Annotated in this window: 61 protein-coding genes, 2 tRNA genes and 1 pseudogene (2 of these 64 only partly in view); 35 read left to right on the forward strand and 29 right to left on the reverse strand. The window is 70.6% G+C overall.

Annotated elements, in window-relative coordinates; translation table 11 throughout:
* The 3 genes from AB0M73_RS14765 to AB0M73_RS14775 all read left to right on the forward strand — a co-directional run.
* Positions 1–441: the 3' portion of a fused MFS/spermidine synthase gene (locus AB0M73_RS14765; RefSeq protein ID WP_363891136.1), read on the forward strand. Its footprint begins 372 nt before the window's first position; 441 of the gene's 813 nt are visible here — the last part of the coding sequence; its start codon lies beyond the left edge, outside the window; it ends in the stop codon at positions 439–441.
* A gap of 121 nt (positions 442–562) precedes the next feature.
* The gene (locus AB0M73_RS14770; protein WP_363891137.1) at positions 563–2677 is read left to right on the forward strand and encodes an EAL domain-containing protein; all 2115 of its coding nucleotides are present in this window, start codon (positions 563–565) and stop codon (positions 2675–2677) included.
* 16 nt (positions 2678–2693) lie between these two features.
* Positions 2694–3500, forward strand: a complete 807-nt coding sequence (locus tag AB0M73_RS14775; protein WP_363891138.1) for an SAM-dependent methyltransferase — start codon at positions 2694–2696, stop codon at positions 3498–3500.
* Between the two features lie 3 nt (positions 3501–3503).
* On the opposite strand, the gene AB0M73_RS14780 is transcribed toward AB0M73_RS14775, so the two are convergent.
* Positions 3504–4250, reverse strand: coding sequence for a (2Fe-2S)-binding protein (locus tag AB0M73_RS14780; RefSeq protein WP_363891139.1), 747 nt, complete (start codon positions 4248–4250; stop codon positions 3504–3506).
* 71 nt (positions 4251–4321) lie between these two features.
* A pseudogene (locus tag AB0M73_RS14785) lies at positions 4322–4423 on the reverse strand (iron chelate uptake ABC transporter family permease subunit); the annotation flags it as partial.
* A 332-nt stretch (positions 4424–4755) separates the two neighbouring features.
* Between AB0M73_RS14785 and AB0M73_RS14790 the strand changes: the two are divergent.
* Positions 4756–5715, forward strand: a complete 960-nt coding sequence (locus AB0M73_RS14790) for a hypothetical protein (protein ID WP_363891140.1) — start codon at positions 4756–4758, stop codon at positions 5713–5715.
* 93 nt (positions 5716–5808) lie between these two features.
* On the opposite strand, the gene AB0M73_RS14795 is transcribed toward AB0M73_RS14790, so the two are convergent.
* Both AB0M73_RS14795 and AB0M73_RS14800 read right to left on the reverse strand, forming a co-directional pair.
* Positions 5809–6570 carry a 5-oxoprolinase subunit PxpA gene (locus AB0M73_RS14795; protein WP_363891141.1) on the reverse strand — a complete coding sequence of 254 codons (762 nt, stop codon included), beginning with the start codon at positions 6568–6570 and terminating at the stop codon, positions 5809–5811.
* Positions 6571–6580: 10 nt separating this feature from the next.
* The gene (locus AB0M73_RS14800; RefSeq protein WP_363891142.1) at positions 6581–7384 is read right to left on the reverse strand and encodes a LuxR C-terminal-related transcriptional regulator; all 804 of its coding nucleotides are present in this window, start codon (positions 7382–7384) and stop codon (positions 6581–6583) included.
* Between the two features lie 55 nt (positions 7385–7439).
* On the opposite strand from AB0M73_RS14800, the gene AB0M73_RS14805 reads away from it, so the two are divergent.
* From AB0M73_RS14805 to AB0M73_RS14830, 6 genes are all read left to right on the forward strand, one after another.
* Positions 7440–9128 (forward strand): AMP-binding protein, encoded by a 1689-nt coding sequence (locus AB0M73_RS14805; protein WP_363891143.1) that lies wholly within the window; start codon positions 7440–7442, stop codon positions 9126–9128.
* 58 nt (positions 9129–9186) lie between these two features.
* The gene (locus tag AB0M73_RS14810; RefSeq protein ID WP_363891144.1) at positions 9187–10047 is read left to right on the forward strand and encodes an amino acid ABC transporter permease; all 861 of its coding nucleotides are present in this window, start codon (positions 9187–9189) and stop codon (positions 10045–10047) included.
* The gene (locus AB0M73_RS14815) at positions 10044–10796 is read left to right on the forward strand and encodes an amino acid ABC transporter ATP-binding protein (RefSeq protein WP_363891145.1); all 753 of its coding nucleotides are present in this window, start codon (positions 10044–10046) and stop codon (positions 10794–10796) included. The genes AB0M73_RS14810 and AB0M73_RS14815 overlap by 4 nt, the downstream gene beginning before the upstream one ends.
* 10 nt (positions 10797–10806) lie before the next feature.
* Complete coding sequence (locus tag AB0M73_RS14820) at positions 10807–11715, forward strand: ABC transporter substrate-binding protein (RefSeq protein ID WP_363891146.1); 909 nt, start codon at positions 10807–10809, stop codon at positions 11713–11715.
* A 65-nt stretch (positions 11716–11780) separates the two neighbouring features.
* Positions 11781–12242 (forward strand): PadR family transcriptional regulator, encoded by a 462-nt coding sequence (locus tag AB0M73_RS14825; RefSeq protein WP_363891147.1) that lies wholly within the window; start codon positions 11781–11783, stop codon positions 12240–12242.
* A gap of 64 nt (positions 12243–12306) precedes the next feature.
* Complete coding sequence (locus tag AB0M73_RS14830) at positions 12307–14334, forward strand: NB-ARC domain-containing protein (RefSeq protein WP_363891148.1); 2028 nt, start codon at positions 12307–12309, stop codon at positions 14332–14334.
* On the opposite strand, the gene AB0M73_RS14835 is transcribed toward AB0M73_RS14830, so the two are convergent.
* From AB0M73_RS14835 to AB0M73_RS14845, 3 genes are read right to left on the reverse strand one after another with little or no spacing between them, the layout of a single operon-like run.
* Positions 14311–15900, reverse strand: coding sequence for a hypothetical protein (locus AB0M73_RS14835; RefSeq protein ID WP_363891149.1), 1590 nt, complete (start codon positions 15898–15900; stop codon positions 14311–14313). The genes AB0M73_RS14830 and AB0M73_RS14835 overlap by 24 nt on opposite strands.
* A gap of 20 nt (positions 15901–15920) precedes the next feature.
* Entirely contained in the window at positions 15921–17561 is a 1641-nt protein-coding gene (locus tag AB0M73_RS14840; protein WP_363891150.1) for an ABC-F family ATP-binding cassette domain-containing protein, read from the reverse strand.
* 47 nt (positions 17562–17608) lie between these two features.
* Complete coding sequence (locus tag AB0M73_RS14845) at positions 17609–17836, reverse strand: hypothetical protein (protein WP_363891151.1); 228 nt, start codon at positions 17834–17836, stop codon at positions 17609–17611.
* 213 nt (positions 17837–18049) lie between these two features.
* Between AB0M73_RS14845 and AB0M73_RS14850 the strand changes: the two genes are divergently transcribed.
* Positions 18050–18262 carry a hypothetical protein gene (locus AB0M73_RS14850; RefSeq protein WP_363891152.1) on the forward strand — a complete coding sequence of 71 codons (213 nt, stop codon included), beginning with the start codon at positions 18050–18052 and terminating at the stop codon, positions 18260–18262.
* A gap of 76 nt (positions 18263–18338) precedes the next feature.
* A complete protein-coding gene (locus tag AB0M73_RS14855; RefSeq protein WP_363891153.1) occupies positions 18339–18542 on the forward strand; it encodes a cold-shock protein in 204 nt (67 codons plus the stop codon).
* A gap of 34 nt (positions 18543–18576) precedes the next feature.
* Here the strand turns inward: AB0M73_RS14855 and AB0M73_RS14860 are convergent, their stop codons facing one another.
* Both AB0M73_RS14860 and AB0M73_RS14865 read right to left on the reverse strand, forming a co-directional pair.
* A complete protein-coding gene (locus AB0M73_RS14860; protein WP_363891154.1) occupies positions 18577–19515 on the reverse strand; it encodes an adenosine deaminase family protein in 939 nt (312 codons plus the stop codon).
* Positions 19508–20470, reverse strand: coding sequence for a bile acid:sodium symporter family protein (locus AB0M73_RS14865; RefSeq protein WP_363891155.1), 963 nt, complete (start codon positions 20468–20470; stop codon positions 19508–19510). The genes AB0M73_RS14860 and AB0M73_RS14865 overlap by 8 nt, the downstream gene beginning before the upstream one ends.
* An 86-nt stretch (positions 20471–20556) precedes the next feature.
* On the opposite strand from AB0M73_RS14865, the gene AB0M73_RS14870 reads away from it, so the two are divergent.
* Entirely contained in the window at positions 20557–21420 is an 864-nt protein-coding gene (locus AB0M73_RS14870; protein WP_363891156.1) for an LLM class F420-dependent oxidoreductase, read from the forward strand.
* Positions 21421–21426: 6 nt separating this feature from the next.
* On the opposite strand, the gene AB0M73_RS14875 is transcribed toward AB0M73_RS14870, so the two are convergent.
* Positions 21427–22200 carry an SDR family oxidoreductase gene (locus tag AB0M73_RS14875; RefSeq protein ID WP_363891157.1) on the reverse strand — a complete coding sequence of 258 codons (774 nt, stop codon included), beginning with the start codon at positions 22198–22200 and terminating at the stop codon, positions 21427–21429.
* A 75-nt stretch (positions 22201–22275) separates the two neighbouring features.
* On the opposite strand from AB0M73_RS14875, the gene AB0M73_RS14880 reads away from it, so the two are divergent.
* Positions 22276–22878 (forward strand): TetR/AcrR family transcriptional regulator, encoded by a 603-nt coding sequence (locus tag AB0M73_RS14880; protein WP_363891158.1) that lies wholly within the window; start codon positions 22276–22278, stop codon positions 22876–22878.
* A gap of 14 nt (positions 22879–22892) precedes the next feature.
* Here the strand turns inward: AB0M73_RS14880 and AB0M73_RS14885 are convergent.
* A tRNA-Leu gene (locus tag AB0M73_RS14885) sits at positions 22893–22966 on the reverse strand.
* Between the two features lies 1 nt (position 22967).
* Positions 22968–23041, reverse strand: a tRNA-Leu gene (locus AB0M73_RS14890).
* Between the two features lie 182 nt (positions 23042–23223).
* On the opposite strand from AB0M73_RS14890, the gene AB0M73_RS14895 reads away from it, so the two are divergent.
* Complete coding sequence (locus AB0M73_RS14895; protein ID WP_363891159.1) at positions 23224–23814, forward strand: histidine phosphatase family protein; 591 nt, start codon at positions 23224–23226, stop codon at positions 23812–23814.
* Positions 23815–23890: 76 nt separating this feature from the next.
* On the forward strand, positions 23891–25441 hold the full coding sequence (locus tag AB0M73_RS14900; RefSeq protein WP_363891160.1) for a long-chain-fatty-acid--CoA ligase: 1551 nt from the start codon (positions 23891–23893) through the stop codon (positions 25439–25441).
* Here AB0M73_RS14900 and AB0M73_RS14905 read toward each other — a convergent pair.
* Both AB0M73_RS14905 and AB0M73_RS14910 read right to left on the reverse strand, forming a co-directional pair.
* Positions 25438–26535: a nucleotide pyrophosphatase/phosphodiesterase family protein gene (locus AB0M73_RS14905; protein ID WP_363891280.1), complete on the reverse strand. Its 1098-nt coding sequence runs from the start codon at positions 26533–26535 to the stop codon at positions 25438–25440. The two genes, AB0M73_RS14900 and AB0M73_RS14905, sit on opposite strands and share 4 nt — an antisense overlap.
* Before the next feature lie 18 nt (positions 26536–26553).
* Entirely contained in the window at positions 26554–27696 is a 1143-nt protein-coding gene (locus AB0M73_RS14910) for an MFS transporter (protein ID WP_363891161.1), read from the reverse strand.
* Positions 27697–27826: 130 nt separating this feature from the next.
* On the opposite strand from AB0M73_RS14910, the gene AB0M73_RS14915 reads away from it, so the two are divergent.
* Positions 27827–28123: a hypothetical protein gene (locus tag AB0M73_RS14915; RefSeq protein WP_363891162.1), complete on the forward strand. Its 297-nt coding sequence runs from the start codon at positions 27827–27829 to the stop codon at positions 28121–28123.
* Between the two features lie 150 nt (positions 28124–28273).
* On the opposite strand, the gene AB0M73_RS14920 is transcribed toward AB0M73_RS14915, so the two are convergent.
* The 7 genes from AB0M73_RS14920 to AB0M73_RS14950 are packed head-to-tail and all read right to left on the reverse strand — an operon-like array spanning position 28274 to position 34596.
* Positions 28274–29299, reverse strand: a complete 1026-nt coding sequence (locus tag AB0M73_RS14920) for a LacI family DNA-binding transcriptional regulator (RefSeq protein WP_363891163.1) — start codon at positions 29297–29299, stop codon at positions 28274–28276.
* 15 nt (positions 29300–29314) lie between these two features.
* A complete protein-coding gene (locus AB0M73_RS14925) occupies positions 29315–30304 on the reverse strand; it encodes a hypothetical protein (protein ID WP_363891164.1) in 990 nt (329 codons plus the stop codon).
* Between the two features lie 36 nt (positions 30305–30340).
* Entirely contained in the window at positions 30341–31351 is a 1011-nt protein-coding gene (locus AB0M73_RS14930) for a lysylphosphatidylglycerol synthase transmembrane domain-containing protein (RefSeq protein ID WP_363891165.1), read from the reverse strand.
* On the reverse strand, positions 31348–32193 hold the full coding sequence (locus AB0M73_RS14935; RefSeq protein ID WP_363891166.1) for an SAM-dependent methyltransferase: 846 nt from the start codon (positions 32191–32193) through the stop codon (positions 31348–31350). The genes AB0M73_RS14930 and AB0M73_RS14935 overlap by 4 nt, the downstream gene beginning before the upstream one ends.
* The gene (locus AB0M73_RS14940) at positions 32121–33203 is read right to left on the reverse strand and encodes a glycosyltransferase family 4 protein (protein WP_363891167.1); all 1083 of its coding nucleotides are present in this window, start codon (positions 33201–33203) and stop codon (positions 32121–32123) included. The genes AB0M73_RS14935 and AB0M73_RS14940 overlap by 73 nt, the downstream gene beginning before the upstream one ends.
* Positions 33204–33211: 8 nt before the next feature.
* A complete protein-coding gene (locus AB0M73_RS14945; RefSeq protein WP_043729747.1) occupies positions 33212–33610 on the reverse strand; it encodes a 6-carboxytetrahydropterin synthase in 399 nt (132 codons plus the stop codon).
* A gap of 2 nt (positions 33611–33612) precedes the next feature.
* A complete protein-coding gene (locus AB0M73_RS14950; protein WP_363891168.1) occupies positions 33613–34596 on the reverse strand; it encodes a zinc-binding alcohol dehydrogenase in 984 nt (327 codons plus the stop codon).
* A 61-nt stretch (positions 34597–34657) separates the two neighbouring features.
* Between AB0M73_RS14950 and AB0M73_RS14955 the strand changes: the two genes are divergently transcribed.
* Both AB0M73_RS14955 and AB0M73_RS14960 read left to right on the forward strand, forming a co-directional pair.
* A complete protein-coding gene (locus tag AB0M73_RS14955) occupies positions 34658–35365 on the forward strand; it encodes a CDP-alcohol phosphatidyltransferase family protein (RefSeq protein WP_363891169.1) in 708 nt (235 codons plus the stop codon).
* A 77-nt stretch (positions 35366–35442) separates the two neighbouring features.
* Positions 35443–35733, forward strand: coding sequence for a hypothetical protein (locus AB0M73_RS14960; protein WP_363891170.1), 291 nt, complete (start codon positions 35443–35445; stop codon positions 35731–35733).
* On the opposite strand, the gene AB0M73_RS14965 is transcribed toward AB0M73_RS14960, so the two are convergent.
* Both AB0M73_RS14965 and AB0M73_RS14970 read right to left on the reverse strand, forming a co-directional pair.
* A complete protein-coding gene (locus AB0M73_RS14965; RefSeq protein ID WP_363891171.1) occupies positions 35719–36063 on the reverse strand; it encodes an MmcQ/YjbR family DNA-binding protein in 345 nt (114 codons plus the stop codon). The two genes, AB0M73_RS14960 and AB0M73_RS14965, sit on opposite strands and share 15 nt — an antisense overlap.
* Complete coding sequence (locus tag AB0M73_RS14970; RefSeq protein ID WP_363891172.1) at positions 36060–37202, reverse strand: cytochrome P450; 1143 nt, start codon at positions 37200–37202, stop codon at positions 36060–36062. Before AB0M73_RS14970 ends, AB0M73_RS14965 begins: the two co-directional genes overlap by 4 nt.
* Before the next feature lie 32 nt (positions 37203–37234).
* Here AB0M73_RS14970 and AB0M73_RS14975 point away from each other — a divergent pair, with 32 nt between their 5' ends.
* Complete coding sequence (locus AB0M73_RS14975; RefSeq protein ID WP_363891173.1) at positions 37235–37591, forward strand: arsenate reductase family protein; 357 nt, start codon at positions 37235–37237, stop codon at positions 37589–37591.
* Here the strand turns inward: AB0M73_RS14975 and AB0M73_RS14980 are convergent.
* From AB0M73_RS14980 to AB0M73_RS14990, 3 genes are read right to left on the reverse strand one after another with little or no spacing between them, the layout of a single operon-like run.
* Positions 37588–38037: an ATP-binding protein gene (locus AB0M73_RS14980; RefSeq protein WP_363891174.1), complete on the reverse strand. Its 450-nt coding sequence runs from the start codon at positions 38035–38037 to the stop codon at positions 37588–37590. The two genes, AB0M73_RS14975 and AB0M73_RS14980, sit on opposite strands and share 4 nt — an antisense overlap.
* 30 nt (positions 38038–38067) lie before the next feature.
* Complete coding sequence (locus AB0M73_RS14985) at positions 38068–39138, reverse strand: diacylglycerol kinase (RefSeq protein WP_363891175.1); 1071 nt, start codon at positions 39136–39138, stop codon at positions 38068–38070.
* Between the two features lie 11 nt (positions 39139–39149).
* Positions 39150–39917: an SDR family oxidoreductase gene (locus AB0M73_RS14990; protein WP_363891176.1), complete on the reverse strand. Its 768-nt coding sequence runs from the start codon at positions 39915–39917 to the stop codon at positions 39150–39152.
* A 34-nt stretch (positions 39918–39951) separates the two neighbouring features.
* Between AB0M73_RS14990 and AB0M73_RS14995 the strand changes: the two genes are divergently transcribed.
* A complete protein-coding gene (locus AB0M73_RS14995) occupies positions 39952–40521 on the forward strand; it encodes a TetR/AcrR family transcriptional regulator (RefSeq protein WP_363891177.1) in 570 nt (189 codons plus the stop codon).
* An 81-nt stretch (positions 40522–40602) separates the two neighbouring features.
* Here AB0M73_RS14995 and AB0M73_RS15000 read toward each other — a convergent pair whose 3' ends face one another.
* Together AB0M73_RS15000 and AB0M73_RS15005 are read right to left on the reverse strand one after the other, a co-directional pair.
* Positions 40603–41250 carry an NAD(P)-binding domain-containing protein gene (locus tag AB0M73_RS15000; protein ID WP_363891178.1) on the reverse strand — a complete coding sequence of 216 codons (648 nt, stop codon included), beginning with the start codon at positions 41248–41250 and terminating at the stop codon, positions 40603–40605.
* 8 nt (positions 41251–41258) lie between these two features.
* On the reverse strand, positions 41259–42707 hold the full coding sequence (locus tag AB0M73_RS15005) for an MFS transporter (protein WP_363891179.1): 1449 nt from the start codon (positions 42705–42707) through the stop codon (positions 41259–41261).
* 291 nt (positions 42708–42998) lie between these two features.
* On the opposite strand from AB0M73_RS15005, the gene AB0M73_RS15010 reads away from it, so the two are divergent.
* From AB0M73_RS15010 to AB0M73_RS15070, 13 genes are all read left to right on the forward strand, one after another.
* Positions 42999–43463 carry a nuclear transport factor 2 family protein gene (locus tag AB0M73_RS15010; RefSeq protein ID WP_363891180.1) on the forward strand — a complete coding sequence of 155 codons (465 nt, stop codon included), beginning with the start codon at positions 42999–43001 and terminating at the stop codon, positions 43461–43463.
* Positions 43464–43472: 9 nt separating this feature from the next.
* Entirely contained in the window at positions 43473–43934 is a 462-nt protein-coding gene (locus AB0M73_RS15015; RefSeq protein ID WP_084579440.1) for a pyridoxamine 5'-phosphate oxidase family protein, read from the forward strand.
* A 79-nt stretch (positions 43935–44013) separates the two neighbouring features.
* Positions 44014–44388 (forward strand): bifunctional 3-phenylpropionate/cinnamic acid dioxygenase ferredoxin subunit, encoded by a 375-nt coding sequence (locus AB0M73_RS15020; protein ID WP_363891181.1) that lies wholly within the window; start codon positions 44014–44016, stop codon positions 44386–44388.
* A complete protein-coding gene (locus tag AB0M73_RS15025) occupies positions 44375–45625 on the forward strand; it encodes an FAD-dependent oxidoreductase (protein ID WP_363891182.1) in 1251 nt (416 codons plus the stop codon). Before AB0M73_RS15020 ends, AB0M73_RS15025 begins: the two co-directional genes overlap by 14 nt.
* Positions 45622–46368 carry a DUF2306 domain-containing protein gene (locus AB0M73_RS15030; protein WP_363891183.1) on the forward strand — a complete coding sequence of 249 codons (747 nt, stop codon included), beginning with the start codon at positions 45622–45624 and terminating at the stop codon, positions 46366–46368. The genes AB0M73_RS15025 and AB0M73_RS15030 overlap by 4 nt, the downstream gene beginning before the upstream one ends.
* A 91-nt stretch (positions 46369–46459) precedes the next feature.
* Positions 46460–47149 (forward strand): SDR family oxidoreductase, encoded by a 690-nt coding sequence (locus AB0M73_RS15035; RefSeq protein WP_363891184.1) that lies wholly within the window; start codon positions 46460–46462, stop codon positions 47147–47149.
* Between the two features lie 18 nt (positions 47150–47167).
* Positions 47168–47866 (forward strand): SDR family NAD(P)-dependent oxidoreductase, encoded by a 699-nt coding sequence (locus AB0M73_RS15040; protein WP_363891185.1) that lies wholly within the window; start codon positions 47168–47170, stop codon positions 47864–47866.
* Between the two features lie 230 nt (positions 47867–48096).
* Entirely contained in the window at positions 48097–48546 is a 450-nt protein-coding gene (locus AB0M73_RS15045) for a nuclear transport factor 2 family protein (protein ID WP_157494601.1), read from the forward strand.
* A gap of 10 nt (positions 48547–48556) precedes the next feature.
* Positions 48557–48964 (forward strand): nuclear transport factor 2 family protein, encoded by a 408-nt coding sequence (locus AB0M73_RS15050; protein WP_043718249.1) that lies wholly within the window; start codon positions 48557–48559, stop codon positions 48962–48964.
* A 71-nt stretch (positions 48965–49035) separates the two neighbouring features.
* Positions 49036–49407 carry a nuclear transport factor 2 family protein gene (locus AB0M73_RS15055; RefSeq protein WP_363891186.1) on the forward strand — a complete coding sequence of 124 codons (372 nt, stop codon included), beginning with the start codon at positions 49036–49038 and terminating at the stop codon, positions 49405–49407.
* 16 nt (positions 49408–49423) lie between these two features.
* Entirely contained in the window at positions 49424–51010 is a 1587-nt protein-coding gene (locus tag AB0M73_RS15060; protein ID WP_363891187.1) for a GMC oxidoreductase, read from the forward strand.
* Positions 51003–51416, forward strand: coding sequence for a VOC family protein (locus AB0M73_RS15065; RefSeq protein ID WP_043718243.1), 414 nt, complete (start codon positions 51003–51005; stop codon positions 51414–51416). Before AB0M73_RS15060 ends, AB0M73_RS15065 begins: the two co-directional genes overlap by 8 nt.
* 31 nt (positions 51417–51447) lie before the next feature.
* Complete coding sequence (locus AB0M73_RS15070) at positions 51448–51900, forward strand: hypothetical protein (protein WP_363891188.1); 453 nt, start codon at positions 51448–51450, stop codon at positions 51898–51900.
* Between the two features lie 50 nt (positions 51901–51950).
* Here the strand turns inward: AB0M73_RS15070 and AB0M73_RS15075 are convergent, their stop codons facing one another.
* Positions 51951–53576, reverse strand: coding sequence for an FAD-dependent oxidoreductase (locus AB0M73_RS15075; protein ID WP_363891189.1), 1626 nt, complete (start codon positions 53574–53576; stop codon positions 51951–51953).
* Positions 53577–53776: 200 nt separating this feature from the next.
* Here AB0M73_RS15075 and AB0M73_RS15080 point away from each other — a divergent pair, with 200 nt between their 5' ends.
* A protein-coding gene (locus AB0M73_RS15080) for a type 1 glutamine amidotransferase domain-containing protein (RefSeq protein WP_363891190.1) crosses the window boundary here: on the forward strand, positions 53777–54260 show its 5' portion. Its footprint extends 341 nt past the window's final position; the window shows 484 of its 825 coding nt (coding positions 1–484); the start codon lies at positions 53777–53779; its stop codon lies beyond the right edge, outside the window.

The following is a 54260-nucleotide window of genomic DNA, read 5'->3' on the forward strand; positions in this document are numbered from 1 at the left end:
ACGCGCCGGGACGACACGGCCGACCTGGTGGTCGTCGACGCGTTCGAAAGTGCGCTGATGCCGGGCCCGCTGGCGACCCGGGAGTACACGCGCGAGGTACGGAGAGTGCTGCGCCCGCAAGGAACCTACGTGGCGAACCTGGCCGACGGGGGCGGTCTGCACTTCGCCCGACGGTTCGTGGCGACGCTGGGCGAGGTGTTCGAGCACGTGCTGGTGATGGCCGAGCCGGGGGTGTTCCGCGGCCGGCGGTTCGGCAACATCGTGGCGGCCGCCTCGGGGGCCGAGCTGCCGGTGGCGGAGCTGACCCGGCGCACCGCCGGTTCGGCCTTTCCGGCCCGCTGCGTCGCAGGTCAGGAGTTCGCGCGCAACGCGAAGGCCCTGTCCGACGATGAACCGGTCATCCCACCGCAACCGCCGCCGGACGCGCTGGGTCGGAGCTGACCGACCACTTTCACACGTTCGGGGGAGCGTTTCCACCACCCAGACCGAGTAAACACTGCCAGGGTACGTCCGCTCGGACGCTTGTGAGCCGATCCCCGACCAAAGGAGCGAGCCGACCGGCGTGAACGATCACCCGCAGCGAGGTCCCGTCGACGACAGCTGGCGGACGGATCTGGCACGCACCTGGGCGGCGGAGATCGCGAAGACGGTCTTCATCCCCATGTCGCACGCCAAGATCGTGCGACTGCTGGCGCGGATGACGAACACGCTCGCGGACGCCGTGTGCGCGGACCGACCGGACCTGGGCTCGGTCGGCGAGATCGGCACCGCCCTGGTCAACCGGGCCATCTCCGGCAAGGCCACGCTGGCCACCAGCCTCGGCGTGCTCGGCCGAGGCCTGCTGGCCATGCCTGATGCCCCGCCGGACCTGCCGGAACGTGTCGTCACGGTGCTGAGCACGTTCGCCGCCAGCTACGCGGAAGCGCTGCGGGAACGCACCTACATCAGCCAGGAAGCCCTGAAGCGCTCACTGATCAAGGCCAAGCGCGACACGGAGCGCAGCCTCGCCGACAGCGACGCCCGCCTGCGCGCGATCTTCTCCTCCTCGGCCGTGGGCATCGCGATCAGCGAGCCCAGCGGCAAGTTCGCCCAGACCAATGCCGCCCTGACCGAGATTCTCGGCTACGGGCCGCCGGATCTGGCCGGCATGAGCGTGCAGGACCTGGCCCACGAGGACGCCGCCGGCTGGCTGGCGGACAGCATCACCGACCTGCTTTCCGGGCGTAGAGCCAACTTCCGCGAGCGCTGCCGGCTCAGCCACCAGGACGGCGAGTCCGTCTGGGCCTACCTGGCCGTGTCGCTGCTGCGGGACGACCACGACCAGCCGGCCTACCTGGTGACCATGGTCGAGGACGTCACCGAGCTGCACCTGCTGGGCGACCGCCTCGGCCACCAGTCGCTGCACGACATGCTGACCGGGCTGCCCAACCGCCAGTACTTCGTGTCCACGCTGGAGAGCACGCTCGGCCGGTCGCCCGCCGGCGGCCGGATCACGTTGTTCCACTTCGGACTTGACCGGTTCACGGTCGTCAATGACGGCCTCGGTCAGCACGTCGGCGACCAGTTGCTGCGGGCCGTCGGCCAGCGACTGGAGAGCGTGTTCGCCGGCGAGACGGCGATGGTGGCCCGGCTGGGCGGCGACGAGTTCGCGGTCCTGTTGGAGGGCAAGGAGAACACGCCCGGCGTCGGCGAGTACGCGGGGCTGGTGCTGGACGCGTTGGCCGACCCGATGTTCATCGGCGGTGACGGCATCGCCGTCTCGACCTGCATGGGCATCGTGGACCGCATCGGCGCCGGCGCCGATCCGGCCGAGCTGCTGCGGGCCGCCGACATGACCCTGCACCGGGCCAAGCGCCGCGGCGCCGGTCAGTGGGAGCTGTTCGACCCGCAGCAGGACGCCGCCGACCGGGCCCGCTTCCGGCTGGCCGCGACCATTCCCGGCGCGCTGCAGGCCGATCAGCTGGACGTGGTCTACCAGCCGCTGCTGCGTTTCTCCGACGAGACGACGATCGGCATCACGGCTCGGCTGGCCTGGCGGCCGCCGGCCCAGCAGCCGCAGGTGCACTGCGAGGTGCTGGCCCTGGCCCTGGAGACCGGCGTCGTGCTGCCGGTCGGCCGGTGGGTGATCCGCAAGGCCTGCCAACAGGCTGCGGCGTGGTGGCGTCAGCACGGGGCGGCCGCGCCGGCAGTGGTCGTCGACCTGTCCGCCGGCCAGGCCCGCGATCCCGACCTGGTCGGCGTGGTCCGCCGCGAGCTGGACGCCGTCGAGCTGCCGGCCGAGCAGCTCCGGCTCGGGGTGGCGCTCGGCACGGACGCGCAGAACGACGAAATTATCGACAACATCCTGGTGCTGGCCGAAATGGGCGTCTCATCGTCCCTTTTGGACTATGGCACCGAGCATGCCGATCTGTTGCTGCGCGGCGAGTTCACGCTGCGGGCCGTGGTGCTCGACGGCCGCCTCGGCGGCTCGCTGGCCGAGGAGCGCACCGCCGTGATCACTGAGCCGGTGGTGCGCAGCCTCGTCGAGTTCGCTCACAGTCTCGGCCTGCCGGTGGCCGTCACCGGCATCCGGCACGAACAGCACCTGCGCCGGCTGCGTGCCGTCGGCGTGGACGCCGGACAGGGTGAGCCGCTCTCGCCGTCGGTGAGCGCGGACAAGATCAGGCTGGGTCGATAGGGAAAGCGGAGGAGCCATGTCAGGTGCGGTGGACTGGGTGCCGGCCGAGGTCGACATCGATGTTCCCAGCTCGGCCCGGATCTACGACTACGTCCTGGGCGGAGCCCACAACTTCGAGCGCGACCGCATGATCGGCGACCAGCTGGCCCAGGTCGTGCCGGTCCGGGAGATGGCCCGGCTCAACCGTTCCTTCCTGCGCCGGGCCGTGTTGTTCCTCATCGACAGCGGCATCCGCCAGTTCCTCGACATCGGCTCCGGCATTCCCACCGTCGGCAACGTGCACGAGATCGCCCGCGAGGCCGACCCCTCCTGCCGTGTCGTCTACGTCGACTACGAGCCGGTGGCCATCGCCCACAGCCGGCTCATCCTGCGCGACAACCCGCAGGCCGTGATGGTCCAGTCCGACCTCCGCGATCCGGAGCGCATCCTCAACGACCCCGAGACCCGCCGGATGCTGGACTTCACCCAGCCCATCGGCCTGCTCATGGTCGGCGTGCTCCAGTTCGTCGGCGACGCCGACAACCCGCCCGCGGTGATCGCCCGATTCCGCGACGCCCTGCCCTCCGGCAGCTACCTGGCGCTGTCCCACTTCACCCCGGACAACATGGAGGAGGGCATGGCCAAGGCCGTGGATGTCTTCTCCCACAGCGCCGAGCCCATCCACCCCCGCACCCACGCCCAGGTCACCGCCATGTTCGACGGCTTCGACCTGGTCGACCCGGGCGTGGTCTTCACCGCCAACTGGCGTCCGCAGTCCGCCGCCGACCTGGGCGACGACCCCACCCACTCCGGCATCTACGCCGGCGTGGCCCGCAAACCCTGACCGTCACAACGCCTGCGCCGCGGCCGTCATCCGCAGGTTCCGCGTCTCCGGCTCCTGATGCGGGCAGCTGGCACAGGCGGCAAACCCCGCGTGGTCGATGAGGCAGCAGGAAACCCGCCGCACCAACACCTTTCCCTCCAGCTCCACGAATCGGGCCGCCGGCAGCGGCGATCCCATGCCCGCCACCAACCACGACGCCTGCTCCACGCCCTTGGCCGGCGTTCCCAGCTCCCGCCAGGCCCGCAGGAGGGTGTTGGCCACCGCATCCGTCGTGATGGCCCACAACGGCGGCAGCCGAACCCCCGACACCTCGGACAGCGTGGCCAACACCGGGCTCAGCGCCGCCCGCAACGCCCCCGGCAACTCCGCCACCTCGGGCAGCAACCCGCCGGGATAGGCGTTGACGATCCGCCCGTCCGCGTCGACGTGCACGCGAAGTCGTTCCAGGGCCGGATCGGCGGCCAGGTCGATCTCGGCCAGCCGGGTCAACAACGCCGTCAGCACGACGCTGCTGGCGCTGTACCACCACAGGGTGCCGGCGACGCGGTCGTCCTTGGTCGACCAGCGCTGACGGCAGTCGGCCACGAACTGGGCCATGACGTCCGGATCGGTCAACGCCGTCCCGGACAGGACGTCCTGCATCTGCCGCGCCTGTTCGTCGTCGGCCGCGTCGATGGTGATCACCTCCGGCGCGGCGAAATGCCCCGAGGACAGCGGTTGCTCGTCCCCGCGGCAATCGTAGTGGACCACCTTCGCCGGGGTCGCCGGCCGAGGCCGCGCGGCCGGCACGGACGGATCACCGGACGCGGCAACGGATCTGTCGCGCCGACCGAGGCGCCGGAGCTGACCCCCAGCAGAGACGGATCGGCCAAAGCGTTGCGAACCGGTGCCTGAACGGCCACGCCCGTCGCCGACAGGCCCGCCCTAGCAGAACCGGGGGCGCTCGCACCGCCCGGACGCCGGCATCACCCGGGCGGGTGGTCCCGCCGACAGAATGGGCAGCCGGCGTGGAGAGGGTGTCGGTGACCGGCAGTGACACCGGTCCCTACCCGACGCCGGCCTCCATCACCTCGTGGACGCGCCTTGCGGTGCCGTGGCTGGTCTCCTGGCCGACGGGTGGTGCGCGTGGCGAGAGGCCTTCCCCGGCGGTGAAACACCCAGTGACGATGTCAACGTGACCTGGTCGGGGGACGCCCAGGTTGACAGCGGTGCGGTCGCTCGGGAGCATTCGCGCAGGCGAGTCGGGGAGTGAGTGGTGACCCAGCTGCGTCAAGCCGAGGTGGTGCTGCCGGTCGTCGAGTGCGGTCCGGGCGGCCCGGTGTCGGCTCTTGGTGCGATAGGAGCGGTGCCGTGGCCGCGGCGGACGGCCCGACCTCGGGACCCGCGTCCGGTGCGGGCCGTGGTGCTCGAGAACGAGCGGTTGATCGCGACCGTCCTCATCGGACGGGGCGGTCGGCTGCATTCGTTGTGGCACAGACGGGAACACCGTCCGGTGCCGTTCTCCGCGCCCACGTTCCAGCCGGTCAGCGGCGGCCCGGTGTTCGCCGCCCCGGTCGGCGAGGACACGCTGCGGGTGTGGGAGTGGGACGTCTCGCGCGACCTGCCGTACCAGATCGACTTCGTGCTGCCCGAGGGCGAGGCGCTCCGGGTCGACACCAAGGTCCGGGACCCGCGCGGCCACACCGAGTGGGACGAGCTGCCGCCCGGTGACCTGATCGCCGCCGGCTCCGGCTGGGGCGCGCTGGAGCTGACCCGCCTCGGCGTCCGGCTGCCCGGAACGCCGTTCACGGGGCTGGGTCCCGATCAGCGGCCGTGGCTGGAGTTGTTGCGCGGCAACATGACCGCCACCGATCCCGAGCTGCCGCCCGGGCGCAGCCTGGTGTCCGCGCCGTGGCGGCAGATGCTGGAGTCCGCGCCGGAGAACTGGCTGACCGCCTACCACCTCGGCGTCGCCCGGTGGCAGGCAAGGGAAAACGAGGCCGCCATCGCCGCGTGGCGGCGGTCCATCGAACTGGACGTGTCGCCGTGGGCGCTGCGCAACCTGGCGGTCGCGGAGTTCGGCTGCGGTCACGTCCGCGAGGCCGCCGAGCTGCTCACCGCCGCCGCCTGGTCCACGCCCGCGGTGCCGGACCTGTCGGTGGAGGCCGTCGACCTCCTGCTGGCCGCCGGCCAGGCCGACGAGGCCGCCACCTTGCTACGCAGGGTGCCCAGCTAGCGCCGTCGCCCCTGACATGAAGGGACCATTCCTCCACTCCGAGTAGAGGAATGGTCCCTTCCGAACAAAGCGGCGGTGACGGAGCGGAGTGGGTCAGACCGCGAAGGGGGCCAGGGTCAGTCCCGCTTCGAGCAGGCCGGCGCGGACGCGGCGGGCGATCTCCACCGCGCCGGGGGTGTCGCCGTGCACGCACAACGACTGCGGCACAACGGAAACAACCGTGCCGTCGATCGCGGCAACGGTGCCGTCCACCGCCATTCGCCGACAGCGGGCGACAATCGCCTCCACGTCGTGCAGCACCGCCCCGTCCAGCCGCCGTGACACCAGCTCGCCGGACGGCGTGTAGGCGCGGTCGGCGAACGCCTCCCGCACGGGCGTCAACCCGGCGGATTCGGCCTGCCGCAAGGATTCCGAGCCCGGCAGCCCGAGGATCGGCAGCGACGGGTCGTACCGGCGCACGGCGTCCACCACCGCCGCCGCCTGCGCCGCGTTCGTCACGATCGCGTTGTACAGGGCCCCGTGCGGCTTGACGTAGCGGACCCGAGTGCCGGCGATGCGGGCGAAGCCGTCCAGCGCGGCGATCTGGTAGATGACGTCGTTGACCAGCTCGGCCGGGTCGACGTCGATGAAGCGGCGACCGAAGCCGGGCAGGTCCCGGTAGCCGACCTGGGCCCCGATGGCGACGCCGCGCTCGGCCGCCCGGTCGGTGACCCGCCGCAGCACGGTCGGATCGCCGGCGTGGAAGCCGCAGGCGACGTTCGCGCTGGTCACGACGTCGAGCAGGGCGTCGTCGTCGCCGAGCTGCCAGGCCCCGAAACCCTCGCCGAGATCGCTGTTCAAGTCGATGACCGTCATGGCCACCAACCTAGGGCAGCAGCCCATGCCGGCGTGCGGCCACCACCGCGGCCAGCCGCGAATGCACGTCCAGCTTGCGCATGGCGCTGCGCAGGTAGGCCTTGACGGTCTCCGGCCGCACGCCCAGACCGCACGCCACCTCCGCGTTGGTCTGCCCCAGCGCGATTGCCGCCAGCACATCCAGCTCTCGTACCGACAGCGACGGAACCGACGCGTCCGGCGGCGCCCACGAGGCGGCCAGCCGTGCGCAGACCTCGTGCACCCGCTGCCGCAAGGCGTCGTCGGCGACCTCGGACGCCAGCTGCCGCGGTTCGGCGTGGGCGGCCCGGACCTCTTCCCAGCCGCGAGGGACCATCACGTCCTCGACGCGGCTCCGTTGCGCGTCCCGCACCGCGAGCCCCTGCTCCAGATCCCGCGCGGCGTCCCGGGCGGCGGTGAGCACCCGGTCGCCCAGCGGCAACGCCTGCCGCAGCGCCCCGTACAACACGGCCCGCACCACCCGGTTGACCACGACCGGCACGGCCACGATGGACCGCAGCCCCTCGGCCGTCACCGGCAGGTCGTACTGGTGGCTGATGCCGGCGGCGTGCGAATAGTCGGTCACCGCAATCGGCTTGGCCAGGGCCAACGCCTTGCCGCCGAGGCCGTTGCCCCGCGTGACGACCAGGTTGGACAGTGAGTTGGTGCTGGTCCCGATCAGCTCGGTCAGGCGCACGCCGCCCGGCTGCACGACGCCGCCGAAGGCGACCGGCAGCCCGGTGACGGTCCGTATCGTGGCCAGGGCACGGCGCACCTCGACCGCGTCACCCTGCATCGGTCCCCCTTTCCGGGGGTAGCGGACTGCGCCGTCCGGCACCACCATCGCCTGCGTGACCGATACCGCATTCCGGGCGGCCCGCGACCTGCTGCTCGCCCACGGATCAGAATACGCCGTCGCCAGGGACCGTTTCCGCTGGCCAGAGCTCGGCGAGTTCAACTGGGCGCTGGACTGGTTCGACACGATCGCCGCCGGCAACGAGCGTCCGGCGCTGTGGATCGTGGAGCAGGACGGCAGCGAGCGCAAGGTCTCGTTCGCCGAGATGTCGCGGCGGTCGAACCAGGTGGCGAACTGGTTGCGCGGGCACGGGGTGCGCCGCGGCGACCGGGTCATCCTCATGCTCGGCAACCAGGTCGAGCTGTGGGAGACGATCCTGGCGGCCATGAAGCTCGGGGCCGTGCTGATCCCGGCCAGCACCCTGCTCGGTGCCGCTGACCTGCGGGATCGAGTCTCGCGGGGCGAGGCCAAGCATGTCGTCACGGGCCTGCCCGGCAGCTACGCGGACGTGCCGGGCGACTACACCCGGATCGCCGTGGGGGCCGCCGCCGACGGGTGGCTGGACTACGCCGACTCGGTGAACGCGCCGGTGCGGTTCGAGCCCGACGGCGTGACCCGGGCCGTGGACACCCTGCTGCTGTACTTCACCTCCGGCACCACGGCCAAGCCGAAGCTGGTGGAGCACACCCACGCCTCGTACCCGGCCGGGCATCTGTCCACTATGTACTGGATCGGGCTGGAGCCCGGCGACGTGCACCTGAACATCTCCTCGCCGGGCTGGGCGAAACACGCGTGGAGCAACGTGTTCGCGCCCTGGAACGCCGAGGCCACGGTGTTCATCCACAACTACACCCGGTTCGACCCGGCCCGGCTGATGGCCGAGATGGACCGCTGCGGAGTGACGAGCTTCTGCGCGCCGCCGACGGTGTGGCGCATGCTGATCCAGGCCGATCTCACGGCGTTGACCACGCCACCGCGCAAGGTCGTCGGCGCGGGCGAGCCGTTGAACCCCGAGGTGATCGACCAGGTGCGGAAGGCCTGGGGCGTCACGGTTCGTGACGGCTTCGGGCAGACCGAGACGACCGTGATGGTGGCCAACACGCCCGGCCAGCCGATCAAGCCGGGCGCGATGGGCCGGCCGGTGCCCGGCTACGAGGTCGTGCTGGTCGACCCGGCTTCCGGCGAGCTCGGCGACGAGGGGGAGATCTGCATCGACCTGTCGAAGCGGCCCCTGGGCCTGATGGTCGGGTACCACGGCGACGACGAGCGCAACGCCGAGGCGATGCGTGACGGCTACTACCACACCGGCGACGTCGGTTCCCGCGATGTGGACGGCTACATCACCTACGTCGGCCGGGCCGACGACGTCTTCAAGGCCTCGGACTACCGGATCTCGCCGTTCGAGCTGGAGAGCGTGCTGCTGGAGCACGAGGCCGTCGCCGAGGCCGCGGTGGTGCCGTCGCCGGACCCGGTTCGGCTGGCCGTTCCCAAGGCCTACATCGTCCTTACCGCAGGCTGGGCCGCCGACGCGACCACCGCGGAGGCGATCTTCGCGCACTCCCGCGAGCACCTGGCTCCGTACAAGCGGATCCGCCGGCTGGAGTTCGCCGAGCTGCCCAAGACGATCTCCGGCAAGATCCGCCGGGTCGAGCTGCGCGGTGCCGAGCGGGACAAGCACGACGGCGACCAGCGTCCACATGGTGAACACCGCGAGGAGGACTTCCCCGCACTTCGGAACGGCTGAATTCCCACTCTCTAGGATTCGTTGACGCGTCGGTGGGCGCGCTGTTCGGATGGGCCGCGTGACCCTGTCCGTTCCGCGCCCCACCACGTCGGCGCCCGCCGACCTCCGCGTGGTGCCCGCCCGCTATCCGTTGCGGTGGGCCGGCATCGCCGTCGTGCTCGTGCTGCTCGCGCAGTTCGCGCACGGCCTGGCCACCAATCCCGGCTGGGACTGGCCGACCTTCGCCGCCTTCTTCGCCAGCGGCGCCGTGGTCAGCGCCCTCGGCGTGACCCTGCAGCTCACCGCCTACGCCACCGTGCTCGGCTTCGCCGTCGGCGCGGTGCTGGCGGTGATGCGCCTGTCGCACAGTCGGTTCCTGCGGACGGTCGCGTGGGGCTACGTGTGGGCGTTCCGCTCCATCCCGCTGATCGTGCAGATCATCTTCTGGTTCAACGTCTCGTACCTCTATCCCCAGCTGGGGTTCGGCATCCCGTTCGGTCCGGTGTTGTTCACGGTGCCGACCCAGGACCTGTTCTCTCCCTTGGGTGCGGCCGTGATCGGCCTGACCCTGCATCAGGCCGCCTACTCGGCCGAGATCATCCGTTCCGGCGTGCTCGCCGTGGACCCCGGCCAGTTGCAGGCCGCCGCCGCGCTCGGCATTCCCCGCTTCCGCCAGTTCCGGCGAATCGTTCTGCCGCAGGCGATGCGATCGATACTGCCCACCGCCGCCAACGAGGTGATCGGGCTGCTCAAGGGCACGTCGATCGTGTCGGTGGTGGCCATCAACGAGCTCTTCTACCAGGTCCAGGTGATCTACGGCCGCAACGCTCGCGTGGTGGCGCTGCTGATGGTCGCCACCGTCTGGTACGTGGTGCTGACCTCCGTGCTCTCGCTCGTGCAGCACTACGTGGAACGCCACTACGCCAGGGGGTCCCGATGATCGAGATTCGGGATGTGCACAAGAGCTTCGGCGCCCACGAGGTGCTCAAGGGGATCGACCTGGACGTCGCCGCCGGCGAGGTGGCCGTGGTGCTCGGGCCCTCCGGCTCCGGCAAGTCCACGCTGTTGCGCAGCGTCAACCACCTGGAGAAGGTGGACCGCGGGCAGATCCGGGTGGACGGCGAGCTCATCGGCTATCGCCGTCGCGGCAACCGGTTGCACGAGCTCAAGGAACGCGATGTGCTCAAGCAGCGCAGCGCCATCGGCTTCGTGTTCCAGAACTTCAACCTGTTCCCGCATCTGACCGTGCTCGACAACATCGCCGAGGCTCCGGTCGCGAATGGACGGTTGTCCAAGGATCGCGCCCGGGTCAAGGCTTTGGAGCTCCTCGGCCGGGTCGGGCTGGTGGACAAGGCCGACGCCTATCCGCGGCAGCTGTCCGGCGGCCAGCAGCAGCGGGTGGCCATCGCCCGCGCGTTGGCCTTGGACCCCAAGGTGGTGCTGTTCGACGAGCCCACCTCCGCCCTCGATCCGGAGCTGGTCGGCGAGGTGCTGGACGTGATGAGGGATCTCGCCCGCAGCGGCACCACCATGATCGTCGTCACGCACGAGATCGGCTTCGCCCGCGAGGTCGCCGACACCGTCGTGTTCATGGACGACGGCCGCGTGCTCGAACAGGGGCCGCCCTCGCTGGTGCTGGACAGCCCGTCCCACGAGCGCACCAGATCGTTCCTTTCCAAGGTCCTGTAGGAGGAATGCGTTGTACAGCAAGGTATTAGCCCTGGTCCTGGCCGCGGCGACGCTCACCGCCTGCGGTGCCGCGGCGGGGGAGCAGAGCCAGCAGCCGGCGCGGATCACCACCGCCAAGGTCGACAAGATCGCCGCCGAGGTGCCGTCGGCCATCCGCGATCGCGGCGCCCTACAGGTGATCACCAACGCCGGCACCGTGCCCCCGCTGACCTTCTACGACACCGACAACAAGACCCCCATCGGCGTCGAGGTCGACCTGGCCAACCTGGTCGCCGACGTGCTGGGGCTCAGGACCCAGGTCACCGTCGCCTCGTGGGAGAACGTGTTCGTAGGCCTCGACTCCGGCAAGTACGACGCCGGCTTCACCAACATCACCGTCACCGAGGAGCGCAAGCAGAAGTACGACTTCGCCACCTACCGCCTGGACAACGTCTCCTTCGAGGCGCGCAGGGGCGGCAACTGGAAGGTCGCCGGCGCCGCCGACGTCGCCGGCCGGACCATCGCCGTGGCGTCGGGCACCAACCAGGAGAAGCTCCTACTCGACTGGAACGCGCAGAACGTGGCCAAGGGCCTCAAACCCGTTGAGGTCAAGTACTTCCAGAACTCCACCGACTACTACCTGGCCCTGCAGTCCGGGCGCATCGACGCCTACCTCGGGCCCAACCCCACCGCCGCCTACCACGCCAAGTCCTCCGGCCAGACCGAGATCATCGGCACCGTCTCCGGTGCCGGCCCCACCCTCCAGGGCGAGATCGCCGCCACCACCAAGAAGGGCAACGGCTTCGTGCAGGCCCTCGCCGACGCCCTGAACCAGATCATCGCCGACGGCAGCTACCGCAAGGTCCTGGACCGCTGGGGCCTGGCCAACGAAGCCGTGCCGCGCTCCGAGATCAACCCGCCCGGCCTCCCCAAGTCCTGAACCACCACTCCGACCACTCCTCTCGCCCCTCCCGCCGCTGCCGTCCCGACCGCTTTAATGCAGGCATGGTGGAGTTGGTGATCCTGGGGCTGCTCGCCGCCGGCCCGGCGCACGGGTACGAGCTCCGGCTGCGGATTCCCCAGATCACCGGGCATGGCCGGCCGGTGGCGGACGGCACGCTGTACCCGGCGATCAAGCGGCTCACGGCGGCGGGCCTGGTCACCAGGCAGGCCCGGCCGGGGCGGGTGGCGGCGCCCAGGCAGGTGCTGACCCTTACGCCGGCCGGACACCTCGAACTGGTCCGCCGGCTGGCCTCCGTGGACGTCGCGGACGATCCGGCCTGGCTGACGGCGCTGGCCTTCCTGGCCGTGCTGCCCAATGCCGGCGAGCTCCTGCGGCGGCGGCTCGCGGTGCTGGAGTCCCGGGGCCTGCCGGCGGCGGCAGATCCGTACCAGCAGTGCCGGCAAGCGGTCCTGGCCGCCGCGCGCGAGGCGGAACTGGCCTGGTTGCGGGCCCGCGTCGCCTAGCCCGAGCGGGTGATCCCCGCCGTTGGGTTCGCGGTGTGGTGGTGATCGCGTACCGTTGACCTCCGTGTCGGACGAGTCGGTCAGCAACGAGTTCTCGGGCGACAACGCCGGTAATGTCGTTCAGGCGGGCGAGATCGGGTCGGTCACGATCTATCAGGGCGGTGCGCCGCTGATCCCGCGCCAGCTTCCGGCCCGGCTGCCGCATTTCGTGAACCGCGTGGATCTGCTGGCCCGCGCCGAGAGCCTGCTGTCGGCCGATCCCGGTGCGCCGACACGGGTTGCCGTGCTGACGGGCCTGGCCGGCAGCGGAAAGACGCGTGCCGCCGGTGAACTGGCGGGGAGCCGGCCGACGCCTTTTCCCGGCGGCGAGCTGTACGTCGACCTCCGGGGCCGGACCGTCCGCGACGCCCTGAGCGCGTGCGTGCGGAGCTACGGCGTCAAGGACGACCTGATCCCGGAGAGCCTGCCGGAGCTGACCAACCTCTATCGCAGCTGCTCGGCCGGCCGGGCGTCGCTGGTCGTGCTGGACGACGTCACCGAGCCGGCGCAGGTGTATCCCTTCCTGCCCAACGGCTCCGGCAGCGTCGTGCTGGTCACCAGCAACGACCGATTGGCGGAACTGATCGGCCAGCTCGGCGCCGAAGTGCTGGTGGTGGAGCCGTTGAACGCCGAGCACGGCCGTGACCTGCTGGCCAGCATCTGCGGTCCGGACCGCCTGGACGCGGAGCCGGCGGAGACCGCCGAGCTGGTCGCGCTGTGTGAGGGATTGCCGATCGCCTTGCGCACGGCCGGCACGCGTCTGGTGGAGCGGCGGTCGTTGCGTGTCGGCAAGCTCGTGGCCGACATCAAGGCCCGGGGCATCGACTCGGTGTCGGCCCTGTTCTCCGTGGTGTACCAGGATCTTTCCGACGAGACCGCGCAGCTCTACCGGCGGCTGAGCATGCTGCCGGTGGTGGATTTCGGGGAGCAGCTGGCCGAGGAGGCCACGGGCTCGCACGGTTCCCTGGACCGGCTGGTCGCCGTGAACCTGCTGACCGAGCAGGACAACGGCCGCTTTCGCTTCCACAGCCTGGTGTTGCGGCACGCCGAGGAGCAGGCGCTGGCCGGTGAGTCGGCGACCGAGCGCGAAGGTGTTGTGCTGCGGGCGATCCAGTACTACCTGCGGCGGGCGGCCCTGGCCGACCACCAACTTCTCGGCCCCGGTCGGCTGCGCTTCACGCCGGCGCCCGAGCCGCTCGACGATCCCTGGGACGGCGTCGATCCCTACGCCTGGTTGGACGCCGAGCGGACCAACGTGCTCGTGACCGTGCGCGCCGCCTACTCGTTCGGGTGGCACGACGAGGCCTGGCAGCTGGCGGAGAGCCTGACCGCCCTGTATCTGGGGCGGCGGTACCTCTCGGACTGGATCGAGTCCAGCGAGGTGGGCGCCCTCGCCGCGCACAGCGTCGGCAATCGCCGGGTCGAGGCGCGGCTGCGCAGCTTCATGTCGCGGGCGTTGCTGGATCTCGGGTACGTCGACCGGGCGCGGCAGCAAGTGGATCTGGCGCTGCCGTTGGCCGAGGAGTCCGGCGACGGGCGGCTGTTGGCCTCGGTGTGGGAGCTGGTCGGCCGGTTCCGCGACACGACCGGGGATCCGGCGGCCGCAATCACCGCGTACGAACAGGCCATCGCGGAGTTCACCAAGGAACACGACGCGCGCGGTATCGCCTTCGTGACGATGTTCGTGGGCACGGCGCTGCTCGCGCAGGAGCGTTACGGCAAAGCGGAATCCACGCTGCGCCGGGCGATCGAGCTGTGCCGTGCGGTGGGCGACCAGCGGATGGCGGCGCGGGCGGGCATCGGGCTCGGCACCGTCCACATGCGACTGGGACGACTCGACGACGCCCGAACTGAACTGGACAGTTCATTGGCGGCGCTGCTGGCCGGCGGGCATCTGAACTACGTGGTACAGGCTCGGGAAGCGTTGGCCGACCTGGCCGTCCTTCGTGGCGACGACGCGGAGCGGCGGGCCCAGCTGACCGCGGCGCTGAAGATCCAGGAGCAGTTCGGCGGCCCCGAGGCGGAACGGCTACGGACCAAGCTCGGCGAGTGAAATCCGTTGTCCCGCAACGGTGATCTCCTGGGTGAGCGGGCGGCCGGCGGTCACGCAGGCGTAGACGGCCGAAGCCAGCAGCAGGGGATCGAGGGAGCCGGTGACGGCGACCCGACGGCCGTCCCTGATCGCGGCATGGCAGCCGGTGGGGGTGGCGGCCGCGACGACCAAGGCGCCGTACACGGCCAGGTTGCGGGTCGCCCACGCCGCCGGATCGTCCATGATCTCGGCCCTGACCAGCACCGATGCCAACTCGGCCAGGCGCAGGTCCTCCTCGTCCTCGCGGACGGCGAGATGCTGGTCGGCTTCGCGGGTGGTGGCGGCGCGGGGAACACGATCAATGGTCAGCGTGGACGGCCCGGTGAATGAGGCCCGCACGTTGAACGCTGTGACCGGCTCCGAGGCAGGCTCGGCGTCTGGGACGCGGGGGAGCGGCAGATCCTCCGCCGGCTCCAGGTCGAGCTCCCGGTACAGGGCGTCCCGCAGGCGGAGGGTGGACGTGCCGATGTGGGCGAACACCCGGCCGGTCAACGGCGCGAACACCGAAGGATCGTGCTCGGCCATCGCCTGGTCGACCTGTTTGCGCAGGTCACTGCTCGGATCGAGGTGCGGGGCCAGTCGGCCCAGCGAATCGATGGGGGTGCCCTCGACCACCTCGTCGCCGTAGCCGGTCAACAGCAGCGGCTTGCCCAGCGCGGCGGCGTACAGGGAAATCGAGCCGTGGTCGCCGATGACCAGATGGGAGGCGATCAGCGCCGCGTGCCAGCCCCGCTCGGGCGGCAGCAGAAGCAAACCCGCCTTCACTGCGTGGTGCAGCCACCGACGCACGTCCACGTCGTGCTCCACCCACACGTTCGGGTGCACCGCCATGGCCAGCTGGTACCGGTCGGCCGGCAGCGTGCCGAGGAGCCGGGACGCGAGATCACGGGCGCGGCCCAGCTGCGATTCCTGGCCCCAGGTGGAGGACAGGAACACCAGCCGCCGCCCGCCCGTGCCCAGACGGTGCCGGTAGTGCTCGGCCAGCCGGACACTGCCGCGCAGCTGGTCGAAGACGGGGTCGCCGGTGACCACCGTGTGCCCGTCGATCTCCGGGCAGGCGGCCAACAACTGTTCGTGCTGGTCGGGATGGGCCAGCACGACCTTCACCCGGCCGGTGCGCAGCGCCTCGGCCGGCGGCAGGCCGGCCAGCCGAGGCCCCTCGGCCGAGGGCACGATCTTGTTGAAGCCGATGCCGTGCGGCAGCACCAGCACCCGCTGCTCGGCGTGCAGCTCGTGGAAGTCGATGTTCTCGCTGGCCGACACCAGCAGCCCGTAGCGGGTCTCCCGGATCGCCGGCCACGGGATCAGCCGCCGCACGCCGGCCGCACCGAGCACCTCCCGCGCACCTGTACTGAACCGGCTGGTTTCGTTCACCGTGAAGCGGAGCTGCACGCGATCGTCCGCGCCGAAGTACCACATCGTGTCCAGCAGCCGGATCGTCGACGTGGTGGTGCGGCCGGCCAGCACGACCGTGCGCGCGGGCGAGCGCGTCTGCCACCGCGACTCGTCACCACCGGACAATTCCATTGCCCCGCAACACTAGCGGGTCAGCTCCGGTCGAACACCTTGCCGTCGACCACCTCGAGCCGCCGCGTGGTGTGCACCGCCGTCAGCATCCGCCGGTCGTGCGTGACCAGCAGCAACGTGCCCGGGTAGTTGGCCAGGGCCGACTCCAGCTGCTCGATGGCCACCAGGTCCAGGTGGTTGGTCGGCTCGTCCAACACCAGCAGGTTCACGCCACGGGCCTGCAACAGCGCCAGGGCGGCCCGGGTGCGCTCGCCGGGGGAGAGTGTGACGGCCGGCCGCAGCACGTGGTTGGCCCCGAGTCCGAACTTGGCCAGCAGGGTCCGGACCTCGGCCGGCGCCAGCTCCGGCACGGCCGCCTCGAACGCCGACAGCAGCGCGGCGTCGCCGAAGAACAGCTGCCGCGCCTGGTCGACCTCGCCGACGACCACGCCGTGACCCAGCGCCGCGTCGCCCTCGTCCAGCTCAAGCCGCCCGAGCAGGGCCGCGAGCAACGTGGACTTGCCGGCGCCGTTCGCGCCCGTGATCGCGACCTTGTCGGCCCAGTCGATCTGGAGGTCCACCGGACCCAGCGTGAAGCCGCCGCGCCGGACCACCGCGCCGCGCAGCGTCGCCACCACCGAGCCCGAGCGGGGCGCGGCGGCGATCTCCATCCGCAGCTCCCACTCCTTGCGCGGCTCCTCGACGACGTCCAGCCGTTCGAGCATCCGGTCCGTCTGCTTGGCCTTGGACGCCTGCTTCTCGCTGGAGGCGACCCGGGCCGCGCGGATGTTCTTGTCGTTGTCCGGGGACTTCTTCATGGCGTTGCGGACGCCCTTGTCGGCCCAGCCCCGCTGCATCCGGGCCCGCGCCTCCAGCGACGACTTCGTGTCGGCGTAGTCCTCGTACTCGTCACGAGCGTGCTGACGGGCCCGCGCCCGCTCCTCCAGGTACGACTCGTAGCCGCCGCCGTAGGTGTTGACCTGCTGCTGGGCCAGGTCCAGCTCGACCACCCTGGTCACCGTGCGGGCCAGGAACTCGCGGTCGTGGCTGACCAGCACCGTACCGGCCCGCAGCTCCGCGACGAACCGCTCCAGCCGGTGCAGACCGTCCAGGTCGAGGTCGTTGGTGGGCTCGTCGAGCAGGAAGATGTCGTACCGGCTCAGCAGCAGCGACGCCATGCTGGTGCGGGCCGCCTGGCCGCCCGACAGCGAGGTCATCGCCTGGTCGAGGCCGATGCTCAGGCCGAGGTCGGCGATCACCTCGTCGACGCGCTCGTCCAGGTCGGCGCCGCCGAGCGCCAGCCAGCGGTCCAGGCTCGTCGCGTACGCGTCGTCCGAGCCGGGCCTGCCCTCGGTCAGCGCCTCCGTGGCGTTGTCCAGGTCCAGCTGGGCCTGCGTGACGCCGGTGCGGCGGCCCAGGAACTCCCGGACCGTCTCACCCGGGCGGCGCTCCGGCTCCTGCGGCAGGTGCCCGACCGTCGCGGACGGCGGGTCCAGGCGGATCGACCCCTGCTCGGGCGGGATCAGCCCGGCCAGCGTGCGCAGCAGGGTCGACTTGCCCGCGCCGTTCACGCCGACCAGCCCGATCACGTCGCCCGGGGCGACGACCAGGTCCAGTCCGGAGAACAGCACACGGTCCCCATGCCCGGCGGCCAGGTCCTTGGCTACGAGTGTGGCGCTCATCAGAGCGGAGATTCTACTGGAGGCCTCGCGCGGCTTTCCTTGCGTCCTCAGCGGTTGGAGGAGGGGAACCGGCCGTCCCGGCGGCCGATCGCGATCAACTCCGTGTACTGGTCCTGCCAGGACCGCTCGGTGGCCAGCAGGTCGGACAGCCGCTGCACCCAGAGCTCGTCGACCGGGGGCTCGGCGGTGGCCAGGTGCCGCTCGGTCTCCTCGCGGGCCTTGAGCCACTCCTCCAGGGTCGGACCGAGCACGGGACCGCCTGCTTGTTCGGGCATGCGAAGACCGTACTGCGCTGATTCTCCGCTGTCCGCCCCCGCTGGGGTACAGTCAGCAGGTCAGGGTGTCAGTGGGCGGCAGTCCGTCGTCACGAGGCCCGGACCCAGCCCGGCTCGGTGGTTACCGGCCGGAGACGGGAGTACCGGCTTGTTGCCGGAATGCCTGCTCGAGGTTTGTCTTTCGCCTTCTTCTTCGAAGTCGCGGTGCCAGTCATGAGGCGCATCGCGCGGACGGACCGGTCACGCAGCATGGCCGGGGGAATCGGTCAGGAGCGCGCCGACGCGGCGGAGGTGGTGCGCGCGGACCAGCAGGCCCGGGCCAGCATCACGGTCGCCGGCAACGCCCTCGACGTCGGTGACTGCCGGGAGCTGCTCTGCATGCTGGGGTTGGACGAGCCACCCCGGGCCGTGCGCGTCCACGTCTGACCGGTTCGCCGGCTCGCGCTCCCGACCACGGCGTCGGGTGCTTGAGCGCGCGCCCACAACGAAGAAGAGGACTCGCATGTCTCAGGGAACTGTCAAGTGGTTCAGCGGCGCCAAGGGATTCGGGTTCATCAAGCCCGCCGAGGGCGGCCCGGACCTGTTCATGCACCACACGGAGATCGAGGGCTACGACTCCGGCGGCATCGCCGAGGACCAGGTCGTCGAGTTCGAGGTCGGTGAGGGACGCCAGGGGCCGCAGGCCGTCGGCGTCCGCATGCTCTGAGCATCGCGCGCTCGGCCCGTGCCCGTTCTGGGTCTCACGGGTCGAGCGTCAGCCAGGCGGCGATGGCCGCACGCAACTCCGCCTTGCTCGCGTCCGACGCGAACGAGGCGTCGACACCGGCCCGGGCCAGTGTGGCCAGCGCCTCGTCGTCGTAGCCGAAGACCTCGCGGATCCGCGCGTACTCGGTGACCAGGTCCGTGCCCACCGAGGCCGGCACGTCGGTGTTCACGGTGACCAGCAGCCCGGCGTCGACCAGCCGCGGCAGCGGATGCTCCGGCCAGGACGGCACCAGCCCCAGGCCCACGTTCGAGGACGGGCACACCTCCAGCGGCACCTGCTCGTCCCGGAGACGGGCCACGAGAGCGGGTGACTCCAGGCAGCGGATGCCGTGCCCGATGCGGGCGGCGTGGCCGAGTTCCAGGGCCTCCCGGATGCTGTCCGGCCCCGCGTCCTCGCCGGCGTGGTGCACCAGCTTGATGCCGGAATCCCTTGCGGCGTCGAGAAGTTCCGTGAACGGCGCCATCGAGTGCCGCTCCTCGCCGGCCATCCCGACCGCCACCACCCGGTCGTGACGACGGGCCAGATCCAGTGTCTTCGCGAAACGTTCGGCCCCGCGCCGCCGGGAATGGTCCAGTATCACGGAAAACTCCGGCGTGAGGCCGTCGAGCACGGCCGCCAGCGGCATCTCCGGATCGCCGAGCCGTTCCCCGTGCGCGGCGGCCGTGAATGTCACCTCGCCGTGGTGAACCCCTTGTGCCCGTTGGTCTTCGCAGAACTCGGCGGCGATCCGGGTGAAGTGCTCCGGCCTGGTCAGGCACTGGCGTACCAGCGAGTTGTGGTCCGCGAACGACCGGAAACCGTCGAACTCCGTGGCGTGCGAGGCGAAACCGAACTCGGCCAGCGTCGACGGCCGGATCGAGCTCTCCAGGTGGACGTGCAGGTGGGCCTTGGGCAGCGCGGTCAGGTCACGCATGCGAGTACTGGTCGGCATAGCGGCGGGCCAGCCAGGCGCAGACCATCAGCTGCATCTGGTGGAACAGCATCAGCGGCAGCACGGTCAGCCCGACCGAGGCCGCCGGGAACAGCACGCTGGCCATGGGCAGCCCGCTGGCCAGCGACTTCTTCGAGCCGCAGAACACGATGGCGATCTCGTCCGCCTTGCCGAACTTGAGCCGTCGGGCCAACACCGTCGTCGCGACGAGCACGACTGCGAGCAACACGGTGTTGCATGCGAGCAACAGGGCGAGCGAGACGACCGACAGCCGGCCCCAGATGCCGGCGGCCACGCCCTCGCTGAATGCGGCGTACACGACCAACAGGATGGATCCCCGGTCCACATAGCCCAACACCTTTTTGTGCCGGGTGAGGAAGCCGGCGATCCAGCGCCGCAGCACCTGGCCCGCGACGAACGGGGCCAGCAGTTGCAGCAGGATGTCGCGGATCGAGTCGAAGGACACGCCGCCGCTTCCGTTCACGATGAACACCGTGACCAGCAACGGCGTCAACACGATGCCGATCAGGTTGGAGAACGAGGCGCTGCAGATCGCCGCCGCCACGTTGCCGCGGGCGATCGACGTGAACGCGATCGACGACTGCACCGTGGACGGCAGGCAGCACAGGAACATCACGCCCGTGTACAGGTCCGGGGTCAGCAAGTGCGGCACCAGCAGCCGGCACAGCAGGCCCAGCACCGGGAACAACACGAAGGTGCAGGCCAACACCAGCGTGTGCAGGCGCCAGTGCTTCAGGCCGTCCAGCGCCTCCCGGGTCGACAGCCGCGCGCCGTAGAGGAAGAAAAGGAAGCCGATCGCGATCGTCGTCACGTGGCTGAGCCCGGTCGCCGCGGCCCCGCGCGCGGGCAGCACGGCGGCCAGGCCCACCGTGGCCAGCAGCGCGAGGATGTACGGATCTATCCGCAGCCTGGACATCAGGGGAGCATAAGCACGGGATTGACCTGGAGCGCGCTCCAGCGCCTAGCGTTGTGGCGACACTCACGACCGAATGGGAGACGACCGTGCGAGTCGGCGTCCACATCACCAAGTTCGACAATCCCGCGGGTTCGGCCGGCGTTGCCGCGGAGCTGGCCGCCGTCGCCCGCAACGCCGAGGCCGCCGGCGTCGGCTGGATCTCCGTCATGGACCACTACTTCCAGATGGAGCACAACGGCGGCGCCGCCGACGACATGCTGGAGGGCTACACCACGCTCGGCTTCCTCGCCGCGCAGACGTCCACCGTCGAGCTCAGCCTGCTCGTCACCGGCGTCACCTACCGCAACCCCGGCCTGCTGGCCAAGATCGTCACCACCCTCGACGTGCTGTCCAACGGCCGTGGCACGCTGGGCATCGGCGCCGCCTGGTACGACCGCGAGCACCACGGCCTCGGCGTGGCGTTCCCGCCGCTCAAGGAGCGGTTCGAGCGGCTGGAGGAGACCCTGCAGATCTGCCTGCAGATGTTCGACCAGAGCAACGACGGGCCGTACGAGGGCAAGCACTACCAGCTGGCCGAGACCATCAACCACCCGCCGGCCGTGCGCTCCCCGCGCCCGCGCATCCTCATCGGCGGTGGCGGCGAGAAGAAGACCCTGCGCCTGGTCGCCCAGTACGCCGACGCCTGCAACCTGTTCCCCACCTCCGTCGAGGAGGTCAGCCACAAGCTCGACGTCATCAAGGCCCACTGTGACACCGTCGGCCGCGACTACGCCGAGATCGAGGCCACCCTCACCACCCGCGCCGACGACCTGGACACCTTCGTGGCGCAGATGCAGGAGTATGCCAAGATCGGCATCAAGACCGTGATCGTCGCCCCGCCCACCGGCACGCCGGCCCGGTGGATCGAGGAGTTCGTCGCGCCCGCGGTGCGGCGCGTCGCCGACCTCTGATCCCGTTCACAGCGCGGAACCACCGGTCGCGTCCAGCACGCGGCCGGTGACCCAGCGGGCGTCGTCCGAGGCCAGGAAGGCCACCACATCGGCGATGTCCTCCGGCCGGCCCACCCGGCCCAGCGCCGAGAGGGACGCCGCGTGGGCCTGCGCCGCCGGATTTCCGCGCAACCAGCCCGCGTTCACGTCGGTGTCGACGATGCCCGGGGCCACCGAGTTGACGGTGATGCCCCGGGGGCCGAGTTCCTTGGCCAGGTTCAGGGTGAACGTGTCCAGGGCGCCCTTGGTCGAGCCGTAGGCCATGATCTCCGGCATGGCCACCCGGGCCAGGCCGCTGGAGACGTTGATGATCCGCCCGCCGTCGCGCAGTCGCCGAAGTCCTTGCTGCACGACGAAAAACGGCGCCCGGACGTTCACCGCGAAGATCTCGTCGAACCCGGATTCGGTCAGCGTGGCCAGATCCGGGCTGCGTCCGATGCCGGCGTTGTTCACGATGATGTCGACGGCGCCGTCGGACCGGCTCCGGTCGAACGCCGCCCACAGCCGGGCGGCGTCGCCGTGCCGGCCCAGCTCGGCCCCCAGCGCGAAGGCGTGGCCGCCACCGCGTTCGATGTGGTCCACCACCTCCCGCGCCGCCGATTCCTCCCGCGCGTAGCCGACGGCCACCGTTGCTCCGTCCCGGGCCAGTCGCAGCGCGATCGCCCGCCCGATACCCCGGCTGCCCCCGGTGACCAGCGCGACCTTGCCGTCCAACTGCCCGGTGTTCGCGGTCGTGGTCATGCTTCCCCCATTTGTTGATCGATCGTTCAAGAAGTACCGTAGCACCTTCTTGAACGATCGCTCTAGAATGGTCACGTGAGCGAGGCCAGGCGGGGACGACCGCGCGAGTTCGACCGCGACGCCGCAGTGGCGGCGGCGACCGCGCTGTTCTGGGAACGGGGCTACCAAGCCACCTCCATCGGCGACCTGACCGCGGCGATGGGCATTCGGCCCGGCAGCCTGTACGCGGCGTTCGGCGACAAGATGTCGTTGTTCCATGAGGTCGTCGAGGCGTACCAGCGCTCGCCCGCCGGGGCGTTCGCCGGCATCGCACTGGCCGAGGAGCCGACCGCCCGAGGCGCGATCGCCCGCATCCTGCGGGAGGCCTCCGCCGTCTACGCCGATCCGGGCCATCCGGCCGGCTGCCTAGTGATCAGCGCGGCCACCAACATCGCCGCGCAGGACGTCGAAATCGAGAAGTTCCTGCGTGAGCGTCGCGACGAGAACCTGCGCGCCCTGGCCGACCGGCTGGGCGAGGCCCGGCGCGCGGGCGAACTGCCGTCGACGGCCGATCCCCGTGCGCTGGCGGCCTATTTCGCCGCGGTGATCCAGGGAATGTCGCAGCGGGCCCGGGACGGGGCCACGACGGCGGAGCTGGCCGGCACCGCCGAACTCGCGCTGGCCGCGTGGCCGTCGTGACCCGGTCGACACTGTGCCCTCGCCAGGAGTCGAACCTGGAACCTCCGGATCCTGAATCCGGCGCCTCTGCCAGTTGGGCCACGAGGGCGTGCGGCCCCGGGGACTCGAACCCCGAACAATCGGGCCCTCGACCCGATGCCTCTGCCAGTTGGGCCAGAGCCGCATGCACAGCAACAAAAAAGCCGCCACGACGAGGTGGCGGCTCGCGACGATCGTCGAGAGCCGTCTACAGAAGCAGCTGGCGTGACATCGTGGACTCCCTCGTTCGGCCGGTGTGGACACCGTGCCGCAGCCCCGGTGTCGCCGTCAACGGTATTATCGGCGGTCCACAATGGAGTATCTGACATGGCTCGGTTGCTGCTGATCCGGCACGGCGAATCCGACCACACCCTGCGCGGCCCGGAAGGCCTCACACCGGCCGGCCGGGACCAGGCCGCAGCGGTGGCCGAGCGCCTGACGGCCGAGGAACTCGGGGCCGTTGCCGTCTATTCGTCCACGGAGGTGCGGGCGATCGAGACGGCGGCGGCGATCGCCTCGCGGCTGGGCGTCGAGGCAGTGCAGGACTGCGGTCTGTGCACCTGGCACACACCGTCCGAAGCCGTCGGCCTGACGTCCGCCGAATTCCAACAACGCCTGGGGATCGAGGGCGGCGGCGTGTTCCGGCCGTTCCAGGCCGGCAACGAGACGTGGGCGGAGCTTGTCGTCCGCGTCAGCCGCACGTTGCTCGAACTCCTGGCGCGGCACCGGCTCGAGACCGTGATCGCCGTCGGCCACACCGAAACCGTCGGCGCCTCCTTCGCCGTGTTCGGCAACCAGCCGCTGCTGCGCGACTTCGACGTGGTCGTCGCGCCGGCGTCGATCACCGAGTGGACCACCGACGGCGACCCGACGGCCTGGCCGCCGCCCCGCTGGGCGCTGCGCCGCCTCTCGGCGTAAATCGGCCGGTTGCTGTTGTCAACCCCGTGTTGCCTGGGTAGCGTCGGATGGCCTGGCACACAAGGGAGTGTGGACGATGATCGCAGCATCGCACCCGGACGTCGCGGCCGCCGCCGCGGCCGGCAGCATGGCGCTGGGCAACCAGCTCGCCCGCGCCGCCAGGACCTTCCCGGACCGGGTGGCGCTCCAGCTCGACGAGGTGCGGCGCACCTACACCGAGCTGGACGGCCGCGTCAACCGGCTGGCCCGGGCGTTGCGCGAACGAGGGGTGCACGCCGGCGACCGGGTGGCGGTGCTGGCCACCAACCACATCGAGACCGCCGAGGCCTTCTACGCCATCCTGCGGCTCGGCGCCATCGTCGTGCCGGTCAACTTCCGGCTGGCGCCGGGCGAGGTCGCCTACATCCTGCACGACTGCACGGCCGGCCTGCTGATCGTCGACGACCTGACCGCGCCGCTGGCCGAGGCCGCCCTGTCCGAAGTGGACTGCCCGACGCTGCGGATCGCCGCCTTCGACGCCGTCATGGCCGGCGAGCCCGACGACTCGCTGGACATCGTTGTGCCGGAACAGGATCCGGCGTTCATCATGTACACCTCCGGCACCACCGGCCGGCCCAAGGGCGCGGTGCTCACGCACCGGAACCTCTACATGGCCCTGATGCTGCAACGCATCGCCGCCGGCGGCAAATGTCCGGACGGCGAGGTCGTGCTGCTCGGCGTGCCGATGTTCCACATCGCCGGCATGGGCACCGCACTGGGCCGGCTGCTGGGCGGCGACCGGATCGTCATCTACTCCGGCGTCGGCTTCGACCCGTCGGACGTCGTGGACCTGCTGGAACGGGAACAGGTCACGCACACCTTCTTCGTGCCGAGCCAGTGGCAGGCGATCTGCGCGGTGCCCGGCGTCAAGCAGCGGAACCTGGTGCTCAGCAACATAACCTGGGGCGCCTCCCCGGCGACGCCGTCCACTTTGCAGGCCCTGGCCGACACCTTCCCCGACGCCGCCGCCTTCACCGCGTTCGGGCAGACCGAGACGTGCGCCACGGTGTGCCTGCTGCGGGCCGAGGACGCCGTGCGCAAGCGCGGATCGGTCGGCACCCCCATCCCCGGCATCGAGGTGCGCATCGTCGACGACGAGATGCGGGACGTGAAACCGGGCGAGGTCGGCGAGATCGTCTACCGCGGGCCGGTGATCACACCCGGCTACTGGGGCAAGCCCGAGGCCACCGCCGAGGCGTTCGCCGGCGGCTGGTTCCACTCCGGCGACCTGTGCCGGGCCGACGAGGACGGCTTCGTCTGGGTGGTCGACCGCAAGAAGGACATGATCATCTCCGGCGGCGAGAACATCTACTGCGCCGAGGTCGAGGCGGTCATCGACAGCCATCCCAAGGTCGCCGACGTGGCCGTGATCGGCGCCCGTCACGAGAAGTGGGTGCAGACCCCGCTCGCCGTCGTCACCGCCGTCGACCCGGCCGACCCGCCGACGCTGGAGGACGTCGTCGAGCACTGCCGGGAGCGGTTGGCCTCGTTCAAGAAGCCCACCGCGCTCGTCGTCGTCGACAGCCTGCCCCGCACCGCCACCGGCAAGGTGCAGAAGTTCCAGCTGCGCAAGCTCTACGCCGGCTAGCCGCCGACGAACGTCAGGAACGGCACCCGCATCTCGGCCGGTGTCAGCGATCCGTGCACGCCCGTGAAGCCCGACTCGAACTTTTCCTTGCTGGTGCGGACAACGCCGATTTCGCCCTGGGCCGCGGCGATGACGTCGCCGATCCTCGGCCGCACGTGATCGGACACCGGTCCGAACCAGCCCTCGTCGATCGCCTGTTCCTTGCCGACGACCCATGCCTTGTCGCGCAGGACGCCCTGCCATGCCTTGAGGACGTCTTCGGCGGCACCCGGCTCGGTGTAGACGTGGCGTGCCCGGGGCTCGCCGCCGATCAGGCGTACCCCTTGCTGTAGCGCCGATTCCGTGTCGAAGTCCACTGTGGATGTCATAAGCACCATGCCGTGATCCGCCGTGACGGCCAGGAGGGCGCCCTTGGGCAGTGCGGCGACGACCGCTTCAACCAGTTGGTCGACATGGTTGAGCTGCCACCGCCAGGCCTTCGATCCCGGGCCGTAAACGTGCCCCACGGTGTCCAGATCTCCGTGGTAGGCGTAGCAGAACCCTTTGTTGGCCAGGATCTTCGCCGTCAGGTCGCCCAGCGCGAACACCGGCTCGAACGTCCCGCCGCGCAGTGCGCTCCTCGTCAGCCCCGAGCCGCGTTGCAACATCGGCGCCGCGATCGTGGTTTCGGTCTCCGCCCGCTCGAACAGCGTCGGCAGCGGCTGGATCTCCTCCGGCACAAGCCTTTCCCGCGCGTCCACTCCGTCCACCCGCCACGGCAGCGCGTACAGCAGATCCGGCGCCGCAAAGCTGTAGCCCACGATCCCGTGCTGCCCCGAGGTCATCCCCGTGCCGAACGACGCCACGCTTGTCGCCGTGGTGCTCGGAAACCCCGCCGTCACCGGCTCTTTCCCCACCGCTTGCCCACTCAGGAACGGCGCATCCTGCGCGTGCGCGTTCAGCAGCTCCCAGCCGAGCCCGTCCACCACCAGCAGGCACGCCGCCACCGCCCGCTCCACGCCCAAGACGTTGTCGAAGCCCGGCACCCCCATCGCCGCGAGCAGCGACGGCGTCACCTCGCACAGCGAGCGTTCCCCGTACCGCGGCAGGATCATCTCGGCCACCCGCGCAGCCTAACCCGCTGGTTCCGCCGTGGCGCGTCCACCCAGGCCGAGCAGCGCGGCCGCCGCGATCAGCTGACTGCTCCCGGCGATCACGAAGGCGGTGGTAGAGCTGTTGTGGTACAAGGGAAGCCAGGCCGCCGGGGCCAGTGCGCTGCCGGCGAAGCGGAATCCCGACACCACCGACACCGCCCCCGCCCGATTGCCCGGCACGGCCGTCATCGTCAGGTTCTGCAACGACACCGTCAGCAGCGAGGAGGCCGCCCCGGCCACGGTCCAACACGCCGCCAGTGACCACATCGCGCCGGTCAGGCCGATGGCCGCCACCAGGCCGGTTCCCGCCACCGCGCCGATCACCCCCGCCCTACGGCCGCCGATGCGGTCACAGACCGTGCCCCATATCGGTCCCAGCGCCAGGCCGGCGAGGCCGAAGCCCACCAGCGCCACCCCCGCCATCTCCGGCGACGCCCCGAGGAAGTCGTGCGTGTACAGCGCCACCAGGAACGGCAGTCCGGCGCCGCCGAGGAACGACACCAGGGCGCTGATCGACAGCAGGCCCATCTTCACGCTCAGCAACGGCCGCCACGGCGGCGCCTGCGCCCCTGGCCTCGGTTCTCCCAGCGGCGGCACGAACGCCAGCGCCGTCGACACCGCCGCCACCACCGCGAACCCCAGCCGCCAGTCCACTCCCGCCGCCAGGCCGCCGATCAGCGGCGAGAACGACTGCCCGCCTGACATGCAGCTCGCGTACATCCCCACCGCACGGCCCAGGCGCTCTTTCGGCACCAGGTCCCCCAGGCTCGCCAGCAGCAGCGGCGACGTGAACGCGTTCGCCGCCCCCAGCACCGCCCTCCCCGCCAGGAACAGGCCCAGGTTCGGCGCCACCATGCACCCCAGCGACGCCACCACGAACACCAGATACGCCGTTCGGACCGTCCTGCGCAGGCCCCAGCGCTCACCCAGTGTCCCCGAGACCAGTTGCAGCAGCGCGAACGGAATGAAGTACACCGTCACCGAGCTCGCCACCTCCGTCACCGACGTGTGCAGCGACTCGCTCAGCTCCGGCAGTATCGGCGCGACCAGCCCACCGGCCAACGGCCCGATCGTCGCCCCCGCGTACACCGCCACGAGCCGAATCCTGCTCACGTCCGCCATGCCCCGATCTTGCCTCGTCGGGGAACCCACCCACCCCGGCCCGCCCGTTGGATCCCGCCGCCGGACATGTCGACGAACTTCTCGATCGCGTCGGCCGACGGCTCGGCCAGCCGCACTCGCGCAGACCGCGATGCCCGCGCGGACCGCCCTGCCCGCGCGGACCGCCACAATCGAGCAGGCCGCCGCGTCGGATCAGGCCGCCGCACACGCCCAGGCCGTCACATCGGACCAGACCACCAGATCGGACCAGGCCGTCGCATCGGACCAGACCGACGCAATCGAGCACATCACCGCACTTCAGCAGATCGGCGCACACGAGAAGTTCGCGCGAAAATGTGAAGTTCGTCGAGGTTGCGGAGTTCGGCGAAACCCGAAGTTCGGCGAAGTCGAGAACTTTGGCGAAGTTGAGGAGTCCGGCGGCAGATGAGGAGTCTGCGGTGGGCGAGGAGTCTGGCCGCTGATGAGAAGCGCGGCGAAGTCGAGGAGCGCGGCTGCCGTCGAGAAGCGCGGAGGCGGCGAGGAGTGGAGACGGTGAGGAGCGTGGCGGCCGGTCGGGCGGTGGGAGGCGGAGCGGGCGTCAGGAGTTCGTCGCGGCAACTGCCGGGGCGGCGGTGGTGCTGTGGCGCACGGTGAGATGCGGCGGCAAGAGGTGGACCTCGGGCTGAGGCGGGCCGGCGAGTTGGCGGATGGTCATCCGCACGGCGAGGGCGCCGACCTCGGGGGCGGGGATGGCGACGGAGGTGAGGGGGATGGCGCCGCTGTCGGCCATGTTGTCGGGGCAGACGGCGACGACGGAAATGTCGGCGGGCACGCGGAGACCACGGGCGGCGAGGCCGGTGAGGATGTCGGGGAGCACGGCCTCGTTGTGCACGACGAGGCCGGTGACGGGGCGCTGAGCAGCGAAGACCTGATCGAGGCAGGCCATGGCGGCGTCGTAGGAGTGACCGCAGGGATGGACGGTGGCGTGCAGGTGGCGCTCGGTGGCGGCGGAGTCGAAGCCACGGCGGAAGCGCCCGGCGAAGCTGGTGCCTCGGCGGTAGACCTCGGGCGACGGACCGATCAGGGCGATGTCCCGGTGGCCGAGGTCGGCGAGGTGGTGCACGCAGGTCGAGCCGGCGGCGGCGAAGTCGAGGTCGACGCAGCTGAGGCCGGCGTGCTGCTCGGGCAGCCCGATGAGCACGGCCGGCCGGTCCAGCGCGGACAGCAGGGGAACGCGGCCGTCGGCGGACTCGATGTCCATGACGATGAGGGCGTCGGCGATGGAGGAGGACGCCACCCGGCGCAGCTCGGCGGGACCGTCGTCCTTGGTCAGCAATAAGAGGTCCAGGTCGTGCTCGCGGGCGGCGGTGACGACCGAGGACACGAACTGCATGATCACCGAGAGGTTGAGGTCGGGGCGCAGCGGCACGGCCAGGGCGAGGACGTTGGTGCGGTTGCTGGCCAGCGCCCGGGCACCGGCGTTGGGGTGATAGCCCAGGTCACGGATGCACTGCTCGACCCGCCGCCGAGTCGTGGGGGAGATGCGTCTCTTGCCGCTGATCACGTACGACACCGTGCTCGGTGCGACGCCGGCCGCCCGCGCGACGTCCACGATGGTCACCACGGGGGTCCTCCACGGCTACAGGATGCGGTCTCGTCCGTCGACGGCCATTCTCCTCGTCCGCGCGCGAAATGTGTCACTGATCTGGTCGGGCGGCACGGTTTTGTTCCACTCGCCGTAGAGCTGCCAGGCGTTGTGGATGCCGACCAGCAGCTGCTCCAGCAGTGCCCGCGCCGGCATGCCCTCCTTGACCAGTGTCATCACGACGTCCCGCGGTAACTCGCCCCGGTCGAGGCGCTGCACGACCATCACCGGCAGCTCGTCGGCCAGATGGTCCACATGCTTGTGTCGGCACGTCGGCGGCGTGTCGGACAGATTGCCGCTGGCGGCCCGGGAGGCGATCATCAGGGCGGCGTGCAGCCAGTGCACGGCGGCGACGGCGGCCGAGGTGGCGTCGATCTTCGTGTACAGCTCGGGCGGCCCCATCGGGTCCTTCTCGAGGTACGCGTGCGCGGCGGCGACCTGCTGCGGCTGCGGGTCCGACCTGGTCAGCACCACCGCCTGGTTGGCCCGGTCGGTCAGGTCGCCGAGCGCGGCCCGGCGCAGGGCGTCGATCTCCGCCTCCACGTCGCAAACCGCCTGCTCGGTGACGTCGCGGTCGCCGATCCGGTGCAGGATCCGGCCCACCTGGTGGCCCGCCTCCAACACCTCGCTCTCGCACACCTGCACCTGGTCGCCGACCGGCAGGTGCGGATCCCGCAGCGCCCCGGCGACCAGGTCGATCGCCAACTGGTTGCGGGCCCGGCTCAACGCCTCGTCCGGCAGGTCGACGGCCTCCGTCAACGGGTGGGTGTAGGTGCGCCACAGGTGCTTGGACAGCTGGGTCAGCTCATAGCCGAGCTGCAGGCCGTACTCGGGACCGGGTAGGTCGTCACCGAAGGCCACGACCGTCTCCGCGACGTTGCCGATGCCGACGCTCCACACCGCCAGCAGGACGTTTCGGGTCCGGTCGTAGGCGTACTCGGTCACCGGCACAGGATCGCAGATGAAGTTGTGAACCGCTGCCACCTCGGTCCACCTGTTCGTGAGATCCGGACTGCCCACTCAGGCGGCCTGCGGCTGCACCTTCCGGCGGACGATCGGCTCAGCGCGAGCCATGACCGGCTCCGGCACGGCCTGCTCGACGGGGGCGGTCGGACGGTGCACACGCCGAAGCACGAGCACGGCGGCGCCGGGCAGGGCCGAGATCATCGTCAGCACGCCGTAGACGACGGCGGTGGTGACGCCCTGCGTCGCGCCGAGGCCGGCGGCGGCGAAGGCGAGCGCGGCGACACCCTCGCGCGGGCCCCAGCCGCCGACGTTGATCGGCAGGCCCATGGCGATCAGGGCCAGCACCAGCAGCGGCAGCAGCTGGCCGACGGAGGCGGTGGAACCGGCCGACCGCGCGGCGACGATGAACAGAGTGAGGTGCCCGGCCAGCGTAGCGGCGGACAACAGCACAATGGCCGGCCACGAATGCGGGCTCAACAGGCTGCGACGGATGTCGACCAGCGTCCGGGCCACGGCCTCGCGCCAGCGGGGCAGGCGGGAGGACGTCGCGAGCACGACGGCCGCCGCGATCACGGCCAGCACACCGATGACGATCGCGGCCGGTGCCGGCACGATGTCGCCGATGACCTGGGCGATCAGGGTGGGATCGGTGAGCAGCACACCGACGCCGACGGCGAGGATCGCCAGCTGTCCGCCGGTCCGCTCCAACACGACGGCCCGCACGCCACGGCCGACGTCGCCGGTGTCATGACCGTTCTGGACGGCACGGTGCACGTCACCGAGCACACCGCCGGGCAGCACGGCGTTGATGAACAGTGCGCGGTAGTAGTCGGCGACCGCGGCACGCAGCGACAGCTTCAGGCCCAGCCGGTCGGCGACGATGCACCAGCGCCAGGCGCTGAACAGCGTGGTGAGGAAGCCGATGCCGAGCGCCGCGACGATGCCCCACAGGTTGATCTCGCGGAGACCGTCCACAAAGGCCCCGGTGCCCAGCCGCCAGAACAGGACCCCGATGATGGCCACCCCGACGACGATCTTCAGCCAGGGCAGGACCGCGCGCATCATGCCGGCACCGCCAGCACGTCGACGTGTCCGACCGTCCCGCTCAGGCGGCCGACCCCGACCGCGTCGAGCCGCTGACGCAGGTAGCTCGCGGCCTCGGCGGTCAGCTCCGGACGCTGCTCGACGGCGGCGCCCACCCAGCCCCGCAGCCACTCGGCGGTCAGGTCGGAGTTCTCCGTGCCCAGCTGCCACGGGGTCTGCGCGACCTGCACGTCGGCGCCACGCCGCCGGAACGATTCGACGATCGCGGCCGGGGCGTCCGGACCGAGCAGCCGGCGACCGTCCTGGACGCGGCGCTGGTGGTCGTTGAACGCGGCGGAGATCTCGGTGTCGAGCGGGTCGGCGGGGGAAAGGTCGACCTCGCCGAGCACGGACAGCGTGAACAGCGCGGGCACACCGGCGTCGACGCAGGCGGCGGCGAGCCGGTCGACCTCCTCGGTGGTGAGGATGTCGAGCAGGGCGGATGCGGTCACCAGCGAGGTGCCGGCGAGGTCGGCGGCGGTGACGCCGTCGAGATCACCCAGCCGGGTCTCGACCGTGACAGGAGCTGTGGAGGTCACATCCATATACACGTGCCTGAGCAGATCTGGTTCACGGTCCTGCATGATCCAGTGCTGCGGATTCGGCAGCAGCGGGCTCAGCCAGCGGCCCAGCGAGCCGGTTCCGCAGCCCAGATCGCGGATGACGAGCCGGTCCCGGCCGGCGAAATGCCGGACCAGCCGGTCGACGAGCGCGCCGGACCGGGCCGCCGCGTCGACGGGCTCACGCAGGGTCAGCCACTCGGGAGTGAACTCCGCGTCACCTGCGTCAACACTCTGGCCAGGCTGTTCGAGGTTTCCGCCCATCCGGTCAGCATGCCACGGCGGTCACGGGCCGCCGCTCGGAGCCGTCGGCGCAGGCCGGACTCCGTCAGCCAACTACGCAGCGCAGTCGCCAGCTCGGCCGGCGGGACCAGCAGGCCGGGCACGCTGCCGTCCGGCGCCAGGCCGACGGTCGACGGCAGTGGGTCGACATTTGTCGCGAGAACGGGGATGCCGCGGGCCAGCGCCTCGGTGACGACCATCCCGTACGTCTCCGCGCGGGAAGCGAGCACGAACAGGTCGGCGGCGTCGTAGCTCTGCTCCAGCTCGTCGCCGTGCCGTGGGCCGACGAACTCGACCTTTTCGCACGCATTGCTCGACTCCACCCGACTTCTCAACTGCGTCACATGGTCCGGCGCGTGGTGCAACGCGCCGACGCAGACGAGATGCCAGTCGAGATCGTCGATCGTGAGCAATGCGTCCAGCAGCAGATCGTGACCTTTGCGCGGGGTCACCGACGCGACACAGAGCAGCCGCGACGCGCCGTCCGTGCCGCGGGCCAGCGGTGCGCGATCGACACCGGGATCGACGCTGTGAACTCGGTTCACAGGCAAATTGTGGTGTTGCGTCAGTTCACGGGCGGCCCACGAACTGGTGGCGACGACCGCGTGGGCGGCGTGCAGCACTTCTCGTTCTCGACGGTCGAGATCTTCGCGAACCTCGTCCGACAGGCCGGTCTCGGCCGCCAGTCGGAGGTGGACCAGCACGACGACGCGCAGCCGGCGGGCCGCCGGCACGACTATCTCCGGAACGCCGCACGCGACCAGACCGTCGACAAGCACGACTTCGCCGGAATCGAGATTGTCGAGCGCGGACGTCAACTCCGCCCGCGCTGGCGCGTCGGGTCGCGGCCAGTCGCCGCCGACGAGAATCTCGTCGACATTCCAGCCGAGCGACGACAGACCGCTGCTCACCCGGCGGTCGTAGACGTTGCCGCCGCTGGGGGCGGCAACGTCGGCGACCTGCGCGGGAAAAACCGTGTGAACCGAGTTCACAGGCAAAGTCACAGTGAACGCTCGTAACTGGCCCAGGCGTTGTGCGACTCGTGCAGTGCGACGGCGATGCCGGACAGCCCGCTGGCCGACGGGCCGAGCGCGCCGGCCTTGACCCGGTCGGCCAGCCGATCGGCGATGACCTTGGCCAGGTACTCGGTCGAGGTGTTGATGCCGGCGAAGGCCGGCTCCTCGTCGAGGTTGCGGTAGTTCAGCTCGCCGAGCAGCTCGCCCAGCTGCTGGCCGGCCAGGCCGATGTCGACCACGATGTTGTCGTCGTCCAGCTCGGCCCGCTTGAACGTCGCGTCGACCACGAACGTCGCCCCGTGCAGCCGCTGGGCCGGTCCGAACACCTCGCCCTTGAAGCTGTGGGCCACCATGATGTGGTCACGGACGGTGATGCTGAACAAGGTCATCCTCCTGAGGGGTAGACGATCCGGTGACACAGCGCCGGCAGCCGGCCGTCGGCCAGCTGCGGCATGACCGACGGCAGGTCGGCGAAGTCGCTGGAGCCGGTGATCAGGGCGTCGAAGACCGGGTCGGCCAGCAGGTCGAGGGACAGTGCGAGCCGGCTGGCGTAGGTGTGCCGGCCGCGCCGGGCCTGCGGAATGACCCCGACCTGGCTGCTGCGCACGACCAGCCGCCGGGAGTGGAAGAACTCCCCGAGCGGGACGCTGACCTGCTTGTCGCCGTACCAGGACAGCTCGACGACGGTGCCCTCCGGCGTGAGCAGCTCCAGCGCCCGGGTCAGGCCCGCCGAGGTGGCGCTGGCGTGCACGACCAGGTCGCAGCCCTCGGCCGCCTCCTCCGGTGACACGAACTCCACGCCCAGCGCCGAGGCCACCGCCGCCCGTGAGGCGTCGACGTCCACGAGCTGGACCCGCACGCCGGGGAACTTGGCCAGCACCGCGGCGACCGAGCTGCCGACCATGCCGGCGCCGATGACCGCGATCCGGTCGCCGAGCAGGGGAGCGGCGTCCCACACGGCGTTGACCGCCGTCTCGACCGTGCCGGCCATGATCGCGCGCTCGGACGGCACGGAATCCGGCACAACGGTCACCGCCGAGGCCGGCACGACGTACCGTGTCTGGTGCGGGTAGAGGCAGAACACCGTCCTCCCGACCAGGTCCGGCTCGCCCGCCTCGACGACGCCGACGTTGAGGTAGCCGTACTTGACCGGGGCGGGGAAGTCGCCGTCCTGGAACGGGGCGCGCATGAGGGCGTGCTGGCTGTCGGGCACGCCGCCCCGGAACACCAGGGTCTCGGTGCCGCGGCTCACGCCGGAGAACAGCGTTCTGACCAGCACCTCGTCGGGGCCGGGCGGGGTCAGCTGCACTGGACGGATCTCGCCCTCACCCGGGCGTAGCAGCCAGAACGCGTGTGCGGTCAGGTCCATTTGAACCCTTCTATCACAGCGGACGTGTTCTGACCGAGGTGAGAGGACGGTGGGAGGCGTGGTGACCACTCAGATTCGGCACGTATCGACGGCGACACCCGGTGTGGTCGCTGGGCTGGGTGCGCAGTTGGTGCTGCTGACGCTGTTGTGGGCGGCGCTGCGGATCGGCCCGAGCGCGCTGGCCGCCGGCACCACGTGCGCGGTCGTGACGTGCGCAACCCTCGGTTACGCTCTGCACCGGTCGCGGGCCAGGACGTTCGGCCAGGCCAACTGGGTCACCCTGTTCCGGGCCACGCTGGTCGGCGGCGTCACCGCGCTGGTGGCCGACGGCCTCATGCACGGGCCCGCGACGGCCGCCATCGTGGCGCTGTCCGTGGTCGCTCTGATCTTGGACGGTGTCGACGGCCACGTCGCCCGTCGTACCGGAACCGCTACCGCCGTCGGGGCGCGGTTCGACATGGAGGTCGACGCCTTCCTGATCCTGGTGCTCAGCGTGTTCGTCGCCGCGCTGCTGGGGCCGTGGGTGCTGATCATCGGCGGCATGCGGTACGCCTTCGTCGCCGCCAGCTGGGTCGCGCCGTGGTTGAAGGGCGCGCTGCCGCCGAGCTTCGCCCGCAAGACCGTCGCCGCCGCGCAGGGCGTCCTGCTCGTGGTCGCCGCCTCCGGCCTGCTGCCGGCCGCCGCATCCGTTGCGGCGGTGGGCATCGCGCTGGCCTCGCTGGTGTGGTCCTTCGGTCGGGACGTCATCTGGTTGTGGCGCAACCGGTAGGCCCTTACGTCACGGGTAATCGCCTTGCCGCGCCGGCACGCCTAGCGTCGTCGGTGACGGAAGAGGAGGCGAGCGCCATGACCCGCAGACACCGCCTGCTGCACGTGGTGATGAAGATGGACCAGGCCGGTTCGGCCGGCTACGTCGTCGCCACGCTGGTGACCACGCCGATCCTGATGCTGATCAGCCCGCTGCGCACCGTGATGTGGCTGGTCGGCCTGGTGCTCGGGGTGTCGGGACTTGCGTTGGGGCTGCTGGGTTTCCTGATGGCGTGGGGCCTGACCGTGTCGATGGCCCGCGGCGAGGAGATTCCCGAGCGCATCCTGCGGTCGGTGCGGATGGTGCCGAGCCGGCTACCGAAGGCGTAGCCGGACCATCTTGGGCAGGCCGGCGACGACCCGCTCGTACGAGTGCTCGATCATCTCTTCGATCTGGTCGTGCGGCACGTCGCCGTCCAGTCGCACGGTGTTCCAGTGCTTCTTGTTCAGGTGGTAGCCCGGTGTCACCGCCTCGAACTGCTGGCGCAGGTGCATGGCCAGGCCCGGGTCGCACTTCAGCGACACCGACGGGCCACCGGGCGCGAGGATGGCGAACACCTTGCCCTCGACCTTGTACACGTCCAGTCCCGGCCCGAACGGGTTCTCCTCGGTGGCCTGCGGGAATTGCAGCGCGTACGCGGCCACCTCCTCGGGCGTCACCGGGCGTCCCAGCGCACGTGCACGCCGTCGGGCTTGCGGAACACCAGGCCCGCCGGCGTGGCCGGGTCGGTCAGCGCCAGTCCGGGGAGCCGGTCCAGCACCGCTTCGACGGCGACGCGCGTCTCCAGCCGGGCGAGGTCGATGCCGAGGCAGAAGTGGGGTCCGCGGGCGAATGCCAGCTGGTGGCGGAGATTCGGCCGCCCCAGGTCGAATTCGTCGGGGTTGTCGAACACCGCCGGATCCCGGTTGGCCGCGGTCAGCGACACCGTGACGAGATCGCCGCGGGCGATCGACGCCCCGGCCAGCTCCACGTCCCGCGTCGCGTACCGGTCGACCACCGCCGCGGCCGGCTCCATCCGCAGCGATTCCTCGACAGCGTCGGGAATCCGCGCCGGATCGGCCCGGACGATGTCCAGTTGGGACGGATTGGTCAGCAGGTGCAGCACCAGGTTGGCGATCATGCCCTCGGTGGTCTCGATGCCGCCGAACATCAGCACCGCCGCGTTCGACACCACCTCGGGCAGGGCCAGCGCCCGCGCCGCGTCGGCCAGCAGCGAGGGCTTGGCCGTCGAACCCTCGATGTGCGCCCGCAGCTCGCCGAACGCCTGCGCGCCACCAGGATCCGGCTCGTGGCCGGCGGAGATCTCGGCCACTGTGGACACGATCGCGTCGTACCAGGCCAGCACCCGCTTCGCGTCGGTGGCGTCCAGGCCCAGCGCGTCGGCCACCACCGCCACCGCCAGCGGACCGGCCAACGCCCGCCGCAGCTCGGCGCGTCCCGTGGCGACGAATCCGTCCACCAGCCGGGCGCATTCCGCCCGGACGAAGTCGCCGAACCGATCCTCGATCTCCCGCGGCCGGAACTGCCGGGAGAACGGCGTCCGGTGCCGGGCGTGCTCGTCGGCGTCCAGGGACAGCATCGACGGGCCGACCACCTGCGCCGTCGAGAACCTCGGGTCGTCCACCGTGAACGTCGCCGCGTCCTTCATCACCTGCAGGGCCAGGTCGTGCCTCGTCACCAGCCAGCCGTTCAGCACCGGCAGCCAGGACACCGGCTCCGCCGCTCGCAGCCGGGCCAGCAGCGGGTGCGGGTCGGCCGTGAGCTGCTCGATCGTCGCCTCGGCGCCTACTGGGAACACGGCCTCGAAGCTACCAGCCGTAAGCTGCCGTCGTGGAAATCTGGATCAACCCCGCATGCTCCAAGTGCCGATCGGCGCTGTCGATCCTGGACGAGGCCGGCGCCTCCTACACCGTGCGCCGCTACCTCGACGACCCGCCCACCGAGGCCGAGCTGGTCGCTGTGCTCGACCGCCTCGGTCTGGAGCCGTGGGACATCGCCCGCACCGCCGAGGCCGTCGCCAAGGACCTCGGTCTCAAGACGTGGGAACGGACCGACGCCAGCCGCGCACAGTGGATCACGGCCCTGGCCCAGCACCCCATCCTCATCCAGCGCCCCATCATCACCGCCGACGACGGACCGGCCGTGGTCGGCCGGACCGAAGAGGCCGTCCGCTCGGTGCTGGACTAGGCGTCGTAGAGCCGTGCCTCCGCTTCGTCCGGCCGCTCGAACACACGGCTCCAGGCGTCGAGATCGGCCCGCGTGATCGGCGGATCCTCGTGATCGCGGGCCTGGATGCGCCGCCACAGCTCGTCCACCGGCACGTCCAGGTACACCAGCTCGACCGTGGCCCCGAGGGCTCGCGCCCCGCCGCGCAGGGTGTCCCGTTCGGCCCGGGACCACGTGCCCCATTCGATGACGACCGTGACGCCGACGCCCAGCAGCTCCTGGGCCAGCGACCACTGGAGGCCTTCGACCAGATCGCGCATGGCGCCGTCCCACAGGTTCACGCCCAGCGCGGACATCCACTCGTCGGGGCAGAGCCGGATGCCACGGCGTTGCGCGGCGAGGCGGCGTGAGTGGGTGGTCTTCCCGCTGCCGGGCAGCCCGCAGACGATGATCAGACAGGCGGTCACCGTGGAATTCTGCCCCGGGGCACAAGCTCGTCAGCTCTGGCGGATGACCCCGCGGCCCGGGATCAGGGGTAGGTCGAGGGCGGAGACCAGGCGGGGCGGGAGGTCGTCGAGGTAGGGGATGGCGTTGACGGCGCGCATGCCGGTGGCCAGGCAGCCGCCGCTGACGGGGTCGGCGTCGACCTCGTGGCGGAAGGCGGTTTCCTGGGTGATCTCGGGGCTGCCCTTGATGATGATGCGGTAGGCGTCGTTCTCGACGGAGGCGGCGCGGGGCCAGTCGGGGGCGGTCTGGTTGGTGATGCGGTTGACGTGCTCGATGACGATGCGGGGCTCGCCGCCGACCCAGCCGCGGATCTCGAAGCGCACGGCGGCGCAGCAACCGGCCTCGATGACGCCGTGCTGGTAAGGGATGTCGGCGGGGGCGGCCCACTTCTCGTAGACGGTGTCGATGCGGTCGAGCTTGACCCCGACGGCGTCGGCGATCATGGGAATGGTGTGGCCCCACGCGAAGACGAGGACCTGGGGAATCTCCAGCACGGCCTGGGCGGAGACGGGCAGGCCGAAGCCCATGACCTTGCTGTAGTCGCCGGCGTAGCTGTCGTAGTCGACGAGCTCCTGGATCCGCACGCTGTCGACCCGGCCGCAGACTCCCAACAGGGTCAAGGGAAACAGGTCGTTGGCGAAGCCGGGGTCGATGCCGGTGGTGAAGCACGCCTTGCCGGACTCGGCGCAGGCCTTCTCCAGCTCGGCCCGGAGTTCGGGCGGGCAGACGTCGGGATACACCAGGGGAGTCATGGCGGTGGACACGACGTGCTTGCCGGAACGCAGGGCCAGGGCCATGTTCTGGATGTTCTCCAGCGCGAACTCGGCCGTGGGACCGAAATAGGCGACGGCCGCGGCGTCGGTGTCCAAAGCGGACCGTACGTCGGTGGTGGCGACGACACCGACGGGGGCGCCGCCGATCAGCACCCCGGCGTCGACGCCGTTCTTGGCCGGGTCATGGACGATCACACCGGCCAGCTCGAACTCCGGATGGTCGAGCAGCTCCCGGATCACGAGCTTGCCGACCACGCCGGTGCCCCAGACGATCACCTTGTGTGCCATGGTGTTTCCCCTCAGCGGTAGTACTCGCCACCGTTGACGAACAGCGTCTGCCCGGTCAGCATCCGGGCCCGGTCGGACGCGAAGAAAACGGCCGCCTCGGCGACGTCGGTGTCCGAGGCGATCTCGTTCAGCGCGGCCTTGCCGGCCAGCTCGGCCTTGACCTCGTCCTCGGGCACGCCGCGGCTGGCCGCGATCCACTGGATGTACATCTCGACGTTCGGCCCCAGCATCCAGCCGGGCACCACCGAGTTGACCCGGATCTTGCGCGGCCCGAGCTCCTGGGCCAGCGAGAACATCGCGGCGTGCAGCGCGCCCTTGGACGCGGCGTAGGCGGCCTGCGGCAGCGTGGGGCTGAACGCGGCCTGGGTGCCGATGATCACGATCGAGCCGCCGCGCACGGACAGCGCGGGCAGCGCGGCCTGGGTCAGGCGCATGGTGCCGATGACGTTGACGTCCAACACCTTGCGCCACAGGTCGAGGTCGGCGCCTTCGAGCCCGCCGAACACGCGGTCCCGTGCGGCCACATGGATCACGGCGTCGACCGCGCCGAAGCGCTCCACGGCCACGGCGACCAGCGCTTCGCAGTCGTCGGCCGAGGTGATGTTGGTGGCGGCGTAGGCCGCCCGCGGACCGATCTCCTCGGCCACCGCCTTCAGATTGGCTTCCGTTCGCGCGCCGAGGACGACGTTCGCCCCGTCCCGGGCCGCCGCGAGCGCGGTCTGCCGGCCGAGGCCGGCTCCGACCCCGGACACGATCACTGTCTTGCCGTCGAGGACCACCCAATTAACGTAACAGCGTGTTACGTTATTCACAATGACGAGAATGGAGCAGTCCGAACGCGGCCGGGGCCGGCCCCGCGACCGAGCGATCGACGACGCGGCGCTGCGGGCCGCGCGCGAGCTGCTGGTCGAGGTCGGCTGGGAGAAGCTGTCCATGGTCGCCATCGCCGAGCGGGCGAACGTGGGCCGGCCGGCGCTGTACCGGCGGTGGCCGTCGAAGACCCACCTGGTGTTCGAGGCGGTGTTCGCCTGGCAGGACGAGCCGACGCCGGTGCTGGCCTCGGCAAGCACGCAGGAGTGGATCCGCGGGTCCTTCGCCTACACCTCGGAGCTGTTCAACCGCCCCGAGGTGCGGGCGGCGCTGCCGGGTCTGATGGCCTCGCTGGCCGAGCATCCCGATCTGCAATCGGCCCTGTGGCGGGAGTTCGGCACGCCGGGCCTGGCCTCGCTGGAGGAGTTGCTGGTGCAGGAGGGGCGGCCGGCCGGCGACGCGCAGGCGATCATGACGCTGATCATCGGGGCGTGCATGGTGACCTCGCTGGCCGGGGGAGCGCCCTCGGTGACGGCCAGGCTGCCGGACCTGCTCACCGGCAACGGCACGTGAGTGGCTCATGTTGCCCAGAACGACCACGTGAGTGGCTCATGTCGCGAAAAAGGCGAAATGAGCCACTCACGTGAAGAGGAGTCAGGCGGCCGCGGTGAGGCCGACGACCTCGCGCATCTCGATCTCCGTGTAGAACAGGTGGAAGACCGAGCCGCCCGGGTCCAGGTGCCCCGACTCGTCCAGGCCGCCGATGTCGACCGGGACCCAGCCGGCGTCGTGGATCAGGCCCGACAGCGTGGCCATGGCGGCCCGGTCGTCGCCGGCGATGGCCATCGCCCAGTACAGGGCCTGCTCGGTGCCGCGAGGCCAGAGCAGCTCGTCGGGAATGTGGCTGAACGCGCGGACGACCGTGCTGCGGGGCAGCTGGCCGGCCATCCAGCGGCCCTCGGTCAGCCCGGGCTCCAAAGTGGACACCCAGCGGCCGTCGGCGAAGCCGATCTTGTTGGTGGCGTCGATGACGATCTTGCCGGCCAGCGCGTCGGCCAGCGAGGACAGCAGCTCCTCGACGGTCTCCCCGGGCACGGCCAACAACACGACGTCGGCGGCCCGGGCGGCCTCCAGCGGGGTGGCGACGGTGGCCCCCAACTCGGCCAAGGCGGCGGCGCCGGCCGGGTTTCGGGAGCCGAACACGACCTCGTATCCGGCGTGCAGCCACAGCTTTCCGGCGGCTTGGCCGATCTTGCCGGTGCCGATCACGGCCAGCCGGCCCACAGTCGTCGATTTGGGCATGACAGCTCCTAGTCCAGTACAGGGGTCTCAACGACGGCGGCCTTGCGGCCGTGCCGGCGCATCAGCACCGCCAGCGCGACGGCGCCGACCACGGTCAGGATGAAGGCCGCCCAGTACGCCGCGTGGTAGCCGGCAAGCTGACCGGCCGGCTGCGGCGAGGTGGCGAAGGCCGAGGCGACGGCGACCAGACCGGCGACGCCGATGCTGGAACCAACCTGCTGCGCGGTCACGTTGACGGCGCTGGCCACACCATGCTGGTGCTGCGGCACATCCGTCAGCGAAGCGGCCGTCAGAGCCGGGAAGGTGGTGCCTTCGCCGACGCTCATCAGCAGGATGCCGGGCAGCAGCGCCCAGTAGCTGGCGTTGTCGCCGGCCAGCACCCAGGTCAGGATGCCGAGGCCGATCAACGGCGTGCCCCACACCAGGAACACGCGCTGGCCGTACTTGGCCAGGTTCCGCCCGGTCCAGCTGGACACGAAGATCACCGCCAGCCCCATGGGCACGATGGCCAGACCCGATTCCAGCGGCGTGTAGCCCAGGTTCTCCTGCATGTACAGCGGGGCGAAGAACAGCAGCGCGATGACCGCCGCGTAGTGCAGGAACGCGGCCAGCGCGCCGGCGCGGACGGGCAGGCTGCGGAACATGCCCAGCGGCAGCAGCGGCTCCGCGGTCCTGTTCTCCCACAACACGAACGCCGTGAGCAGGAGGACCGCGCCGACCAGCGAGCCGACGGTCACGGGCTGGGCCCAGCCCAGGTCGCCGCCGCTGCTCAGGCCGAACACGATCAGGCCGAGACCCAACGTCACCAGCACCGCGCCGGGCACGTCCAGCGGGCGGTTGCTGCGGCGGCTGGCCGGCAGCGCCATCCGGCCCAGCACCAGCACGACGATGCCGCAGACGAAGGAGAACACGAACACCGAGCGCCAGGTGGCCCACTGGGTGAGGATGCCGCCGACGACCATGCCGCCACTGAAGCTGGCGGCGCCGACCGCGCCGTACACACCCATCGCCTTGTTACGGGCCGGGCCCTCGGGGAACACCTCGGTCAGCAGCGCGAGCGCCGCCGGGCCGGACAGCGCGGCGCCGATGCCCTGCACGGCCCGCGCGGCGATGACCAGGTACACGCTCGGCGCCAGCGCGCCGGCCAGCGCCGCGAAGGTCACCAGCGCGATGCCGACGCAGAAGATCCGCCGCCGGCCGAGCACGTCGGCGGCGCGGCCGCCGAACAACAGGCAGCCGGCGAAGATGACCGCGTACGAGGTCATCGTCCACTGGAGCGTGGAACCGGTGATGCTGAAGTCGGATCCGATGGCGGGCAGCGCCGCGTTGATGACCGCCAGGCTGCTGACATCGAGGATGAGCGCACCGGCGATCACGAGCAGGGCCAGCCACTGGGACCGGGTCGGTGTCGACGTCGAGACGTCGGCGTCGACCTTCCTCTCGGATTGCGTGGTCAAGGGGACACTCCTCACAACTGGAAAACACATGGCCAAGACGCGACACCGCGGCGAACAGAACGCTCTCGGCGCGTCAACGGAACCGACGAGTCCCGCCGGAGTGGGGAGAACGCACACCCGTGGCAGGTCGACGTTATGTCCGTAGCCTGGAACTCAACAGTACGGCGCAATACTGGTATTGGAAGTACCAGGATCGGCCACGTCACTAAGTCCGCGCGGGCTGCTGGTCGCCGCGATCACCCGATCGCATGATGGCTGCCAGAACGCAATCACCTGCGAAAGGCCTTTGTGATGCGGATTTCCGTGAAGTACGGGGCTGCCGCCGTCGCGCTCGCGGCCGCCGCCTTCCTGCTCCCCAGCTCGCTGAGCCAGGCCGCGGCCGCGCCGGAGACGGTGACCGCGAACCAGTGGTGGCAGTCGTCGGCCGAGCGGCAGGCCCGTTCGGTCGAGGCGCGTTTCATCAACCGCTCGAATGCGCTCGACCCGGCCGGCATCGCCGCGCTGATCGCCACGGACGCGAAATGGGACAGCGTCGGCAACCTGTTCAACGGCCGGGACGACATCATGACCCGACTGATCATTCCGGCGGTCATCAAGACCTCCGCCCGGTACACCGTCATCGGCTCGCACTGGGACGGATTCCGTTTGCAGCAGGACTACCACTTCGTCTCGAAGACCGGCGACGACGTGTTGCTGCACTACGCGTATCTGATCCGCGACGGGCAGATCGCGGACATCGTCGAATACCTTGACTGAGAGGCAGACATGACGGAGTCAACCGGCCTGCGGCTGCCGCCGACGGCAGTGGACCTGATCGAGGGCGGCCCGCTCGGCCACGTGGTGACCCTGAACGAGGACGGCAGCCCGCACGTCACCTGCGTCTGGGTCGGCATCGACGACGGCGACATCTTCTTCGCCTCGATGTTCAACTACCGCAAGACGAAGAACCTGATGCGGGACGCCAGGGTCGCGCTGTCCGTGGAGAGCCTGCAGTTCCACGGCAGCGGCCTGCGCCAGTACCTGACCGTGACCGGGCGGGGCGAGGTCGTCAAGGGCGGCGCGTTCGACCTGATCCGCAAGCTGGCCAACATCTACATCGCGCCGGGCGCCGAGATCCCGCCGGCCGAGCTGAAGGTGCACCCGGGCTACGTCACCCGGATCCACGTCGAGGAGATCGGCGGTGTCGGCCCGTGGGCCGGCGACCCGCCCAAGCTGCCCAGCAAGTGAGACCGGGCAAGGACATCCGCACGCACGGCCCGGCTCCGCGGAGCCGGGCCGCCGCCCCAAGGCCCCCGGGGGACCTGACATGACACGAGGAATCGACCATGCAATCCCGGTCTGCTCCGTGGACGAGCTCCAGGACGGCGAGGCCGTCCGGGTCCCGCGTGAGCACGCCGGCACCACCGACGACATCACGGTGTTCAACGACAACGGCGAGTACTTCGCCCTCAACGACACCTGCACGCACGCCAGCGCGTCGCTGGCCGAGGGCTGGGTGGAGGACGGCCAGGTGGAATGTCCCCTGCACAGCGGCGCTTTCTGCCTGCGCACGGGCGAGGCGCTGGGCCTGCCCGCGGTCACCGACACGGTGGCCCATCGCGTGGATGTGCTGGGCCGCATGGTTTTCCTGCTGCCCGACGAGTCCCAGCTGACCGACGGCAGCGGCCATGAACTGGTCTGAGTTACCCCGGCACGTCGCCGTTGTCGGCGCGGGCCTGGCCGGGGTCAGCGCTTGCGAACAGCTGCGCGAGCTGGGGTACGACGGCCGGCTGACACTGTTCGGGGCCGAGCCGCACGTGCCCTACGACCGGCCGCCGCTGAGCAAGGACCTGCTGCTGGGCAAGCAGACCGCGGACGAGATAGTCCTGCGCAAGGCCGAATGGTATGCGGCCAAGGACATCGACCTTCGGCTCGGCACACCCGTCACGGCGATTCGCCCGGACGAGGGCCGGGTCGAGCTGGTCCACGGAACCGTTGCCGTGGATGCGGTTCTGCTGGCCACCGGTGGGCGGCCCCGGCCGCTGCCCGTGCCCGGCGGCGATCACCCGGCGATCACCGTGCTGCGCTCGTTGGACGATGCCGTGGTCTTGAAAGACCGTCTCGCACCGGGTGTGAGGCTCGGAGTCATCGGCGCCGGCCTGATCGGCGCCGAGGTGGCGGCCAGCGCGACTGTCCTGGGCTGCCAGGCGACGTTGATCGATCCGGCGCCGCTGCCGTTGGAACACGTTGTGGGCGCGGAGATCGCCGACCTGCTGCACAGCCAGCATCGCGCCAACGGCGTGCGGGTGCTGGTCGGCGCGGTGGCCTCGGTCGAGGATCTCGGCGGCGCGATCAGGCTGCATCTGGCCGACAGCAACGAAACCGTCGACTGTGACGTGGTGGTGGTCGGGGTCGGCATCGTCTCCGACGACTCGCTGGCCGCGGCGGCCGGTGTGGCCGTCAATCGCGGCGTGTTGGTCGACACGGCCCAGCGCAGCTCGCACCCCCGGATCTTCGCCGCCGGCGACGCCGCCCGCCCCACCGGGCCCGACGGCCCGCTGCCCAACGTGGAGCACTGGGAATCGGCGCTGCACGAGGGAAAAGCCGCCGCCGCAGCGATCATCGGCGCGCCCGAGCCGGTGCGGCCGGTGTCCCGCTTCTGGTCCGACCGCTACGGCTGGCACCTGGAGGTCGTCGGCGAGTTCCGGGGCGAGGTCGTGCTGCGCGGCGAGCTCGGCGGCGAGTCCTTCGCCGCATTCGCCCTCGTGGACGGCAAATGCGTGGGCGCGGTGGCGGTGAACCGACCGTCGGAGATGAAGGCCGCCCGCCGGCTGATCGAGCGCGGCCTGCCGGTGCGGGCCGGCCACCTGGCCGACGAGTCGGTCGACCTGCGATCACTCGTGACAGGCAACAGAACCCCGGCTGGAGGGCCGCGATGACGATCACCAGGGAGAAGACCGGCAGCGGGGTCCGCCCGCCGACACCACCGGCCAGGAGCGCCTGGGCCCGCCAGTGGTGGGTGCTGCCGTTCGCGCTGTACTGCGTGGGCTTCGGCATCTACGGCGGCGGCCGCTTCATCACCTTCGACCCGTCGCTGACGGTGGCCAGCATCCGACCGGAATACCCCTGGCACTACCCGATCCTGGCCATCCACGTGCTCACCGGCACGGTCGCGGTCATGCTGGCCTGGACCCAGGTGTGGCCGTGGCTGCGGGAGAACCACCCGCAGGTGCACCGCAAGATCGGCTGGGTCTACTACTTCGCCGGCGTCATCCCGTCCGGCATCCTGGCCTTCCCGGTGGCCATCATGACCACCTTCGGGCAGGGCCTGCGCTACGGCTTCCTGGCCATGGCCACGCTGTGGGCGATCACCACGGTGGCCGGCTTCGTGGCCGGCGTCCAGCACCGGTTCGAGGACCACAAGCGTTGGATGTACCGCAACGTCGCGATGACCACGTCGACGATCACGGTCCGGCTCACCCAGCCGATCGCCATCGCCCTGACCACCTGGCTGCTGCCGGCGACCTACGCCGGCCAGGACCGCCTGGTGATCGTCGAGGGTGCGGTCGCCGGCCTGTGGGCGGCCTTCGTCGGGCACCTGCTGTTCGTCGAGTGGGTCGTGCTGCGGCCACGCCGCCGCAAGCGGGCCGCCGTCGCCCGGGTGACCGCAACCGCCAACTGAGAACCACGACTACCAGCATCACCGCGTTCTGGCTGCGCCGCCGGAACGCGGTGATGCTGCTGTACAGGGACCGTGGACAAGGGAGAAAGCCATGCTCAGCCCAGTGACAGTGGTCGGCGGCGCCGGCCGGACCGGTGAGCTGGTCGTCCGCCGCCTGCTCTCGGCGGGCGCGGAGGCCCGGGTCGCCAGCCGTTCGGCCTCGCACGCCCGCGAGCTGGTGGCCGCCGGCGCCAAGGCGTTCACCGTGGACGTGCGGGACGGCAGCGGCCTGGCGGAGGCGTTGGCCGGCGCCCGCGCGGTGGTGTACAGCGTCGAACCCGGCACCGACAACAGCGGCCCGAACCGGCCGGAAACCACCATGTACCAGGGGGTTCGCCGGGTGCTGGAGCTGTGCCCGCCCGACCTGCACCGGTTCGTGTTGATCTCGTCGATCTACGTGACGCATCCGGAGCACCAGTTCAACGAGTGGGGCCGACTGCTGGACTGGCGGCTGCGCGGCGAGGACGCGGTGCGGGCCAGCGGCCTGCCCTACACCGTCATCCGGCCGAGCTGGCTGATCCAGCGGCACGGCAAGGGCAAGGCGGCTGTCCGCTTGGAGCAGGGTGACCAGGGCGACGGGCAGATCACCCGTGACGATGTGGCGGAGGCCTGCGTGCAGGCCATCGAGCTGCCGCAGGCGGTCGGGCTTACCTTCGAGATGTACAACGACAGCGGCACGGCGCCGGACGGCTGGGGCCCACTGTTCGACGCGCTGGCCAAGGACGACGTGCTCACGCACTGACGGGAGAACACAGCACCCATGAGCCGCAACGGGAACGGCCGCCGCACGGCCCTGGTGACCGGCGCGAACCGGGGCATCGGCCTGGAGGTGTGCCGCCAGCTGGCGGCCGCCGGGCTCGACATCGTGCTGACCGCGCGGGACGAGCGGCGCGGTCAGGCGGCGCTGAAGGACGTGCCCGGGCCCGCCCGGGCCGAGCAGATGGACGTCACCGACGGGGACAGCGTGCGGGACTGCGCCGCGCGGCTGGCCGCCGACGGCGTCGAGATCGACGTGCTGGTCAACAACGCGGGCATCTACCCGACCACGTCGTTCTTCGACGTGACCGAGGAGGTGTTCACGGAGTCGTTGCAGATCAACATGATGGGCGCGTTCCGCACCTGCCAGGCCTTCGTGCCGGGCATGGTCGACCGCGGCTACGGGCGGGTGGTCAACGTGTCCGCCGGCGGCGGCGCGATGACCGAGAGCGTGCCGCACCCGCCGGCCTACGGCATCGCCAAGGCCGCGCTGAACGCGCTGACCCTGGCCGTGTCGGCGGCGATTCCCCGTGGTGTCAAGGTGAACGCGATGTGCCCGGGATGGGTGCGGACGCGGATGGGCGGCGGCGGTGCGCCGCTGAGCGTGGCTGACGGCGCGGACACCGCGCTGTGGTTGGCCACGCTGCCGGACAACGGCCCCAACGGGGGTTTCTTCCGGGAGCGCAAGCGCATCCCGTGGTGAGACACTGCCCCGACGACGCCGGCCCCACCCCCCCTGCGGCCGGCGTCGTCTATTGTGGACAGAACGTAATGTCATGGCCCGACAGGGCTTTTCTCCGTCGACATCCGGAAGTACTTGTGCCGTAGGGAATCTCGTTGCCGTGACCTCGGCCCGGCGGGTTCACTGGGTGTCGCGACGGCACACGGAACCGGTGCCCGCGACACCCATTCAGTCGGAGGAGATGAACGGCCGTGACGGAAACTGTGGTCGACGTGCGCACGAGCAATGTGGCGCTGGTTCAGAAGATGTACGACCGCTTCAACGAGGGCGACCTGGAGACGGTGCGCCGCGAGGTGTTCGCGCCGGACGTGGTGTGGACGCTGCCCGGCCGCAGCCCGGTCGGCGGCACGAAGAACGGCGTGGACGAGGTCGTCGCCTTCTTCGGCGGCCTGGTCGCCACCGGCGTGCAGGTGCTGCCGATCAAGATCGACGCGTGGGGCGAGGACACCGTGGTGGAGACCCACCGCGGCGTGGGCGAGGTGCCCGGGGCCAAGCTGGACGCGATGAACTGCACCCACTATCGGATCGAGAACGGCCGCATCAAGGAGGTCCAGGTCTACCTGAGCGACCAGTACTCCGCGGACAACTTCTTCTGGCAGGCCATCGCGCTGGCGCCCATCCCGCAGCGCTGGGCCAAGTGAGGGGACGACCATGTCCACGCAGCTGACGCAGGAACGTGTGCTGGCCGCCTACGAGGCGCTCGGCAGCGGCGACCCGGCGGTCATCGGGCAGTACTGGGACGCCGATATGACCTGGCTCGCCGCCGGCGACGGCCGCGTTTCGGGCGTGCACAAGGGAATCGACGGCTTCCTCGGTTTCATGAAGACGATGGGCGAGGTGACCGGCGGCTCGCTGGCCATGGAGCGCACCGGCCTGCTCGTCGGCGAGGACCTGGCTGTCGTGCTCACGCACAACACCGCGCACCGGGCGGACGACCCGTCGACCACGCTGAGCATCGACGAGGTGCACTACCTGCGGTGGCGCGACGGCAAGATCGTCGAGGGCAAGGGCGCCATGTTCGGCGACGGCACGGGTGAGTTCAGCCGTTTCGTCGGCTGACCCCCGGCGGGCGCCCGCGCTCACGCCGGGCGCCCGCCGCCTTCGTTGCCACCCGAGGAAAAGGTAGGACGATGAACACCAGGGATGTCGTCAACCGCTACTACGAGCTGGCCAACCGCGGCGAGTGGAACGCGTGGACCGACCTGTTCGCCGAGGACCAGGTCATGCAGGAGCAGCTGGCCGGCCGGGTCGAGGGCCGGGAGACGCTGCGCTCGATGATGGCCGGCTTCCCCGACATGTACGCGGAGTTCCACAACGTGCCGCAGCATGTCGTGGTCGACGGCGAGCAGGCCGCGGTGGTCTCCCACATCACCGCCCGCACGCACGGCGGCGACACGATCACGGCCGAGGTGGCCAACTACTTCCGGATCGTGGACGGCCGCATCCGCTACATGGCCAACTTCCACGACACCGCCCCGTTCGCGGTGCTGTCGGGAGCCTGAGGCGAGAGGCCGGATCATGGAGGAGTTCGACTACGTCGTCGTCGGCGGCGGCACCGCCGGCAGCGTGCTGGCCAACCGGCTGTCCGAGGACCCGGCGGCGCGGGTGCTGCTGCTGGAGGCGGGCGGATCCTGGGTGCCGGCCGCGGTGGACGACGCGTCGCTGTGGTTCACCCTGCTGGGATCCGGCATCGACTGGGGCTACCAGAGCGTGCCGCAGCCCGGCCTCGACGGGCGCAGCACCTATGAGCCGCGGGGCAAGGGGCTGGGCGGCAGCAGCAATCTCTACATCATGATGCACGTCCAGGGGCACCCGAGCGACTTCGACGCCTGGGCGTACCAGGGGGCGGCGGGGTGGTCCTACCAGGACCTCGCGCCGTACTTCGCCCGACTGGCCAACCAGGAGGACGGCCCCGCACACAACGGCACGCAGCACGGGGGCCCGCAACGCGTGACCAACGCGGGGCAGCACAAGCCGAACCCGTTGTCCCGCACGTTCATCGACGCCTGCGTCGAACTCGGCTACCCCGAGGTCCCGGACTTCAACGGCGCCACCATGATCGGCGCCGGCTGGCACCACCTGGACGTGGAGGACGGTCAACGGTGCGGTGCCCTGGTGTCCTATTTGGAGCCAGCGGCCGACCGTCCCAACCTGACGGTACGGACCGACGCGCAGGCCCTGAACCTGACCTTCGAGGGCACGCGGTGCAGCGGCGTCCGATACCGGCAGAACGCGCCGGCGGCGACGACCGACGACGGCCGGCACGCGATCCCGGCCCAGGAATGCCACCCCGGCACGTTCGAGGTGCGGGCCACGGCCGAGGTGATCGTGTCCGCGGGCGCGATCGAGTCTCCGAAGCTGTTGCTGCTCTCGGGCATCGGCTCGCCGGAACAGCTGCGCGGCTTCGGTATTCCCGTGGTGGCCCCGCTGCGCGGCGTGGGCGAGAACTTCCACAATCACGTGCTGACCGGCCTGATCGCGGAGACGCGGGAGCCGGTCGAGCCCGGGCACCAGAACCTGTCCGAGTCGGCGCTGTTCACCACGTCCGAGCCGGGCCTGCCCGCGCCGGACCTCCAGATCGCCTTCGTGCACGTGCCGTTCGACATCATCGTCGGCCAGCAGCACCCCAACGCGGTCAGCATCCTGCCCGGCGTGGTCCGGCCGTACTCACGGGGCAGCGTGCGCCTGGCCAGCGAGCACCCGCTGGCGAAACCGTTGGTGGACCCCAACTACCTGGCCGATCCGGCCGACCTGCGTCGGCTGGTGCAGGCGGTCGAGCTGTCCCGCGAGATCTTCGCCACCTCGGCCTTCGCGGGGCAGCTCAAGGGCGAACTGCTGCCCGGCCCCGATGTCCGGTCGGCCGAAGAGCTGACGGCCTTCGTGCGGGCCCGGGCGGACAGCTACCACCACCAGGCCGGCTCGTGCCGGATGGGCGTGGACGAACTGTCCGTTGTGGACCCACGGCTGCGCGTGCACGGCATCGACGGCCTGCGGGTGGTGGACGCCAGCGTGATGCCGGCGGTGCCGTCGGGCAACTGCCACACGGCCGTCGTCGCCATCGCCGAACGGGCGGCCGACTTCATCAAGGAGGAGCACCATGGCTGAGCCGCCGCGCTGGTCGCACGTCGCCCTCAACTGCCGCGACCTCGACAGCACGGAGTCCTTCTACCGCACCTGGTTCGGGTTCCGCCGGGCCCGGGTGGTGGAGCTGGGCGAGGACCGGATCGTGTTCCTGCGCAACGGCGACGCCTACCTGGAGCTGTTCGGCTCCACGGCCGACCCGGCTCCCGCCAGCAAGGACGACGGCCCGCAGCAGCCCGGCGCGCCCCGGCACCTGGCCTTCCAGACCGACGACCTGGATGCGTTCCTGGCCGCCGCCGACGGCCAGATCCCGGTGCAGCTGGGACCGCTGGACTTCCACGACTTCATCCCCGGCTGGCGCTCGGCCTGGCTGTCCGATCCCGACGGCGTGGTCGTCGAGATCAGCCAGGGCTACCGCGACCAGGCCTAGGTCCCGCCGATCCGACACTGGAGCTTCCACGATGTCGCTTGACTATCAGACCGCCAACAACACGATCACCCAGCAGATCCAGACGTTCGTCGCCGACTGGTACCGGGCGCTGGACCGGCACCGCCCGTGGGAGGAGATCGAGGCCTACCTCGATGACGAGGTCCGCTTCGTCTTCCCGGAGACCACTGTGGACAGCCGTCAGGGGCTGCACGACTGGTACGACGTGGTGACGCACAAGTTCTTCGACGAGGCCCACCGGGTCGACCTGGCCGACGTGGAACTGGTCGGCGACGTCGCCCGCGTGCACGTCCTGGTCAACTGGCGCACCCGGATCTGGAACGCGCCCGACCCGGACAGCGCGATCCTGGAGTACGAGGCCGACCAGGACTGGATCGTCGGCATCGGCGCCGACGGCCGGCTCGGGCTGCGTGACTACGTGGTCAACGGCCTGGAGCCGCGCGGCGACACCCCGCCGCTGACCTGAGCACCACCGAAATGCCCCGGGATCCGAAGGATCCCGGGGCATTTGGCGTGTCAGCTGTCGGCCCGATACCGATGCACCAACGCCACCGCCATCGCCCCCTCGCCGGCGCTGGAGGCGATGCGCTTCATGGAATTGGCCCGGGCGTCCCCGGCCGCGAACACCCCAGGCACGCTCGTCTCCAGCAGGAACGGCTGCCGCGGCAGATCCCACGCCGTGTCACCGGGGATGTCCGGCCCGGTGAGGATGAAGCCCCGGCTGTCCATGGCCACCGGCCCGGCCAGCCATTCGGTGTTGGGCCGTGCGCCGATGAACGTGAACACGTACTCCGCGTCGGAGTGCGAGGTCGAACCGTCGAGGGTGTTGAGCAGGGTGACACGTTCAAGCTGCTCGTTCCCGTCGGTGGCGGCGATCTCCGTGTTCAGCCGCACGTCGATGTTGCCGGTGGCGGTGATCTCGTCCACCAGGTACTGGGACATGCCCTTGTCCAGCCGGTCGCCCCGGATCACCAGGCTCACCTGGCCGGCGTGCTTGGCGAAGTGCACGGCCGCCTGCCCGGCCGAGTTGGCCCCACCGACGATGAACACGTGCCGACCGATGCAGGACGCCGTCTCGGAAGTCGTTGCCCCGTAGTAGATCCCGGCGCCCTCGAACCGCTCCGCGCCCTCGGCCTCCAGCCGGTTGTAGCGCAGACCGGGGGACAGCAACACCGTGCTGGCGCTGATCTCCCGCCCGTCGGCCAACGTCAACACCCGCGCCCGCCCGGAGGTTCGCAGGGACGTGGCGTCGGCCGGGGCCAGCACCTCGGCCCCGAACCGCCGCGCCTGTGCGACCGCGCGGCGGATCAGCTCGGCGCCGCTGACGCCGGCTGGGAAACCCAGGTAGTTCTCGATCCGGCTGGAGGTTCCCGCCTGCCCGCCGGGCACGTACGACTCGACCAGCAGCGTCGACAGGCCCTCCGACGCACCGTAGACCGAAGCCGCCAGACCGGCCGGCCCGCCGCCGACGATGGCCAGGTCGTAGTGCTGCCGGGGCTCGGTTCCCCGCAGCCCCAACGCATCCACCAGATCACCGTTGGACGGCCGGGACAGCACCTTGCCGTCCGACAGCAGCACCGCCGGCAGCGGGCCCGGCACCGACGACTCGTCGGCGTCCTCGAACCGGAACGGCTGGTGCAGCCGGGTCAACAGGTCCCGCACTCGGTGCGTCGCCGGCGCGAACCGGTGCCCGACCACGCGAATCCCGTCGTACGGCGGCAGATACGACCGCTGCCAGTCCTCCAGCAGTTCGTCCAGCACGGGATACAGCCGCTCCTGCGGCGGCTCCCACGGCTTGACCAGGTAGTGGTCCAGTCGCACCCGGTTGATCGCGTCGATGGCCGCGTTGGTGTCCGCGTACGCCGTCAGCAGCACCCGCCGGGCCCGGGGGAACATCTCCAGCGACCGGGCCAGGAAGTCGACCCCGGTCATCTCCGGCATGCGCTGGTCGGCGATCAGCAGCGCCGGCTCCTCGCCGCGCTGCCGCACGGTCTCCAGCAGTTGCAGGCCGGCCAGCGGCGAGTCCACGGCGACCACCCGGTACCGATCCTGGTAGTGCCGGCTCAGGTCGCGCCGGATCGCCCGCAGCACGTGCGGGTCGTCGTCCACCGCGAGCACCATGGGGCGGTGTCGTTCAGGCATGGCTCACTCCCGTTGCCGAGGCGGCATCCGCACCGATGGTCGCGCTGTGAGCGGTGCTCATGCGCGCCGACCTGACGCAGTCGCCACGGTGCCACGCCGATGGCTGCGTCAAGTCGCTGGAGTAGTGCCGGATGCGTTGTGGGGCAACCACTCGGCGGGTTGACTTCGGAGTTGATGCCACGATCGAGCGGGGAGCACCCATGTCCAAGAAGATCCTCTTCATCCTGTCCGAGTACGGATACTGGGGCGAGGAACTGGTCGGCCCGCTGGCGGCCTGCGACGAGCAGGGCTACCAGACGGTGTTCGCCACACCGACCGGAAAACGGCCGGTGCCGCTGCCGCCCAGCCTCGACCCCGGTTACATCGACCCGCCGCTGGGCCGCTCGGTGACCACGCCGGAGGTGGCCGCGGCGGCCGCCGAGCTGGACCGCTCGGGCCGGCTCGACAACCCGGTCAGCCTCGCCGAGTGGGTGCCGGACCGGCCGTACAACAGCGAATCCGGCTTCCTGCGGCGGATCGAGGCCTACTACCGCGAGCTGGACGAGGTGGCCGAGGAGCTGCGCTCGTTCGACGCGATGGTGATCGTCGGCGGCAGCGGGCCCATCGTCGACCTGGCCAACAACGGCCGCGTGCACGAGCTGGTGCTGGCCTTCAAGCGGGCCGACAAGCCGGTGGTGGCCGAGT

The sequence above is a fragment of the Kutzneria sp. NPDC051319 genome (assembly GCF_040682195.1).
Classification (GTDB): domain Bacteria; phylum Actinomycetota; class Actinomycetes; order Mycobacteriales; family Pseudonocardiaceae; genus Kutzneria.

Coding starts and splice junctions, on each gene's coding strand:
- AB0M73_RS14775 (WP_363891138.1), top strand. CDS start 2,694: ATGTCAGGTGCGGTGGACTGGGTGCCGGCCGAGGTCGACATCGATGTT.
- AB0M73_RS14795 (WP_363891141.1), bottom strand. CDS start 6,570: ATGACGGTCATCGACTTGAACAGCGATCTCGGCGAGGGTTTCGGGGCC.
- AB0M73_RS14800 (WP_363891142.1), bottom strand. CDS start 7,384: ATGCAGGGTGACGCGGTCGAGGTGCGCCGTGCCCTGGCCACGATACGG.
- AB0M73_RS14815 (WP_363891145.1), top strand. CDS start 10,044: ATGATCGAGATTCGGGATGTGCACAAGAGCTTCGGCGCCCACGAGGTG.
- AB0M73_RS14825 (WP_363891147.1), top strand. CDS start 11,781: ATGGTGGAGTTGGTGATCCTGGGGCTGCTCGCCGCCGGCCCGGCGCAC.
- AB0M73_RS14835 (WP_363891149.1), bottom strand. CDS start 15,900: ATGGAATTGTCCGGTGGTGACGAGTCGCGGTGGCAGACGCGCTCGCCC.
- AB0M73_RS14840 (WP_363891150.1), bottom strand. CDS start 17,561: ATGAGCGCCACACTCGTAGCCAAGGACCTGGCCGCCGGGCATGGGGAC.
- AB0M73_RS14845 (WP_363891151.1), bottom strand. CDS start 17,836: ATGCCCGAACAAGCAGGCGGTCCCGTGCTCGGTCCGACCCTGGAGGAG.
- AB0M73_RS14850 (WP_363891152.1), top strand. CDS start 18,050: ATGAGGCGCATCGCGCGGACGGACCGGTCACGCAGCATGGCCGGGGGA.
- AB0M73_RS14855 (WP_363891153.1), top strand. CDS start 18,339: ATGTCTCAGGGAACTGTCAAGTGGTTCAGCGGCGCCAAGGGATTCGGG.
- AB0M73_RS14860 (WP_363891154.1), bottom strand. CDS start 19,515: ATGCGTGACCTGACCGCGCTGCCCAAGGCCCACCTGCACGTCCACCTG.
- AB0M73_RS14865 (WP_363891155.1), bottom strand. CDS start 20,470: ATGTCCAGGCTGCGGATAGATCCGTACATCCTCGCGCTGCTGGCCACG.
- AB0M73_RS14875 (WP_363891157.1), bottom strand. CDS start 22,200: ATGACCACGACCGCGAACACCGGGCAGTTGGACGGCAAGGTCGCGCTG.
- AB0M73_RS14895 (WP_363891159.1), top strand. CDS start 23,224: ATGGCTCGGTTGCTGCTGATCCGGCACGGCGAATCCGACCACACCCTG.
- AB0M73_RS14900 (WP_363891160.1), top strand. CDS start 23,891: ATGATCGCAGCATCGCACCCGGACGTCGCGGCCGCCGCCGCGGCCGGC.
- AB0M73_RS14905 (WP_363891280.1), bottom strand. CDS start 26,535: ATGATCCTGCCGCGGTACGGGGAACGCTCGCTGTGCGAGGTGACGCCG.
- AB0M73_RS14910 (WP_363891161.1), bottom strand. CDS start 27,696: ATGGCGGACGTGAGCAGGATTCGGCTCGTGGCGGTGTACGCGGGGGCG.
- AB0M73_RS14915 (WP_363891162.1), top strand. CDS start 27,827: ATGCCCGCGCGGACCGCCCTGCCCGCGCGGACCGCCACAATCGAGCAG.
- AB0M73_RS14930 (WP_363891165.1), bottom strand. CDS start 31,351: ATGATGCGCGCGGTCCTGCCCTGGCTGAAGATCGTCGTCGGGGTGGCC.
- AB0M73_RS14935 (WP_363891166.1), bottom strand. CDS start 32,193: ATGGGCGGAAACCTCGAACAGCCTGGCCAGAGTGTTGACGCAGGTGAC.
- AB0M73_RS14950 (WP_363891168.1), bottom strand. CDS start 34,596: ATGGACCTGACCGCACACGCGTTCTGGCTGCTACGCCCGGGTGAGGGC.
- AB0M73_RS14960 (WP_363891170.1), top strand. CDS start 35,443: ATGACCCGCAGACACCGCCTGCTGCACGTGGTGATGAAGATGGACCAG.
- AB0M73_RS14985 (WP_363891175.1), bottom strand. CDS start 39,138: ATGGCACACAAGGTGATCGTCTGGGGCACCGGCGTGGTCGGCAAGCTC.
- AB0M73_RS14995 (WP_363891177.1), top strand. CDS start 39,952: ATGACGAGAATGGAGCAGTCCGAACGCGGCCGGGGCCGGCCCCGCGAC.
- AB0M73_RS15000 (WP_363891178.1), bottom strand. CDS start 41,250: ATGCCCAAATCGACGACTGTGGGCCGGCTGGCCGTGATCGGCACCGGC.
- AB0M73_RS15010 (WP_363891180.1), top strand. CDS start 42,999: ATGCGGATTTCCGTGAAGTACGGGGCTGCCGCCGTCGCGCTCGCGGCC.
- AB0M73_RS15015 (WP_084579440.1), top strand. CDS start 43,473: ATGACGGAGTCAACCGGCCTGCGGCTGCCGCCGACGGCAGTGGACCTG.
- AB0M73_RS15020 (WP_363891181.1), top strand. CDS start 44,014: ATGACACGAGGAATCGACCATGCAATCCCGGTCTGCTCCGTGGACGAG.
- AB0M73_RS15025 (WP_363891182.1), top strand. CDS start 44,375: ATGAACTGGTCTGAGTTACCCCGGCACGTCGCCGTTGTCGGCGCGGGC.
- AB0M73_RS15030 (WP_363891183.1), top strand. CDS start 45,622: ATGACGATCACCAGGGAGAAGACCGGCAGCGGGGTCCGCCCGCCGACA.
- AB0M73_RS15035 (WP_363891184.1), top strand. CDS start 46,460: ATGCTCAGCCCAGTGACAGTGGTCGGCGGCGCCGGCCGGACCGGTGAG.
- AB0M73_RS15040 (WP_363891185.1), top strand. CDS start 47,168: ATGAGCCGCAACGGGAACGGCCGCCGCACGGCCCTGGTGACCGGCGCG.
- AB0M73_RS15050 (WP_043718249.1), top strand. CDS start 48,557: ATGTCCACGCAGCTGACGCAGGAACGTGTGCTGGCCGCCTACGAGGCG.
- AB0M73_RS15055 (WP_363891186.1), top strand. CDS start 49,036: ATGAACACCAGGGATGTCGTCAACCGCTACTACGAGCTGGCCAACCGC.
- AB0M73_RS15060 (WP_363891187.1), top strand. CDS start 49,424: ATGGAGGAGTTCGACTACGTCGTCGTCGGCGGCGGCACCGCCGGCAGC.
- AB0M73_RS15065 (WP_043718243.1), top strand. CDS start 51,003: ATGGCTGAGCCGCCGCGCTGGTCGCACGTCGCCCTCAACTGCCGCGAC.
- AB0M73_RS15070 (WP_363891188.1), top strand. CDS start 51,448: ATGTCGCTTGACTATCAGACCGCCAACAACACGATCACCCAGCAGATC.
- AB0M73_RS15075 (WP_363891189.1), bottom strand. CDS start 53,576: ATGCCTGAACGACACCGCCCCATGGTGCTCGCGGTGGACGACGACCCG.